Annotated in this window: 54 protein-coding genes (2 of these 54 only partly in view); 27 read left to right on the top strand and 27 right to left on the bottom strand. The window is 67.4% G+C overall.

Features of this window, described 5'->3' with window-relative positions; all coding sequences use genetic code 11:
- Positions 1–1,409: the 5' portion of an MFS transporter gene (locus BGO47_RS00315; protein ID WP_366246856.1), read on the bottom strand. It extends 46 nt beyond the left edge of the window; only the first 1,409 of its 1,455 coding nucleotides appear in the window; it begins with the start codon at positions 1,407–1,409; its stop codon lies beyond the left edge, outside the window.
- A 62-nt stretch (positions 1,410–1,471) separates the two neighbouring features.
- Between BGO47_RS00315 and BGO47_RS00320 the strand changes: the two genes are divergently transcribed.
- From BGO47_RS00320 to BGO47_RS00330, 3 genes are read left to right on the top strand one after another with little or no spacing between them, the layout of a single operon-like run.
- Complete coding sequence (locus tag BGO47_RS00320; protein WP_292707135.1) at positions 1,472–1,960, top strand: cation:proton antiporter regulatory subunit; 489 nt, start codon at positions 1,472–1,474, stop codon at positions 1,958–1,960.
- Positions 1,961–1,963: 3 nt separating this feature from the next.
- Positions 1,964–3,172, top strand: coding sequence for a cation:proton antiporter (locus tag BGO47_RS00325; RefSeq protein WP_292707138.1), 1,209 nt, complete (start codon positions 1,964–1,966; stop codon positions 3,170–3,172).
- Between the two features lie 15 nt (positions 3,173–3,187).
- Entirely contained in the window at positions 3,188–3,661 is a 474-nt protein-coding gene (locus BGO47_RS00330) for a hypothetical protein (protein ID WP_292707141.1), read from the top strand.
- 154 nt (positions 3,662–3,815) lie between these two features.
- On the opposite strand, the gene BGO47_RS00335 is transcribed toward BGO47_RS00330, so the two are convergent.
- Positions 3,816–4,382 (bottom strand): GNAT family protein, encoded by a 567-nt coding sequence (locus BGO47_RS00335; RefSeq protein ID WP_292707144.1) that lies wholly within the window; start codon positions 4,380–4,382, stop codon positions 3,816–3,818.
- 164 nt (positions 4,383–4,546) lie between these two features.
- Here BGO47_RS00335 and dnaK point away from each other — a divergent pair, with 164 nt between their 5' ends.
- The 5 genes from dnaK (at position 4,547) to BGO47_RS00360 (ending at position 9,791) form a co-directional block, all read left to right on the top strand.
- Positions 4,547–6,415, top strand: coding sequence for a molecular chaperone DnaK (gene dnaK, locus BGO47_RS00340; RefSeq protein ID WP_292707146.1), 1,869 nt, complete (start codon positions 4,547–4,549; stop codon positions 6,413–6,415).
- 12 nt (positions 6,416–6,427) lie between these two features.
- Positions 6,428–7,072, top strand: coding sequence for a nucleotide exchange factor GrpE (locus tag BGO47_RS00345; protein WP_292707149.1), 645 nt, complete (start codon positions 6,428–6,430; stop codon positions 7,070–7,072).
- A 15-nt stretch (positions 7,073–7,087) separates the two neighbouring features.
- Entirely contained in the window at positions 7,088–8,080 is a 993-nt protein-coding gene (locus tag BGO47_RS00350; protein WP_292707151.1) for a DnaJ C-terminal domain-containing protein, read from the top strand.
- 21 nt (positions 8,081–8,101) lie between these two features.
- Complete coding sequence (locus BGO47_RS00355) at positions 8,102–8,566, top strand: MerR family transcriptional regulator (RefSeq protein WP_292707153.1); 465 nt, start codon at positions 8,102–8,104, stop codon at positions 8,564–8,566.
- A 130-nt stretch (positions 8,567–8,696) separates the two neighbouring features.
- Complete coding sequence (locus BGO47_RS00360) at positions 8,697–9,791, top strand: DUF998 domain-containing protein (protein ID WP_292707156.1); 1,095 nt, start codon at positions 8,697–8,699, stop codon at positions 9,789–9,791.
- Between the two features lie 6 nt (positions 9,792–9,797).
- On the opposite strand, the gene BGO47_RS00365 is transcribed toward BGO47_RS00360, so the two are convergent.
- Both BGO47_RS00365 and BGO47_RS00370 read right to left on the bottom strand, forming a co-directional pair.
- Positions 9,798–11,087, bottom strand: a complete 1,290-nt coding sequence (locus tag BGO47_RS00365; protein WP_292707159.1) for an ion channel protein — start codon at positions 11,085–11,087, stop codon at positions 9,798–9,800.
- A gap of 10 nt (positions 11,088–11,097) precedes the next feature.
- A complete protein-coding gene (locus BGO47_RS00370) occupies positions 11,098–12,771 on the bottom strand; it encodes a SulP family inorganic anion transporter (RefSeq protein WP_292707162.1) in 1,674 nt (557 codons plus the stop codon).
- Between the two features lie 126 nt (positions 12,772–12,897).
- Here BGO47_RS00370 and BGO47_RS00375 point away from each other — a divergent pair, with 126 nt between their 5' ends.
- The 3 genes from BGO47_RS00375 to BGO47_RS00385 all read left to right on the top strand — a co-directional run bounded on the left by BGO47_RS00375 (position 12,898) and on the right by BGO47_RS00385 (position 15,381).
- Entirely contained in the window at positions 12,898–13,272 is a 375-nt protein-coding gene (locus BGO47_RS00375; protein ID WP_292707164.1) for an SHOCT domain-containing protein, read from the top strand.
- A gap of 123 nt (positions 13,273–13,395) precedes the next feature.
- Positions 13,396–14,154 carry a potassium channel family protein gene (locus BGO47_RS00380; protein WP_292707166.1) on the top strand — a complete coding sequence of 253 codons (759 nt, stop codon included), beginning with the start codon at positions 13,396–13,398 and terminating at the stop codon, positions 14,152–14,154.
- Positions 14,155–14,190: 36 nt separating this feature from the next.
- Complete coding sequence (locus BGO47_RS00385) at positions 14,191–15,381, top strand: AI-2E family transporter (RefSeq protein WP_292707168.1); 1,191 nt, start codon at positions 14,191–14,193, stop codon at positions 15,379–15,381.
- A 120-nt stretch (positions 15,382–15,501) separates the two neighbouring features.
- Here the strand turns inward: BGO47_RS00385 and BGO47_RS00390 are convergent, their stop codons facing one another.
- Genes BGO47_RS00390 through BGO47_RS00400 form a run of 3 tightly spaced genes read right to left on the bottom strand, consistent with a single transcriptional unit; the run spans position 15,502 to position 17,019 of the window.
- Positions 15,502–15,855: an SHOCT domain-containing protein gene (locus BGO47_RS00390; protein WP_292707170.1), complete on the bottom strand. Its 354-nt coding sequence runs from the start codon at positions 15,853–15,855 to the stop codon at positions 15,502–15,504.
- 17 nt (positions 15,856–15,872) lie between these two features.
- Positions 15,873–16,301, bottom strand: coding sequence for a DUF6325 family protein (locus tag BGO47_RS00395; protein ID WP_292707172.1), 429 nt, complete (start codon positions 16,299–16,301; stop codon positions 15,873–15,875).
- Positions 16,302–16,344: 43 nt separating this feature from the next.
- Positions 16,345–17,019: a GAP family protein gene (locus BGO47_RS00400; RefSeq protein ID WP_292707174.1), complete on the bottom strand. Its 675-nt coding sequence runs from the start codon at positions 17,017–17,019 to the stop codon at positions 16,345–16,347.
- A 239-nt stretch (positions 17,020–17,258) separates the two neighbouring features.
- Here BGO47_RS00400 and BGO47_RS00405 point away from each other — a divergent pair, with 239 nt between their 5' ends.
- Genes BGO47_RS00405 through BGO47_RS00415 form a run of 3 tightly spaced genes read left to right on the top strand, consistent with a single transcriptional unit; the run spans position 17,259 to position 21,310 of the window.
- Positions 17,259–18,347: an AI-2E family transporter gene (locus tag BGO47_RS00405; protein ID WP_292707175.1), complete on the top strand. Its 1,089-nt coding sequence runs from the start codon at positions 17,259–17,261 to the stop codon at positions 18,345–18,347.
- Between the two features lie 30 nt (positions 18,348–18,377).
- The gene (locus BGO47_RS00410; RefSeq protein ID WP_292707178.1) at positions 18,378–20,786 is read left to right on the top strand and encodes an arylsulfatase; all 2,409 of its coding nucleotides are present in this window, start codon (positions 18,378–18,380) and stop codon (positions 20,784–20,786) included.
- 11 nt (positions 20,787–20,797) lie between these two features.
- A complete protein-coding gene (locus BGO47_RS00415; RefSeq protein WP_292707181.1) occupies positions 20,798–21,310 on the top strand; it encodes a hypothetical protein in 513 nt (170 codons plus the stop codon).
- On the opposite strand, the gene BGO47_RS00420 is transcribed toward BGO47_RS00415, so the two are convergent.
- Positions 21,288–23,336: a LuxR family transcriptional regulator gene (locus tag BGO47_RS00420; RefSeq protein ID WP_292707184.1), complete on the bottom strand. Its 2,049-nt coding sequence runs from the start codon at positions 23,334–23,336 to the stop codon at positions 21,288–21,290. The genes BGO47_RS00415 and BGO47_RS00420 overlap by 23 nt on opposite strands.
- A gap of 251 nt (positions 23,337–23,587) precedes the next feature.
- On the opposite strand from BGO47_RS00420, the gene BGO47_RS00425 reads away from it, so the two are divergent.
- From BGO47_RS00425 to BGO47_RS00445, 5 genes are all read left to right on the top strand, one after another.
- On the top strand, positions 23,588–24,742 hold the full coding sequence (locus tag BGO47_RS00425) for a glycosyltransferase (protein WP_292707815.1): 1,155 nt from the start codon (positions 23,588–23,590) through the stop codon (positions 24,740–24,742).
- A gap of 14 nt (positions 24,743–24,756) precedes the next feature.
- The gene (locus tag BGO47_RS00430; RefSeq protein ID WP_366246861.1) at positions 24,757–25,944 is read left to right on the top strand and encodes a glycosyltransferase; all 1,188 of its coding nucleotides are present in this window, start codon (positions 24,757–24,759) and stop codon (positions 25,942–25,944) included.
- Positions 25,945–26,187: 243 nt separating this feature from the next.
- Positions 26,188–27,165, top strand: a complete 978-nt coding sequence (locus BGO47_RS00435) for a helix-turn-helix domain-containing protein (protein ID WP_292707190.1) — start codon at positions 26,188–26,190, stop codon at positions 27,163–27,165.
- Between the two features lie 75 nt (positions 27,166–27,240).
- Positions 27,241–27,912 (top strand): hypothetical protein, encoded by a 672-nt coding sequence (locus tag BGO47_RS00440; RefSeq protein WP_292707193.1) that lies wholly within the window; start codon positions 27,241–27,243, stop codon positions 27,910–27,912.
- Positions 27,913–28,185: 273 nt separating this feature from the next.
- Positions 28,186–30,399 (top strand): AAA family ATPase, encoded by a 2,214-nt coding sequence (locus BGO47_RS00445; RefSeq protein WP_292707196.1) that lies wholly within the window; start codon positions 28,186–28,188, stop codon positions 30,397–30,399.
- A 68-nt stretch (positions 30,400–30,467) separates the two neighbouring features.
- On the opposite strand, the gene BGO47_RS00450 is transcribed toward BGO47_RS00445, so the two are convergent.
- Positions 30,468–31,034 (bottom strand): nitroreductase family protein, encoded by a 567-nt coding sequence (locus BGO47_RS00450; protein WP_292707198.1) that lies wholly within the window; start codon positions 31,032–31,034, stop codon positions 30,468–30,470.
- 89 nt (positions 31,035–31,123) lie between these two features.
- Complete coding sequence (locus BGO47_RS00455) at positions 31,124–31,951, bottom strand: LLM class F420-dependent oxidoreductase (RefSeq protein ID WP_292707201.1); 828 nt, start codon at positions 31,949–31,951, stop codon at positions 31,124–31,126.
- A 118-nt stretch (positions 31,952–32,069) separates the two neighbouring features.
- On the opposite strand from BGO47_RS00455, the gene rraA reads away from it, so the two are divergent.
- Positions 32,070–32,537: a ribonuclease E activity regulator RraA gene (gene rraA, locus BGO47_RS00460; RefSeq protein ID WP_292707204.1), complete on the top strand. Its 468-nt coding sequence runs from the start codon at positions 32,070–32,072 to the stop codon at positions 32,535–32,537.
- 28 nt (positions 32,538–32,565) lie between these two features.
- Here the strand turns inward: rraA and BGO47_RS00465 are convergent, their stop codons facing one another.
- Positions 32,566–33,939 carry a glucose-6-phosphate dehydrogenase gene (locus BGO47_RS00465; RefSeq protein ID WP_292707207.1) on the bottom strand — a complete coding sequence of 458 codons (1,374 nt, stop codon included), beginning with the start codon at positions 33,937–33,939 and terminating at the stop codon, positions 32,566–32,568.
- Between the two features lie 143 nt (positions 33,940–34,082).
- On the opposite strand from BGO47_RS00465, the gene BGO47_RS00470 reads away from it, so the two are divergent.
- Positions 34,083–35,876, top strand: a complete 1,794-nt coding sequence (locus tag BGO47_RS00470) for a glycoside hydrolase family 15 protein (protein ID WP_292707210.1) — start codon at positions 34,083–34,085, stop codon at positions 35,874–35,876.
- A gap of 82 nt (positions 35,877–35,958) precedes the next feature.
- Here BGO47_RS00470 and BGO47_RS00475 read toward each other — a convergent pair whose 3' ends face one another.
- The 4 genes from BGO47_RS00475 to BGO47_RS00490 all read right to left on the bottom strand — a co-directional run bounded on the left by BGO47_RS00475 (position 35,959) and on the right by BGO47_RS00490 (position 39,942).
- Positions 35,959–37,062, bottom strand: a complete 1,104-nt coding sequence (locus BGO47_RS00475) for an ABC transporter permease (RefSeq protein WP_292707213.1) — start codon at positions 37,060–37,062, stop codon at positions 35,959–35,961.
- Positions 37,059–37,943, bottom strand: a complete 885-nt coding sequence (locus BGO47_RS00480; protein ID WP_292707215.1) for an ATP-binding cassette domain-containing protein — start codon at positions 37,941–37,943, stop codon at positions 37,059–37,061. Before BGO47_RS00480 ends, BGO47_RS00475 begins: the two co-directional genes overlap by 4 nt.
- Before the next feature lie 107 nt (positions 37,944–38,050).
- Positions 38,051–38,695, bottom strand: a complete 645-nt coding sequence (locus BGO47_RS00485) for a response regulator transcription factor (protein WP_292707218.1) — start codon at positions 38,693–38,695, stop codon at positions 38,051–38,053.
- Positions 38,692–39,942 (bottom strand): sensor histidine kinase, encoded by a 1,251-nt coding sequence (locus BGO47_RS00490; RefSeq protein WP_292707221.1) that lies wholly within the window; start codon positions 39,940–39,942, stop codon positions 38,692–38,694. The genes BGO47_RS00485 and BGO47_RS00490 overlap by 4 nt, the downstream gene beginning before the upstream one ends.
- 193 nt (positions 39,943–40,135) lie before the next feature.
- Here BGO47_RS00490 and BGO47_RS00495 point away from each other — a divergent pair, with 193 nt between their 5' ends.
- Positions 40,136–40,999, top strand: a complete 864-nt coding sequence (locus BGO47_RS00495) for a UbiA family prenyltransferase (protein WP_292707224.1) — start codon at positions 40,136–40,138, stop codon at positions 40,997–40,999.
- Here BGO47_RS00495 and BGO47_RS00500 read toward each other — a convergent pair.
- Genes BGO47_RS00500 through BGO47_RS00515 form a run of 4 tightly spaced genes read right to left on the bottom strand, consistent with a single transcriptional unit; the run spans position 40,980 to position 44,922 of the window.
- Positions 40,980–42,143, bottom strand: a complete 1,164-nt coding sequence (locus tag BGO47_RS00500; protein ID WP_292707227.1) for an NAD(P)/FAD-dependent oxidoreductase — start codon at positions 42,141–42,143, stop codon at positions 40,980–40,982. The genes BGO47_RS00495 and BGO47_RS00500 overlap by 20 nt on opposite strands.
- A 3-nt stretch (positions 42,144–42,146) precedes the next feature.
- Positions 42,147–42,830 carry a methyltransferase domain-containing protein gene (locus tag BGO47_RS00505; protein WP_292707230.1) on the bottom strand — a complete coding sequence of 228 codons (684 nt, stop codon included), beginning with the start codon at positions 42,828–42,830 and terminating at the stop codon, positions 42,147–42,149.
- Positions 42,831–42,849: 19 nt separating this feature from the next.
- Positions 42,850–44,022, bottom strand: a complete 1,173-nt coding sequence (locus tag BGO47_RS00510) for a type III polyketide synthase (protein WP_292707233.1) — start codon at positions 44,020–44,022, stop codon at positions 42,850–42,852.
- Between the two features lie 39 nt (positions 44,023–44,061).
- The gene (locus BGO47_RS00515) at positions 44,062–44,922 is read right to left on the bottom strand and encodes an exodeoxyribonuclease III (protein WP_292707236.1); all 861 of its coding nucleotides are present in this window, start codon (positions 44,920–44,922) and stop codon (positions 44,062–44,064) included.
- 225 nt (positions 44,923–45,147) lie between these two features.
- On the opposite strand from BGO47_RS00515, the gene BGO47_RS00520 reads away from it, so the two are divergent.
- A complete protein-coding gene (locus BGO47_RS00520) occupies positions 45,148–45,564 on the top strand; it encodes a hypothetical protein (RefSeq protein ID WP_292707239.1) in 417 nt (138 codons plus the stop codon).
- 117 nt (positions 45,565–45,681) lie between these two features.
- Here BGO47_RS00520 and pntB read toward each other — a convergent pair whose 3' ends face one another.
- Positions 45,682–47,139: a Re/Si-specific NAD(P)(+) transhydrogenase subunit beta gene (gene pntB, locus BGO47_RS00525; protein WP_292707243.1), complete on the bottom strand. Its 1,458-nt coding sequence runs from the start codon at positions 47,137–47,139 to the stop codon at positions 45,682–45,684.
- Positions 47,136–48,674: a Re/Si-specific NAD(P)(+) transhydrogenase subunit alpha gene (locus BGO47_RS00530; protein WP_292707246.1), complete on the bottom strand. Its 1,539-nt coding sequence runs from the start codon at positions 48,672–48,674 to the stop codon at positions 47,136–47,138. The genes pntB and BGO47_RS00530 overlap by 4 nt, the downstream gene beginning before the upstream one ends.
- 191 nt (positions 48,675–48,865) lie before the next feature.
- On the opposite strand from BGO47_RS00530, the gene pyrE reads away from it, so the two are divergent.
- A complete protein-coding gene (gene pyrE / locus BGO47_RS00535; RefSeq protein ID WP_292707249.1) occupies positions 48,866–49,459 on the top strand; it encodes an orotate phosphoribosyltransferase in 594 nt (197 codons plus the stop codon).
- 282 nt (positions 49,460–49,741) lie between these two features.
- On the opposite strand, the gene BGO47_RS00540 is transcribed toward pyrE, so the two are convergent.
- Together BGO47_RS00540 and BGO47_RS00545 are read right to left on the bottom strand one after the other, a co-directional pair.
- Positions 49,742–50,314 carry a YdeI/OmpD-associated family protein gene (locus BGO47_RS00540; protein WP_292707252.1) on the bottom strand — a complete coding sequence of 191 codons (573 nt, stop codon included), beginning with the start codon at positions 50,312–50,314 and terminating at the stop codon, positions 49,742–49,744.
- Positions 50,314–51,123, bottom strand: a complete 810-nt coding sequence (locus tag BGO47_RS00545; protein ID WP_292707255.1) for an HAD-IIA family hydrolase — start codon at positions 51,121–51,123, stop codon at positions 50,314–50,316. Before BGO47_RS00545 ends, BGO47_RS00540 begins: the two co-directional genes overlap by 1 nt.
- Positions 51,124–51,165: 42 nt before the next feature.
- Between BGO47_RS00545 and BGO47_RS00550 the strand changes: the two genes are divergently transcribed.
- Positions 51,166–52,113 (top strand): SDR family NAD(P)-dependent oxidoreductase, encoded by a 948-nt coding sequence (locus BGO47_RS00550; protein ID WP_292707258.1) that lies wholly within the window; start codon positions 51,166–51,168, stop codon positions 52,111–52,113.
- Positions 52,114–52,208: 95 nt separating this feature from the next.
- Here BGO47_RS00550 and BGO47_RS00555 read toward each other — a convergent pair whose 3' ends face one another.
- The gene (locus tag BGO47_RS00555; RefSeq protein ID WP_292707261.1) at positions 52,209–52,844 is read right to left on the bottom strand and encodes a metal-dependent transcriptional regulator; all 636 of its coding nucleotides are present in this window, start codon (positions 52,842–52,844) and stop codon (positions 52,209–52,211) included.
- Between the two features lie 34 nt (positions 52,845–52,878).
- Positions 52,879–54,189, bottom strand: a complete 1,311-nt coding sequence (locus BGO47_RS00560) for an Nramp family divalent metal transporter (RefSeq protein ID WP_292707264.1) — start codon at positions 54,187–54,189, stop codon at positions 52,879–52,881.
- A gap of 115 nt (positions 54,190–54,304) precedes the next feature.
- Here BGO47_RS00560 and BGO47_RS00565 point away from each other — a divergent pair, with 115 nt between their 5' ends.
- A complete protein-coding gene (locus tag BGO47_RS00565; RefSeq protein ID WP_292707266.1) occupies positions 54,305–54,943 on the top strand; it encodes a TrmH family RNA methyltransferase in 639 nt (212 codons plus the stop codon).
- Between the two features lie 281 nt (positions 54,944–55,224).
- On the top strand, positions 55,225–55,716 hold the full coding sequence (locus BGO47_RS00570; protein WP_292707268.1) for an FBP domain-containing protein: 492 nt from the start codon (positions 55,225–55,227) through the stop codon (positions 55,714–55,716).
- Here BGO47_RS00570 and BGO47_RS00575 read toward each other — a convergent pair whose 3' ends face one another.
- The gene (locus BGO47_RS00575) at positions 55,717–56,451 is read right to left on the bottom strand and encodes a pyridoxamine 5'-phosphate oxidase family protein (RefSeq protein ID WP_292707271.1); all 735 of its coding nucleotides are present in this window, start codon (positions 56,449–56,451) and stop codon (positions 55,717–55,719) included.
- Positions 56,448–56,709 carry the 3' end of an MATE family efflux transporter gene (locus BGO47_RS00580; protein ID WP_292707273.1) on the bottom strand. The gene runs 1,085 nt beyond the window's last position, so the window shows 262 of its 1,347 coding nt (coding positions 1,086–1,347); its start codon lies off the right edge, out of view; it ends in the stop codon at positions 56,448–56,450. The genes BGO47_RS00575 and BGO47_RS00580 overlap by 4 nt, the downstream gene beginning before the upstream one ends.

The following is a 56,709-nucleotide window of genomic DNA, read 5'->3' on the forward strand; positions in this document are numbered from 1 at the left end:
AGGCCGAGCAGCAGCACCAGTCCGATGCCGAGGACGCCGAAGATGGTCGAACCGAAGGCGGCGATAAAGACCGTCCACATCGCCGGGGACAGGAAGCTCGCTACGCGGCCGGTGGTGGCGTAGAGACCGAAGATCTCACCCTGCATCCCCGTCGGGGTGACCCGGGCGAGCAGCGACCGAGACGCGGCCTGGGCCGGACCAACCATCGCGGAGAGGATGAGCCCGCCGATCCAGAAGATGACGGCGCCGAGGTCGTGGAAGGCGAAGACGACGAAAGCGACGAGCACGAGTGTGGTCAGGGCGAAAACGATGACGGCCTTCGCTCCGAATCGGTCGTCGAAGCGACCCGCGATGATCGTCGACAGGCCGGCCACCACGTTGGCGGCGATCGCGAACAGGATGACGTCGGTCGGCCCGAACCCGAAGGCGACGGCGGCGAGCACCCCGCCGAAGGCGAAGACCCCGGCGAGCCCGTCGCGGTACACGGCGCTGGCGATAAGGAACCAGAAAGTGGGGCGGTGCTCCCGGAACAGCCGCGCGATGTCCTTCACGAGCACCACGTAGCTACGGAAGAAGCCGACGCTCTGGCCGGGTGCCGACGGAGGGGGCTCGGGAACGTTGCGGAACAGCGGGATGGAGAACAGGATCGTCCACACGCCGCATCCGACCGCGATGAGCCGGTAGGCAAGTCCGTCAGAGGTGTCCATGCCGAACCAATCGGCGAAGGTGAGCGCGACGACGATCACGAGGGCGACGATCCCGCCGATATACCCCATGCCCCAGCCGAGGCCGCTGACCTTGCCGACGGTCTTCGGCGTCGAAACCTGCACGAGCAACGCGTTGTAGTTGACGCCGGCGATCTCGGAGATGACGGCGCCGACAGCCAGTACTGCCGCGCCGTACCAGAAGAAGACGGGCTGGGCGTAGACGAAGAACAGCGCGAACTGCGCGAGTGCCAGAAGCATCGTGAACACGAAGAGCCAGCGCTTCTTGCTGCCCCGGCGATCGGCCTGTTGGCCGAGGACCGGCGCGAGAAACAGGATCAGCAGCCCCGCGATGGTGGTGACCAAGCCATACCCGCTGGTGAGGTCGGCAAGCGCCGCCTCCTTGACCGGGGAATCATCCGGAAGCGAGGCGACATCAGCGGGCAGGAAGCTATCGGAAACGAGGTACAGCGCCGCGAAGACGAAGGTGAGGATGACGGAGTTGAACGGCTGCGTCGCCCAGTCCCAGAACGCCCACGAGACGACCTGTTTGCGGGGGATCTCGCGCTCCTCGGTGGAGTCCTGGAAGAGCACCGCGAGGCTCTCGAGAGCGTCGGTGTCGGTGGTCGGCGGGGGAGTTGGCACACGGGTCGCGTCGGATGCCGAGGCCGGGGCCCCGCGGAGTTCGGGCTCGCTATCGCTCACTCGCCATACGCTAGGGGTCCAGAATGAACATTGGGTAGCCCTTTTGGTGCGAAGATGGGCGCATGCCCGTTCATGTGGAGCGCGCCGAACTGCCCGGTATCGGCATCCGTCACGACATCCTCACCGACGATGGTCGGCGTCTGTCGGTGGTGAACTTCCGTGACGGTGGCCGCGAAATCGCGATCTCGGACGAGGACGACCCCGACCGCTGTGGCGACACTCTGGCATTGACGGATGACGAGGCCACCGCCCTTTCGGAGGTTCTGGGTGGATCGGTGATCCTCACGCAGTTGGCGGGACTGCAGGAGGCCTTCGCCGGCCTGCAGATGGAGAAGATTCCCGTGCGGGCAGACTCCCCGTACGTCGGTCGCCCCCTCGGCGATACCAAAGCACGCACGCTCACGCGCTGCTCGATCGTCGCCGTCGTGCGCGAGTCAGGCGTCATCCCTGCGCCCGAGCCCTCCGACGTGCTTCGCGCCGGTGACACCCTGGTCGTCGTCGGCACCCGCGAGGGCCTGGAGCAGCTGGTCCGGATTCTGAACGGCGCTTGATCGATGCATGATGGCGCGCTGCTCTTTCTCGAGATCGGCGCGCTGCTGTTCGGCATCGCGCTGCTGGGCCGCCTCGCGGGGCGCATTGGTATCTCCCCGATTCCCCTGATCCTGCTGGGGGGGCTCGCGTTCGGCGAGGGCGGCATCCTGCCGATCTCGCAGGGCGAGGAGTTCATCGAAGTCGGCGCTGAAATCGGCGTGATCCTGCTGCTCGTGATGCTGGGCCTGGAGTACAACGCAAAAGAGCTGATGGGCAGCCTGAACAGGTCGCGCATGGCTGGCGGCCTAGACATGGCTCTCAACGCCATCCCCGGCGCGATCGCCGGGTTCGTCCTCGGGTGGGGGCCGATCGGTGCGCTGGTCCTCGCGGGAATCACGTGGGTCTCATCATCCGGTGTCGTTGCCAAAGTGCTGCAGGATCTGGGTCGCCTCCCCAACCGAGAGACGCCGACGATCCTCTCGATCCTGGTGATCGAGGACCTGGCGATGGCCTTCTACCTTCCGGTGCTGACAGCTGTCTTGGTCGGCATGGACCTTGCCGCCGGGACGATCAGCGTCACGATCGCGCTCGCCGCGGTGCTTCTGATCCTCTGGGTGGCGCTCCGGCACGGACCCCTCGTCTCCAAGCTCGTCTGGTCCAAGCGGGCGGACGTTCTGCTGCTCTCGGTGCTGGGGCTCACCCTGATCGTTGCGGGGCTTGCCGCAGAGGCGAACGTGTCGGCAGCGGTCGGCGCCTTCCTGGTGGGCATCGCGATCTCGGGTCCCGCGGCCGAGCATGCGACGCAGGTTCTCACTCCGCTGCGCGACCTGTTCGCGGCAGTGTTCTTCCTGTTCTTCGGGCTTTCCACCACCCCCTCCGATCTCCCTCCGGTGCTCGTCCCCGCGCTCATCCTGGCGATCGTCACGATGGGCACGAAGGTCTTGACCGGCTACCTTGCGGCGCGTAAGGCCGGGATCGCCGAGCCCGGTCGCTGGCGTGCCGGCTTCGCGCTCACGCCTCGCGGGGAGTTCTCGATCGTCATCGCGGGGCTTGCGGTATCGGCCGGGGCCGACCGATCGCTTGCCGCGCTCGCCACGGCCTACGTCCTGATCACGATCGTCGTCGGGCCCCTCCTGGCGCGCATTCCCGATACCGCGCGGTTCGACACTTGGGCCAAGGGGCGGCAGAAGGCGCGGCGGATGCGACAGCGGGCGGCGGCCGCGGAAGGCTGACGGTACCGTTTGCACATGATGACGCCTGCGTCAGCCGACGAACCTCACGACGGTGCCCGAACAGACGGCGCGCACGCGCGATCGACAGCCGCCGAGGGTGGATCCACGATGCAGCGGCGCTATGACCGCCTCTTCAACACCGGCGGCAGTCGGGCGGTCGGCGCGTATCTCCGCGAGCGGATCTACGCCACCTTCACCGGGCTTGCCATCGTCCTCGTGGTCGCCGGCTCCGATCATGCGGATGCCGACCACGCCCTGCTCGCTCTGCTGTTCGGCGTGATCGGCATCACGATCGCGGGGTTCGTGTCTGACGTGGTGTCGCACCTGGCGGTGGAGGGCGAGTTCCCGCACGGCGCGGATTGGGTTGTGCTCTTGCGCGTTGCCGGCGGGGGCCTGTCGACGGTTGTCGTGCCAGGGGGGCTGATGCTGCTCGGATGGCTCGAGATCATCGCCCTTTCTACGGCGATCAGTGCCGCCGCCATCGTCTAGATCGTCACCCTCGCCCTGATCGGATGGCTCGCCGTGCGTCGCTCCCACGCGCGGTGGTGGGAACGAGTGATCGCTCTGGGCATCCTTGTCGGGCTCGGCTTCCTGGTGATCGCGCTGCAGACCCTCGCGAAGACCGTGTGAAGCGCTGCTGGGGTCAGGCGTGCGCTCGCCGGTAGTCCTGTTCGAGGATCGCGTAGATGGCGGTGTCGACCCACTCGCCCTTCAGCCACATGTTCTCGCGGAGGTGTGCCTCGTGTCGCATGCCGAGGCGCTGGCAGACTGCGGCTGAGGCGTCGTTGCGCGGATCGAGTTCGGCAGAGATCCGGTGCAACCCGAGGTCTTCAAATCCGACGCGCAGAAAGATCTCGGCAGCCTCGGTGGCATAGCCCTTTCCCCGCGCGGATGCTGACAGCAGCCATCCGATCTCGGCGGTGCGGTCATCGGTGCTGACGAGGGTGAAGTACAGCGTTCCGACCAGCTGGCCATCGGCATCCCGGATCGCCGGCTGCACGTAGTCACCGGCCCTCTCGAGGCAGTCGTGGGCGCCGTCGCGCTCGATCGCGGCAATGACCTGCTCGCGCGACCGCGCCTCGTAGAGCATGTACCGCACGATCGCCGGGTCGCCCTGGATGGTGCTCAGCACCTCCACATCGTCGGCACGCAGAAGGTCAAGTGTCACGCGCTCGCCGCGTAGCGGAGCGAAGTGCCAGGGAACGTTCACGCAGACATTATCGTCGTCGCAAACTTGATATGAGATGACTCAACTCCGATTGACATGCCACTGCCGGCTCGCTAGGCTTGAGTCATCGCGGCTCAACCTCTCGTGGGTGACGCGAGTCGACTTTCAACCGGAACATCGCTTCCACGCAGAACAAGGAGAAACAGATGCCACGTGCAGTGGGAATCGACCTCGGAACCACCAACTCCGTCGTCAGCGTCCTCGAGGGCGGCGAGCCCAAGGTCATCGCCAACGCCGAGGGCTTCCGCACCACCCCGTCGGTGGTCGCATTCACGAAGGACGGCGAGGTGCTCGTCGGCGAGACCGCCAAGCGTCAGGCCGTCACCAACGTCGACCGCACCGTTTCGTCGGTCAAGCGCCACATGGGCACCACCTGGACCTTCGACGTCGACGGCAAGAAGTACACGCCCCAGGAGATCTCGGCACGCATCCTCGCCAAGCTGAAGCACGATGCCGAGCAGTACCTCGGTGACACGGTGACGGATGCCGTCATCACCGTCCCCGCCTACTTCAACGACGCCGAGCGTCAGGCGACGAAGGAGGCCGGCGAGATCGCGGGTCTGAACGTCCTGCGTATCATCAACGAGCCGACTGCTGCCGCTCTGGCCTACGGCCTGGACCGCGGCAAGGAAGACGAGCTCATCCTCGTGTTCGACCTCGGTGGCGGGACCTTCGACGTGTCGCTGCTCGAAGTGGGCAAGGATGACGACTTCTCGACCATCCAGGTGCGTTCGACCGCGGGCGACAACCGCCTCGGTGGTGACGACTGGGATCAGCGGGTCGTCGACTACCTGATCAAGCAGTTCAAGGACACGACCGGCGTTGACGTCTCGGGCGACAAGATCGCGCTGCAGCGCCTCAAGGAGGCCGCGGAGCAGGCGAAGAAGGAGCTCTCGAGCTCGGCATCCACGAGCGTGAACCTGCCCTACCTGTCGCTGACGGAGAACGGCCCCGTGTCGCTGTCCGAGACGATCACCCGCGCGAAGTTCGAGGACCTCACCAAGGACCTGCTGGACCGCACGAAGAAGCCGTTCGAGGATGTCATCCGCGAAGCCGGCATCAAGGTCGGCGACATCGACCACGTCGTGCTCGTGGGTGGTTCGACCCGTATGCCGGCCGTGAGCGACCTCGTCAAGAAGGAGACCGGCGGCAAGGAGCCCAACAAGGGTGTGAACCCCGATGAGGTCGTCGCCGTCGGTGCGGCTCTTCAGGCGGGCGTCCTCAAGGGCGAGCGCAAGGACGTTCTGCTCATCGACGTCACCCCCCTGAGCCTCGGTATCGAGACCAAGGGCGGCATCATGACCAAGCTCATCGAGCGCAACACTGCCATCCCCACCAAGCGGAGCGAGACCTTCACGACCGCCGACGACAACCAGCCGTCGGTCGCGATCCAGGTCTTCCAGGGCGAGCGCGAGTTCACCCGCGACAACAAGCCGCTGGGAACCTTCGAGCTCACCGGCATCGCGCCGGCGCCTCGCGGAATCCCGCAGGTCGAGGTCACCTTCGACATCGACGCCAACGGCATCGTCCACGTCTCGGCGAAGGACAAGGGCACCGGCAAGGAGCAGTCGATGACGATCACCGGCGGCTCGTCGCTGCCGAAGGAGGACATCGAGCGCATGGTGCGCGAGGCCGAGGAGCACGCCGCCGAAGACAAGAAGCGTCGTGAGTCGGCCGAGACCCGCAACCAGGCCGAGACTCTGTCGTACTCGATCGAGAAGCTGATCAAAGACAACGAAGACAAGCTGCCCGACGAGGTCAAGACCTCGGTTCAGGCAGACGTGGATGCCCTCAAGACCGCTCTGGCGGGAGATGACGACGACGCCGTGAAGGCTGCGTTCGACAAGCTGAACCAGAGCCAATCGCAGCTCGGCGAAGCGATCTACCAGGCGGGGCAGGCCGCGGGTGAGAACCCCGACCCGGCCGCGAGCGAGCCCGGTTCGGGTGAGGTTCCCAACCCCGACGAGGATGTCATCGACGCCGAGGTCGTCGAGGACGAAGACGACAAGAAGTAAACGGAAGAGATCATGGCACGCAAGGACGACGAAGAGCCCACACCTTCGGAGAAGGACTCCGGAGTCGGACCTGACGGCGCCCCTAACAGCGCGAGCGCTGACGACGGCCACGCGGCAGCGTCGGAGGACACCTCCTCCGGCGCTGCCGGCGCCGGGCAGGATGAGCTCACGGTGGACGACATCCTCGGGGCTGCGCAGTCGGCAGACGCCGCCGCTGCCGAGGATGTCGTGCTCGCCGATCTCGAGTCGGCACTGTTGACCGACCTCAAGCGACTCCAGGCGGAATACGCGAACTACCGCCGCCGCACGGAGGAGCAGCGGGAGATCGAGATCGAACGCGCCAAGGGCGCTGTCGCGAAGGGCTTCATTCCGGTGCTCGACGACCTCGATCGCGCCGAGAAGCACGGCGACCTCGAGGAGGGCACTCCCTTCGCGGCCATTGCCGAGAAGATCCGCTCGGTCGCAGAACGGCTCGGTGTCACCTCCTACGGTGAAGCCGGCGAGGTCTTCGACCCGCAACAGCACGAGGCGATCTTCCAACAGCCCACTCCCGGGGCTACCGAGACCACGATCCTGGAGGTCGTGGAGGTCGGCTATCGGCTCGGATCGATCGAGCTTCGCCCCGCGAAGGTCGTCGTCGCCGTGCCGGCTGAGTAGCACGGAGGACAATCGATGGCCAGTCAAGACTGGTTCGACAAGGACTTCTACAAGGTCCTCGGGGTGTCGAAGGACGTATCAGCTGCGGACCTGAAGAAGACATACCGCAAGCTCGCCCGCCAGTATCACCCGGACTCCAACGCCGGAGATGCGAAGGCCGAGGCTCGCTTCAAGGAGATCAGCGAAGCGTACGCGGTGCTCTCCGATCCCGAACAGCGCGAAGAGTACGACCAGATCCGTGCCATGGGCTCGGGTGCGCGCTTCACGGCGGGCGGTCAGGGCGCCGGCGGGTTCGAAGACGTCTTCAGCCGGTTCGGGCAGAGCCGTGGCGGCTACAGCTACGAGAGCGCCGACTTCGACGACATCTTCTCGATGTTCGGGCAGGGCGGTGGCAGCTCGTTCGGGTCCGGTCGGTTCGGGCAGGCATCCGGTGGATACCGCGGCTACGGCGGACCGACCCGCGGAGCCGACGTCACGGCACGCACGACGATTGACTTCGTCACGGCGACCAAGGGCGAGACGATCACGCTGCAGTCCGAGGACGGGCAACCGTTCAAGGTGAAGATCCCCGCCGGTGTTGCCGACGGGCAGAAGATCCGGCTCCGCGGCCGCGGTCGACCCTCGCCGGATGGCGGGGAGAGCGGCGACATCGTCGTGCAGGTGACGGTGCGGCCGCATCCGGTGTTCACCCGCGACGGGCTGAACCTGCGGGTCGTCGTGCCGGTGACGTACACCGAGGCGGTCTTCGGCGCGACGATCGAGGTCCCCACCCTCGGCGGCGACCCCGTCAAGCTGCGCGTGGCCCCCGGCACGCCGTCGGGGCGCGTTCTGCGGGTCAAGGGCCGCGGCGTGCAGGCGCAGAAGGGCACCGGAGACCTCCTCGCCGAGGTGCAGATCGCGGTGCCGACACACGTCGACGGTGCCGCGCGGGAAGCGCTCGAAAAGTACCGCGAGGCCGAGCCGAAAGAGAACCCGCGCGCCGAACTGCTCGCCCGCGCAGCAAGCTGACACGCCATCGAGGACATGCGGATGCACGAAGACGAGATTGACGACGAGGCCCCGATCCTGGCGATCGCGGCAGCGGCCGAGCTCGCTGGCATGCATCCGCAGACCCTGCGCCAGTACGACCGGCTCGGCCTGGTTGTACCGGGGCGCACGCAGGGCGGATCGCGGCGGTATTCCATTCGCCATGTCGAGCAGCTGCGCGAGATCGCCCGGCTGTCGAGTGAGGGGATGAGCCTGCCGGCGATCGCGCGAATCCTCGAGCTCGAGAACCGGGTGCGCGAGCTCCACACGCGCGTGCGCGACCTCGAGGCCCGCGTCGAAGCGGAACTCGCCAGTAGGCCCGGCGCGCGGGTGTTCGCGGCAGGATCGAGCGGATCGGTCATCACCCTTCGCCATGGCCGCCGCGTCCGCCGCGCCACTGAGATCGTGCTGTGGCGCCCGCGTCACGCGCTGCCGCCCGCATCCGACACCCCGGACGATGGCGACTGACTTCCGGCGCGGATGCCGACGCACGCTTCGCGCTCGGGGCCGAACGCAGGATGAACGGCTGAGTCTCCCGCGTTGACGCGCCGCCACCACCCTCCCATCCTGCAATCGGGCCGTGCGCTACTCTCATGCCGTGACAGCGACACCACCGAGCGAAGTACCCGCACCGCAGGCTGAGACGCGCCGCGCGCACCGCATCGTCGCGGCCGAGGGCTCGGGCCCCGACCAGGAGCGGACTCTCGAGTCGCTCAGTCTTGGCGTCGGAGCCGTTGCGTTCGTCCTTGTCGCGCTGGTCGCGCTTGTCGCGTTCCGGTTCGAGAGCGCGCCGATATCCGGCCCCGGCTCGGTGGGCCAGTTCTCCGCGATCGCCTCCGCGGTTGCGGGCATCCTCGCGTTCATCGCGGGCAGGTACGTCCTCCACCAGCGCCAGTCCGGCGCCCGCCGCCTCGGGGTGCTCGACTACCTGGATGCCGCAGCTCTTGCCTTCGCCCACGGCATCATCGCCCTGCTGTCGTGGACGCTGCTCGCGGTGATCCTCGAGGACGCGTTCATCGGCGCGGAAGTCTACGCGCTGCCGCTGCTTGCCCTCTCGGGTGCCGCAGCGTCCGTGACCGCGTACCTCGTCTTCTACTCGGCCACGCACATGGACCTGTCGCTGCTCGCGCTGATTCTCGCCGTGTTCCTGGTCGAAGGAGTGCTGGCGGCGATGCTGACGGCCAGCGATCCGAACTGGTGGAAAGACAATCTCTCCGCGCTCGGGATGACGAACGACCTGTCGGCGATGACGTTCAACCTGACGCTCATCGTCGCAGGCTTCATCGTCACGACCCTTGCGAGGTACACGACCCGAGGCATCCCGAGCTCGCATGCGAACGGCATCCGGTGGGTGCGGCTGTGCCTCATCCTGGTCGGGATCTTCCTCGCCTTCGTCGGGGTCTTTCCGGTCGATCGGTTCTTCGCGATTCACACCGGCTTCGCCTCAGGGATGGCCGTCGTGTTCGCCATCCTCGTGATCCGACTCCCCGCCTGGATTCCCGGAATCCCGCGCCCGTTCGTCGCGCTCGGCTGGCTGTTCATCGCCGTTATCGCAGTGTTCGCCGTGTTCTTCGCGGTCGGCTACTACACCTTGACTGCCGTCGAACTGGTCGCGGGCATCCTCGTCTTCACGTGGATCATCCTCTTCATCCGAAACGCCGCTGCCCTCGAGACTGACATCAACGCGGCGTGACAGGTATCATCGCGCGGCGGTAGACACTCGATCCGCCGGGTGCTCCTCGATGATCATCTCCGGCGCCCGCGCCACGACCAGCCACGTCGGCAGGATCGCCACGCACATGATCGCGAGGATGCCGATGTCGCCGACGATCGCGACGGCGACGAACAGCGCGATCCAGCCGTCGCGGGCGATGGCGAGCGTGAACCCGAGCACGCCGCTGGCGATCGCGAGGCCGAACGGGATCGACGGCACGAGTGTCTGGGCGAGCATCCCGAACGCAACGCCGAGGAAGATCGCCGGGAACACGCGGCCGCCGCGGAAACCGAAGGATGCCGCCACCACGAGCGCCGCAAGCTTGATGCCGACGACGGCGAGAAGCCCTGCCCAGCCGATCGTCCCGTTCAGGGCGATCAGCTGAGCGCTCTGCTCCAGACCCTTGAAGAGCGTCAGGGGGCCGCCGAGCGCGCCCAGTCCGCCCAGCAGCAGACCGCCGGCGATGCTCAGGAGCAGCGGGTTCGGCATCCGTTGGCGCAGGAACGGATGCAGGGCCTTGAACGCGATGATTCCGATGAGGGCAATCGCGGCGCCGACCGCTGCGATGACGGAGGCCCAGACGAGGTCGATGGCCTGCGGATCGGTGTACGGCGCGATGCTCGCGACCGCGCCGAGTCCGCCGCCGAGGACGAGCGATGTGACGGTTCCCGTCGCGGCTGCCACGAGCGGGAGGAACAGCTTGTCCCACAGCGCACCGCCGCCGGAGGCAAGGGCTCCCGTGAAGACGAGCGCGGCAGCCACCGGCGTGCCGAACAGCGCGCCGATCGTGCCGGCAGCCGTGAGGATCACGACGAGCTGCGCGGGGATCGCGGGCCACAACCGCGTCACGATCCACACCGCCAGGGCCGTGTTGATGGCGATGATGGGGCTCTCGGGGCCGAGACTCACGCCACCGATCAGCGTCAGCAGGATGACGACGATGATGCTCGGGACCGCACGCACGGGCTGGGGCGGCGCGATGAGCTCGACGGTCGCGGAGTCCTGGCCACCGTGCCCGGGCATCTTCCAGACGACGAGTCCCACGAGGAATCCGGTCAGGGCGAGGACGCCGAAGATCCACCAGGGAGATTCGCCGCTCGCGCCCAGTGACTCCGGCAGCGACTCCCACACCCACTGGGTACCCAGGTGTGCGACTTCATCCAGCGCCCAGAGCATGACCCCCGAGAGGATGCCGACGAGCGCGGCGGGGATCGAGAGGGCGACGAGCGTGCGGGAGCTTGCAGCGAATGCCCACGGGTTCGGAGTGGAATCCATGACGCTCACCCTAGGCGGAAGGTTCGCCGGCGGCCGATGGCGCCGCTCCGGTCGAGAGCGCGTCGGCGGCGTCACGGTTGGTGGCAAACACGGGCTCTGCCGAGATGATCCCGAGCCGACGGAACCGGGGGAGCAGGTGTGCTCTGGGCCGACTGAAGGCGAGCTGGATATCTCGCGCTGCCAACCAGTCCCGCAGTCCCGTCATCGCCTCGGCGGCTGTCACGTCGGCATCCGTGACCGATTCCAGGTCGATCACGACGTGGTGGACGGGAGTGCCGGCGGCGCCGACGCTCGCCTTGACGGCCCCGACGAAGCTCGCGGCGTTCGCGAAGAACAAGGGTGCCGCAAGCCGCAGGATCACCACGCCGGGAGCCGTGGTCGTGCCCGGCTCCGCCGTCTCGAGGATCGCGCCGCCGTCCTCGGCCCCGGCGAGAACATCGACCGGTGCGGATGCCGCGCGTCGCGTGACATTGATCAGGGCAAGAACGAACGCAACGGCGATTCCGGCAATGGTGCCGACCAGGAGCGTGACGGCGAAGCAGACTGCAGCCACCACGAACTCGCCCCGCTCGACGCGCCAGAGCCGCGTCAACTCGCGAATGCCCAGCAGCGGAAGGATGGCAACAGCCACAACCGCGCCGATGGCCGGTGAGGGGATGAGCGCGAGCGCTGAGGTTCCGAACAGCAACAGCAGGAGTGTCCCGGCTGCTGTCACGAGCGAGGGCAGCTGGGACCGGGCACCGGCCTGCTCCATTGCGGCGCTGCGCGAGGTTGAAGACCCGATGGCGAAGCTACCGCTTGCCCCGCCCGCAATGTTGGTGAGACCGAAGGCGAGCAGGTCCCGATTGGGGTCGGTGCGATAGCGATGCCGCTCGCCATACGAACGCGACAGCAGCAACCCCTCGGCCACCGTGACCAGGGTGAGCGCGAGAGCCGACGGAACGAGGGCTATCCAGGTCCCCCAATCCAGGATCGGCCAGGTCAGGGTGGGCAGGCCACCGGTCACCTCGCCCAGCACATCGACCCCCGCCTGGTCGGCGTCGGTGATGGATACGACGACCGTCGAGACCACGATCACCACGAGCGCCCACGGTGCCACCCGGAGCCAGCGCCTGCCCACCAGCAGGATCACCAGCGACCCCGCCGAGATGCACAGCGCCCACACGTTCAGCTGGGGAAGCCCCTCGACCAGTTGCACGAGCTTTTCGATGAACTCGGATCCGGACGCGATCGGCACCCCCAGCATCTTCGCGATCTGCGACACCAGGATGTCGAGGGCAAGCCCGGCGACGAAGCCGACGAGGATCGGCGCCGAGAGGAAGTTCGCGAGGAACCCCAGCCGGAACACCGCCATGACGACGAAGGCGATGCCGGAGATGATCGCCTGCGCCATAGCCATGACCAGGTACTGATCAGACCCGGCGACCGCGAGCCCCCCGACAGATGAGGCGACCAGCGCAGCCGCCGCAGCGTCAGGGGAGGCGACGACGTGACGTGAGGAGGTCACGGCAACGAAGATGATCGTCGGCACGATCAGTGCGTAGAGTCCGGCCGTCGGAGGCAGCCCCGCGATCTGGGCGTATCCGATGTTCAGGGGCACGGCGATCGCAAGCAGGGTTACTCCCGCGAGCAGTTCCCGACCGACGGAGCGGGCGGTGAGGCCGGCGAGAGGTCTGATGGTCACGTCGCGAGAGTCTACGAGCGAGCGCCACTTCGCGATTCACCCCGGAAGGGTGATGTGCCTCATTCCCCGCGGCCCGAAGGTTGTTCAGGCGCGATCGTCGCGCCGACCATGGAAGGACCCCACCCGATGAACTTTTGGGAATTCATCATCTGGATGCTCTGGGCGTACGTCTTCGTCGCTTACCTGTTCCTGCTCTTCTCGATCCTCGCCGACCTCGTGCGCGACCAGAACCTGGGCGGCTTCGCCAAGGCGGTCTGGATCATCTTCCTGATCTTCGTTCCCATCCTCACCGCGCTGATCTACCTCATCGCGCGTGGAAAGGGAATGGCTCAGCGGAGCGTCGCACAGGCTGAGGCAGCGCGTCGGGAGACCGACGCCTACATCCGGTCTGCGGCAGGCGCGAGCGCGACCGATGAGATCGCGAAGGCCGCGCAGCTGCGCGACGCCGGCACGATCACGGCGGACGACTTCGAGAAGATCAAGGCGAAGGCACTCGCCTGAGCTCGATCCAGCGGCGCCCCGCGGCATCCTCACCTCTGCTGGTGGGGAACTGTCGCGGCGGCGCCGTTGGACGCGTGGCCTGTCAACCTCAGCCCACACCGTGAGTCTCACTACTCTCAGATCATGACCGAAGAACGCTGGCAACGGCTGACCTACTGGCCCCTGGTCGTCGCATCCCTCGCTTTCATCGTCGCCTACTCGTGGCAGGTGATCGCCAACCTCCAGGGGCCGGACTACGCCATCATGCGGGCCATCATGGCCGTGACCTGGCTTATGTTCGCGATCGATTATCTGGTCCGGCTCGGGCTGGCAGCGAAGAAGGGCGTCTGGTTCCGGAGTCATCTCTTCGACCTCGCGGTCGTGGTCCTGCCAGTACTCAAGCCTCTGCGGCTGGTTCGCGCGATCACCGAGATCCAGAAGATGTCCAAGGGCGACCAGCTTCGTACTCAGGCCGCCGTCTTGGCTGGCGGTACCGTCGCCATCCTGATCTGGATCTGCTCGCTCGCGGTCCTGGACGTCGAGCGCCCCGCGCCCGGGGCGAACATCCTCAACTTCGGTGACGCGATCTGGTGGGCATTCGTCACGGTCACGACCGTGGGCTACGGGGACCTGTACCCCATCACGGCCTGGGGCCGGGTCGTCGCCGTCGTGCTGATGTCGGTGGGAATCGGCGTCGTCGGTGTCGTCACCGCAACAACCGCGTCCTGGTTCGTCGAGCGGGCCGCGACGGTATCGGGAAACGACGATCAGGAAACCGCGACCCGTGGCCAGGTTCGTGCTCTCTCGCGGCAGGTCGAGGCTCTGGTGAAGGCTCTTCCACAGGATGCCGAGAAGACCCTTCCGCACCACCGCGAGGCCGAGCCGCCTCAGACCCCCTCATGACGGCCGGTTCCGAGGGTGGCGCGGTAACCTGACGCCGTGAGTTCCGCCCCGCGCTCCGAAGTGCCCTCGAGCTCGTCGCCGATGCTGCGGGTGCTGATCGGCCTGGCGGCGGCTGTGGTCGTCCTCGTCGGGCTTTCCTGGGCCCGGGAGATCGTCGGCCCGCTGGCGCTCGCGGCAGTGATCGTGATCATCTGCCATCCCCTGCAGGGGCTGTTGCGCCGGCGCGGATGGCCGATGTGGACCGCCACGACCGCCGTCATCCTGCTCGCGTACGTGATCCTGACCGCGATGGCGCTTCTCCTTGTGTTCGCGGGAACGCAGTTCGCGCGCCTCGTCGTCAACTACGTCGCGCAGCTGCAGACCACGGTCGATGGGATCGAGCAGTGGCTCGCCGATATGGGCTGGGACCGGCAGGCTGCCGACACCCTCGCGTCCTTCCTCGAACCCTCCCGCCTGCTCAGCGTGGCGACGTCGGTGTCGGGGATGGTCGTCGGGGTCGCGATCGGGTTGTTCTTCGTGCTCGCCTACGTCATCTTCATGGCCGCAGACGCTGCCCGGTACAACCGACTCCGGGCTGTCTTCGGTTCCGCGGTCGACGGGACACTCGCCCGGGTTCGCACCTTCACGGTCGGAACCCGGCGCTACTACATCGTCAACGCCATCTTCGGTGCGATCGTCGCCATCATCGACGGCATCGCGCTCGCCGCAATCGGAGTACCGGCGCCGGTGGTCTGGGCGATCCTGGCGTTCGTCACCAACTTCATCCCCAACATCGGGTTCATCCTCGGCCTCATTCCGCCAGCTGTTCTCGCGCTGGTCGTCGGGGGGTGGCCGCTGTTTCTGGCCGTCATCGCGATCTACTGCATCGTGAACGTCGTGCTGCAGGTGCTCGTCCAGCCGAAGTTCGTTGCGGATGCCGTCAGCCTCAGCCTCACGCTGAGTTTCTTCTCGGTGATCTTCTGGACGTTTGTGATCGGTCCGCTCGGGGCGATCCTGTCGATTCCGCTGACTCTGCTCGTGCGTGCGCTGATTCTGGAGGCCGACCCGAACGCGCGCGTCTTGCGGTGGCTGAGCGGAGATCGGGATGCTGCGCCGGTCGCGGATGATGTCCGCGAGGTCTCACCCACCGACCGCGAACCAGAGGACCCAGCCGCGGACGCGGGATCCGAGGCATCCGCGCTGCCTGCCCCGCCGGAGGCGCCCGCTCCGCCCGACGTGCACGACTGAACCCCACCCACGTCCGAGACAGCAGCGTGCCCGCGAGGCGGTGCGCTTACCGCGCACTCTCGCGGGCACGATGCAGTCTCGCGGAGATGGGTGACGCCGGAAGGGCGGCGTCGATGCGGCTCAGGAGAGGAGCTTGGCCTTTGCCGCAGCGAACTCGTCGTCCGAGAGCACGCCTGCGTCCTTGAGCGCCGCGAGCTTCTGGAGCTCGGCAACGACATCGACAGCGGGCGCCGCCGGCGCGGCGGGAGCCGGTGCGGGAGCTGCCGCCATCTGCGCAGCGACGGCCTGCTGGGCAGCCTGCTGCATCGCAGCCTGCTGCTGAGCTGCCTGGTACTGCTCCTGCTCGTACTGCGCCTGAGCCTTCTTCTGCTGGTTGTTCGACACCGCGCCCGATACCGCGCTGGCGGTGCCCGCGACGACGGCGGTGCGTGCGGCGAGGCCGATGAGGCCGGGACGGCCGACTCGTCTGATCATGTCGGATCTCCTCTTTCTCAGGCCTGTTCGGCCAGGTCCATGATGGCGTTGACAATAGGGGCGGGGATGCGTTCGGCGCTGAGGACGACGCCGCCTGAGGCGGCGAGGCGGTCGGCGAGGCGGCGTGCGTAGAGCAGCTCGAGAGCGACGATTGCCGCGGACGAGCCCGGCTCGACGAGTTCGACGAGCTCGGCGATGTCCTCTTCGCCGGTGATGCCGATCTCAGCGAGCTCGATGCTGCCGAAGCCATACTCCTCGGTCTGGTCTTCGATCTCGATGACCTCGACATCGCCCGACTCCGACTTCGACACGATCACGAAGTCGAGAAGGCGTACGAGACCGCCTTCCAGGAGATCCGCGAGGGCGGAGATGGTGTCAGGGCTCGGGCGGTCGCCGTCGAAACCGACGAGGTAGAGCTCGACCGGTCCATAGCGGAACTCAGTCATGGTGGGTCCTTTCGGGTGGGTGTCAGGAATGAGGAGGAACAGGTCAGAAGTATGCGATGCCCTTTGATAGCACGACGACACCGAGGATCAGCAGGACGAAGCCCATGATTACGGTGTGCTCGCGTTCGAGCCACGCCCGCAGCGCGTCGAGGGGCTGGTGTGCCCGATCACCCGCGACGAGGACGCCGATGATCGGGACCAGGATCGTCGATGCTGCAACGAGCACATACACCGCGATGGCGACGGCTGCCTCGCTCACGCGAACCCCGGATGAGCCGAGTGCGATTCCTGCTGCAGCTCCGAGCAGGAGATTCTTCGGATTCACCGCGGCCAGCAGGATGCCCAGCCCCACCGCGTCCCAGAACCCGAGACTGTCGATGGCGCGCATCCAGGCCGGGAGTTCGCTGTCTCCATTGCGCGTCCGGGCAGCCGAGCGGAACTGGCGAACCGACAGACCGATCAGCACGATGCCCACCACCACGTGAATGGTTCCCTGCACGGGGCGGGTTCCGCCCACGGTCGGTGAGGGGATCACCGCCGCGAAGACGAGGAAGAGCACAACGACGGTCAGGATTCCGACAATCCATCCGACGGCGAATCCTCCCCCGGCCGTACGAGCCTTCGGGGACACCAGCAGGAGGATGGCGGCGATGATCGGGATCGGGCTGATGGCGATGCCCACGGCGAGCGGAAGCACCGCTCCGATCGCGTCTCCCATGCTCTCCCCCGATACCGACTGTCGACGCGTCCGTCATGCGTCCTGAGTGAATCGTCCGGGATCACCATAAGGCCGCACTCGCCCGGGGTGAAGCGTGAGAGTGGCCGGAAACCCGCCCTCACCCGGTTCTCAGCGGTAGAAGGCGGCAACTTCACCCGGATGGGGTGATGTCGCCACCCCTGCCGCCGCGTCATTCTTGGCTGGTCCGGTCGACCGGACGCTGCCATGAAGGAGTACGGGTGACACCCGAGGAGCAACCGCTGCAGCGAACGCGTGCGTCGCTGACCAGCCCGCTAGCGCTGGGCTTCGCCCTCGCAATCGGGGTCCTGATCGCCATCGCCCTGGCCACAGCGCTCGTGGGCGTCTCGACGGTCATCGTCTCGATCGTGTTGGCACTGTTCCTCGCGCTCGGGCTCGACCCCCTCGTGTCCCGTTTCGAGCGCTCCGGAATCGGGCGCGGCTGGGGCATCGCGATCGTGTTCACCGCCTTTGCCGTCGTCGTCGGCCTGGTCATCTGGCTCATCGTGCCGCGGGTCATCCAGCAGCTCGTGGAGTTCGTGCAGGCGGTGCCCGACGCGCTGGCCGCCCTGGCTTCACAGGAGTGGTTCATCTCCGCCATGGATGCGATCGGCGCTGACCCCGTCGCCGTCACCGAGGGGATTACGCAGTTCCTCAGCGATCCCGAGCGGCTCCTCGCCCTCACCGGCGGGGTCGTGGCGACCGGCTTCGGCGTCATCGGTGGCATCTCGAGCACGGTCGTCATCGTGGCGCTGACCCTCTATATGCTCGCCTCGATCGAGGGAATGAAGTCGGCGTTCTACCGCTTCACTCCCGCCTACGGCCGTCCCACCGTGATCCGTCTGACCGAGACCATCACCGGCTCCATGGGTGGGTTCGTCATGACCATGGCCGTCCTGGGTGCCCTCAACGCGACCCTCGTCATGCTCTTGCACGTCGTACTCCGACTGCCGTTCCCCGCACTCATGGGCGTCATCGCCTTCTTCCTGACCCTGATCCCGGTGGTCGGATCGGTCCTGTTCTGGGTTGTCGGCACGGTGGTGGCGCTCTTCAGCGATCCTGTAGCGGCTCTGATCTTCGCGGTCGCCTACCTCGTCTACATGCAGGTCGAGTCGTACGTGCTCACGCCGCGCCTGATGGGCAAGTCGATCGCCGTCCCGGGCATCCTCGTGCTGATCGGGGCGATGGTCGGAGCCGCACTGCTGGGACTTCTCGGCGCCCTGGTAGCGGTGCCCGTGGTGGCAGCGATCACCCTGATCGTGCGCGAAGTCGTCTTCGTGCGCCAAGACGCCCGCACCGTCCGACTCTGACTCCCCGACCGCTAGACGAAGCGAGAAATCATGACCGACTACGCACTCGACCGAACCCACCTGCCCATCCGAGAGCAGGCATTCTCGGGGGCCGCTGGACGAACGCTCGACGCCTCGGTTCCGGACTGGTCGATCGTGGCAGAGGTAGCGCCGCCGGCCGGAGCCCCCAATGTCCTCGTCGTCCTCATCGACGACACGGGCTTCGGTCAGGCATCGACCTTCGGTGGTCCCATCCAGACGCCCACCCTCGATCGCCTCGCCGCGGGCGGCCTGCGCTTCAACGGGATGCATACCGCAGCGTTGTGCTCGCCTACGCGCGCGTCGTTGCTCACGGGCCGAAACCATCACCGCGTCGGCTTCGGCTCCGTCGGTGAACTGCCCGGTCCGTTCCCGGGCTACTCCGCGGTGCTGCCGCGTGACTGTGCACCGTTCCCCAAGATTCTGCAGGAAAACGGCTACGCGACTTCCGCCTTCGGAAAGTGGCACCTGACCCCGAGTCGCCAGCAGGGACAGGCCGGGCCCTTCGACCGGTGGCCCAACGGTTGGGGCTTCGACTACTTCTGGGGGTTCCTGGGTGGCGAGTCCGGCCAGTTCGATCCGGTCATCTACGAGAACCAGTCGGTCGACCGTGTGTACGGCGGACCCGAGGACCGCGACTTCTACCTGCCCGATGCGCTGACCGATCGCGCCATCGGCTGGCTGCACGGCGTCCGCGCGCATCAGGTCGACAAGCCGTGGCTGATGTACTACGCCACCGGTGCCGCACACGCGCCCCACCACGTCACGCAGGAGTGGTCGCACAAGTACGCCGGGCAGTTCGATGAGGGCTGGGACGTCTACCGTGAGCGGGCGTTCGCGCGCCAGAAGGAGCTGGGCGTCATCCCCGCCGACGCTGAGCTCACGCCGCGCAATCCCGCCTTCCCGGCGTGGGACTCGCTCGGCGCCGAGGAGCAGCGCCTGTATGCCCGCCAGATGGAGGTATTCGCGGCCTTCCAAGAGAACGCCGACTTCAACGTGGGGCGCCTCATCGACGAGATCGAGCGCATGGGTGAGCTCGAAGACACGCTGATCCTCTACATCTGGGGTGACAACGGCGCATCGCTCGAAGGCACCCTGACCGGCTCGTTCAACGAGATCACGATGCAAAACGGCGTCCCGCTGACCTCCGAGCAGCAACTCGGCCTCATCCAGCAGCACGGCGGGCTCGAGACATGGGGCGGACCCGAAAGCTCCCCGCATTGCTCCGCCGCCTGGGCGTGGGCAGGTAACACGCCATTCCAATGGGGTAAGCAGGACGCCTCCCACCTCGGCGGCACCCGCAACCCCATGGTCGTTCACTGGCCGGCGAAGATCACGGATGCGGGGGGCTTGCGGAGCCAGTTCACGCACGTCAACGACCTCGGTCCCACGATCCTCGACGTCGCCGGCATCCCGCTACCCGAGACCGTGGACGGCATCCCGCAGGCGCCGATGGCGGGCACGAGCTTCGCGTACGCGTTCGACGACGCGGATGCCGCTGAGCGGCACACCACGCAGTACTTCGAGATCTACGGCAACCGCGGCATCTACCGAGACGGATGGTGGGCATCCTGCATGCTGCCGCGCATCCCTTGGGACGCCACACCCGCCACGGTGCGGAAGTTCGCTCCCGGCCTATTCGATCCCGATGCGCTCGAGTGGGAACTTTACGACCTCACGACGGACTTCTCGCAGGCGCACAACGTCGCGGCGCAGCACCCCGAGAAGGTGCGCGAGCTCGCTGATCTGTGGTGGGCGGAAGCCGAGGCTAACCGTGTTCTGCCAATGCTCGGGGGGATGTCGGCGTTCTTCGGGATCGTTCCGCCGCTACGCGAGCAGACCCGGTGGACGTACTGGGGTGCGGATGTGCAGAACACGCCCCCGGGCGTGATGCCACCGATCATGAACCGGTCGTACACGATCACCGCCGATGTCACCGTCCCCAGCGATGGTGGTGACGGCGTGCTCGTCGGCGCGTTCGACCACCTCGGCGGTTTCAGCCTCTTCGTGCAGGACGGACTCCTGCGACACACCTACTCGTTCCTCGGCATCGACACCTACCGGCAAGTGTCGGACCGTCCCGTGCCCGCGGGGCGGCATTCCCTTCAGCTCGACTTCGAGGCCGACAGCGCCACCATGGCCCCGGGAGGTGTCATCACGCTGCGGATCGACGACGAGGTCGTCGGGACGGGGCGGCTGGAGCGCACCGTGCCGATCATGTTCAGCTTCTACGCCGGGCTGGACATCGGTCGCGACAATGGCGAAGTCGTGGACATGTCATACGAACACCTCGCGCCTTTCCCGTTCCCTGGCCAGATCCACCGGATCGATGTCGATGTGCGCCAGCCTGGGGCGCAAGAGCGAGCGTCGCTGCATCACGCCGAGACTGCGGGCATGCACGCGCGCCACATCGAATCCTGAGGGGGACGGCGGTGGAGCTCGACGAGACCGCTGAGAGCGCGCACGCGCCAGCTCCGATGCCGGTACGCGAAGCGTCGTCGGTTGCGATCGGGTTGGTCGTCAGTGGCTCCGTGATCGCAGCCGCCGCTGGCCAGCAGCCACCCCTGGTGGCGCTGTGCGTCGGCATCGTCGGCTCGGTCGTCGTCTACTGGCTGGCCGGGGTCTACGCCGCGGCGCTGGCGTCAGGCATCCGCAGCGGCCGGAGAGTCTTCCACGGTGCGCTGCGGATCGCGGGACGTTCGTGGCCGGTTCCCGCGTCGTCGCTGCTGCCGGTCGGGGCGCTTGTCATCGCGAGCGCCCTGGGGGCCACGATCGCGACGGCGGCAACCATCGCACTGCTTCTCTCGATCGCCGTGCTCTTCGTCTACGGCTATCTGGCTGGACGGGCCGCTGGGCTCTCTCCAGCCGGACGGGTGGGGAGTGCTGTCATCGCCGCGGCGCTGGGAGTCGGGTTGCTTGTCCTCAAGGGTGTGGTCGGCCATTGAGTTGGATGACACCCACATTGTCGGGGAGCGGAACACCATGACCGGTGCTGTCCTCGAAGAGTCCGAGCCCCGTCGCGATCGAGACGGCCTCGGTGCGCGATCGGGCACCGAGCTTCCGGTACACCGAGGTGACGTGCGACTTGACCGTGTTGCGAGAGACGTAGAGTCGCCGACCGATGTCCTCGTAGGAGAGGTGGGTGCTCAGGTACGGAAGGACACGCCGCTCGGCGGCGGTGATCACGTACTGAGCCGGCTCGGCGGCTGGCCTCGTCGGAAGCAGGTGTTGAGCGTCACGCAGTCGACCGGCGAGCTCTTCGGCTTCCCACCGCACAACCTGCGCGAGCTCCGCTTCACCGAGGATCTCGGCGGCCTCCCCGAGGTTCACCCGCAGCTGGATGCCCAGCCAGGGCAGGGTGGGGCCGACGAGTGGTCGCATTCCCGCGGCGCGACGAAGATCAGAGAGTGCGCCGTCGCGGTCGCCCGTTCTCGCTCGAACGCGCGCCCGCAACGCGAAAGCCAGCGCCGAGTGAGGGTAAACCGACCAGTGCTCGTCCGCGGCAAGCGCCACGGCGGACTCGACCAACGCCGCGGCGCGCGGGTCGTCACGGTTGACGGCGACGCCGGCGCGTTCGGCTGCCGCGAGCATCTCGGCAGGAGCAACACCGACCTTTCGGGCTTCGTGCGCCGCCTCATCCAGCAACGCGACTGCGTCGTCGTCCGCCATCGCCGCCGCGCTCCCGGCCAGCAAGAGGGCGGGGCTGCGCCACGGGCTCTGCCGCGACACGATCTTCAGCGCCCGATCGGCGTCCTCGCGCATCTGGCGCAGACCGGATCGACTCAGGTGTGCACGAAGCGTGAGAAAGGCGGCTTCGTCGTCGGTACTCGCGAACCCGTCTCGCTCCCACAGCGCTTCGGCGGCATCCGTCCATTCGTTGGCGCAGAAGACGTCTGCGGTCATGACTCCGGCGTACGCGATGATCGTCGCAAGGCTTGGATTTCCGACGTCCTCGGTACTCAGGGCGTGGATGTGCGCCACGAGTTCGAACAGCCGGCCGCTTGCAAACATGGGGATGAGCTCGGCTCGGAGCGTTGGCAGCGCCGCGGCGGGCTGGCCCGCGCGAATATGGAGCGAGACAGCCTCGAGTGCGCGCTCAGGATCACGCTGCGCCCACTCGGCACCGCGCGCCAGCCGCGCTCGGAACGCCGCGGGGCTCGCCGTTTCAGAATCGTATGCGAGCGATTGGCGCACGAGGGGCACCCACGCATACCGGCGGGAGCGTCGGTCGACGGGGTTCAGGAACCACGGGCCGCCAGTCACACTCGCGAACGTCGCCTCGTTCACGTCAGCGACTTCTCGGGCGAGGTCGGCGTCAACGATCTCGAACCCCGACAGCGCCCGCAAGGCGGTGAGGATGTCGGCATCTGCGGTTGCGAGAGCATCGTGCTGCAGGTAGTCGCGCACGAGCCTGTCGCGTCCGTCGAAGGCGCGAGGATTGGCACCCTCCTGCCACGCCAGGGCGGCCAGGCGAACCCCGGCAGGCCAGCCCGCGGTCAGTTCCCGCAGCGACGTGAGGGCGGCGGCATCGAGATCGGGGAGGATCTCGGTGATCTCGGCATCCGTCATGGCCAGCGTCGTGCCGTGGATCTCCGTGATCGTGCGTCGCATCCGTGCACGCACGAGCGCATCGCGAGGCGCGGAACGCCCCGACAGCACGAGACGCGCGTCAGGAGCGAGGGGCAGGTCGAGAAGGTTCGCGAGGTGCTCGGTCGATGCGTCCTGGACATCATCCACGATGACAGTGCCCGGGCCGGCTGCGCTGGGATGGAGGGTCGCACGGATGCCGTCGAGGAGCGGTCCGGTGAGCTCGGCGCCGCTCACGCGCGTCGGCTCGCCGGGTCGAGTCAGCGCCCACTGGTCCAGGAGCACCGTCTTACCGTAGCCAGCTGGCGCGGTCATCACGACCCTGCCGGGCGCGGTATCAAGGGTCTCGAGAAGGCGTGGACGAGCAACCAGAACTGAGTCCACGCCTCACCTCTTTCCGTACCGGGCGATCATCGTGTCGAACAGCGGAATTGTATGCCCATTGCTGATGACCGCGGTTTGGGGGGGCTCGGTGGAGCGCCTCCCGGGACCGTTCGGGTCGCTCAGGTACAGTTGTGACGCCGCATCCCGCGGTGCGACCGCCGTTCAGCAAAGGCAGCCCCTCTGTGACTTCCCTCGACGCGTCCGACGGCTCGCCGACCGGCGACCATACCGGTGGCGACGGCCGCCTCACCGTGCTCATCGGTGCCGATACCTTCTTTCCTGACGTCAACGGTGCCGCGCGATTCGCGGAGCGGCTCGCTGCCGGCCTCGTCGCCCGCGGGCACGACGTTCACGTCATGGCACCGAGCAAGACCTGGGCGCAGCATGGCGTCTTCCGTGAGGTGATCGAGGGTCAGGAGATGACCGTTCACCGCATCCACTCCTACCGGTGGTACCCGCACGACTGGTTGCGATTCGTGTGGCCGTGGCGTGCCAAGCACTACTCCCGCATCGTGCTGGACGAGGTAAAGCCGGATGTCGTCCACATTCAGTCGCACATCGTGATCGGTCGGGCGCTCACCCGGATCGCGTGCCAGCGAGGGATCCCCGTCGTCGCGACCAACCACGTCATGCCCGAGAACATCCTCGACTACTCGGCGATGCCGAAGTCGTGGAATGACACGATCATCCGGTGGGCGTGGGCCGATGCGAACCGCACGTTCCAACTCACCCGCGTGATCACGACTCCCACGCGCCGCGCCGCCGACTACCTTGAGCGGGCAACGGGAATCACGGGGGTCATCCCCATCTCCTGCGGCATCGACATGAACAACTACACGCCCGACTTCACCGCTCGCCCCGACAAGCGCGTGCTGTTCGTCGGTCGACTCACCAACGAGAAACAGATCGATGTCCTGCTGAGAGCCATGACAAAGCTCGATCCCGCCCTCGGGGCGACGCTCGACATCGTCGGTGGCGGTGACCAGCGCAAGAGCCTCGAAGCGCTCGCCAGTGATCTCGGTCTCGCGGATCGCGTGACGTTCCGCGGTCACACCTCTGAGGAGGAGCTGCGGGCGCTGTACTCGCGGGCGACAGTCTTCGCCATCGCCTCGATCGCCGAACTCCAGTCGATTGCCACCATGGAGGCCATGGCCTCGGGTCTACCGATCGTCGCGGCCAACGCCGTGGCGCTGCCGCACCTCGTCCAGGACGGCGAGAACGGATACCTCTTCACCCCGGGCGATGCCGATGAGCTTGCGGCACGGCTCACGGATGTGCTCACCGCGGAACCCGGCGAGCGTCGCCGGATGCAACAGGCCTCCCTCGACGCCGTCGCTATCCATGACATCAACCGCACTCTCGACACCTTCGAAGCGCTTTATCGCGGCGAACCCGTTCCGGAGTAAGGATGCACGTCGTGATGTTCGGCGACCAGCACGCCGAAACGCTCGGCGGCGCACAGGTGTCGATGCGACTACAGCGCCGATTCCTCGAGAAGGCCGGTCACACCGTCACGATCGTCGCTCCCCGCAGGCACGGACCGCGTTCAGGGTTGCGCGCTGACGATCCGGGCTACGCCGATCTGCCGTCCATCCCGGTGACGCTCGATCGCGAGTACGCGATGACGTGGCCGAATGCGCGCGCCGATCGTGCGGTTGATGCGGTGATGGCAGGGCGGCCTCCGGTGGACATCGTGCACGTACAAGGTGACTTCTGGGGGGCATTTCTCGGCATCCGCTTTGCCCGACGCCACGGTCTGCCCGTCGTGTTCACGTTCCACAACCGCGTCGATGTCGGCATCCGCGCCGTCGCCCCGTTCCCCGGCCTCGTGTTGCGGGTTCTCAACCGCTGGGGTCGCCGGGCGCTGTCGGAACCTGCCGATACGGGCGCCGACGGTTGGGCGTACCTGCGGATGCTGGCATCGTCGGCCGATGCCGTCACGGCGCCCTCGGCCCACTTCGCGCGCCGCCTCGAGGCCCATCGCGTCGCTCCCCAGGTCGATGTCGTGTGGAACGGCATCGACGACGACGAGCTGGCACTGGCCCTCTCATCCCCGCGCGGGCGTGCCGAGTCCCGGCCTCCGCGCCTGGTGTGGGTGGGACGGATGAGTCCCGAGAAGCGTCTGATTCCGTTCCTGGAGGCAGTGGTTGCGTCGGGGATCGAGGCCGACATCGAAGTGATCGGCAACGGCGCGCAGCGGGCTGCCGCTCAGCGGGTGGCCGAGCGTGCCCGTGCGTCGGTGTTCTTCCTCGGGTCGTTGCCGTACCGCGAAACGCTGCGACGCATCCGGTCGGCCGACGCGCTCGTCCAGACGTCCATTGGGTTTGAGACGCAGGGCATGACGATCTTCGAGGCTGCGACGCTGGGAACCCCGTCGATCGTTTGCGATCCAGACCTCGTGGCAGAGCTCGGGTCGGGGGTGTGGGCGGTTCCGGATGGCGCGACCGAGAGCCTTGCTGATGTCTTGCGAACCGCCGTCGCCGATATCCGCAGCGGCGCAGCACCCGTGCCCGACCCGTCGATCGCCGAGAGATTCCGCCAGTCGTCGCGGACCGCGGCCATGCTCGAGGTGTACGAGGCAGCGAAGGTCCGGCACGCCGAGCGGTGAACCGTCGCCGTCGCCGTCGCCGTCACGGTACGCGGCGGGTGTCGGTCGGCTGGCGGCGAAAGCCGTCGGTGCGGACGGCGCGAATCGTTGCGAGCAAGCCCCATACGGCAAGGGCTGACACGAGAAGCAGAGTCATCATGTCAGAAACGCTATGATCAACTCATTCCGGCCACGAGTGGCGGAATGACCATACTTCGAAGGATTCATGCCACCGCAGGGTGGACTGTCGAGAGTCGAGTCATCATGATCCGCACCGTTGCAACGATCGTTCAGCCAGGGTTCGCGCCCTTCGAGTTCGGCCTGGCGTGCGAGGCGTTCGGTCTCGACCGCTCCGCCGACGGGATCCGAGGGTTCGACTTCCGCATCGTGGCGGCCGAACCGGGCCTCGTGCCGAGCAACCTCGGCTTCTCCATCACGGTCGACGAAGGCCTGGAGTTCGCACAGACCGCCGACCTCGTGATCGTGACACCGGTACCGCGCGACAGATGGCAGGAGGCTGACACTCGCGTGTCGGAGGTTGTTCGGCGCGCAGCGGAGCGCGGAGCATGGCTCATGAGCGTGTGCAGTGGCTCGTTCGTGCTCGCGGCGGCGGGAGTTCTCGACGGTCGACGCGCGACCACCCACTGGATGTATTCCGACACCATGGCGCAGATGTATCCGCAGATCGAGGTCGACCCCGATGTTCTGTACGTGCAGGACGGTCGCATCATCACGAGTGCCGGGACGGCTGCGGGGCTGGATGCCTGCCTTCACCTGCTCCGACAGGAGCTCGGCGCGGAGGCGACCAACCGCATCGCGCGCAGGATGGTCGTCGCCCCGCAGCGCGATGGTGGACAGGCTCAGTTCATCGACAAGCCCTTGCCTGTCGCGGCATCCCATTCCTTGGCCCCTGTCACGGACTGGATGCTCGCGAACCTGCGTTCCGATCTCTCCGTGGAGCAGCTCGCTGCGCGGGCGCACATGTCGCCACGGACGTTTGCGCGACGCTTCAAGGCGGATCTCGGCGCGACGCCGGCGGCGTGGCTTGCCCGCCAGCGCATCATCCACGCGCAGCGGCTGCTCGAGCGCACCGACCTGGGACTCGACCGCATCGCGTGGGAGAGCGGGTTCGGTTCCGCGGCGGTGCTGCGGCAGAACTTCGCGCGAGTCCTCGGCATCACGCCCACTGCGTATCGCGCTCGCTTCCCCTCGGGCTCACGGGATCTCGCACCGACGGGCTGAGGCCGTCCTCGTGGGCGGGGCAACGATCGGGCAACGAGGCCGGATGGGTCGCTGTGCCTCCGATACACTCTGGCCATGTCGAGGGGTGGGGGACACGTGGCAGCATCGCGGATGTCGGTATGGGCTGGCGTTGCCGCGCTGAGCGTTGCTCTGGTCGGGTGCGCCCCCGCGAGTGAGACCGACCCGACGCCTTCGGCATCCGTCTCGACCGCGCCGTCCCCGGATGCCACCTCCGACGGGCCACCGGTGACCGACCCGCCCGTGGACGAGATCGATCTCGACGCTCTCGTGTGCACCGATCTGCTCGATCTCGCCGTCGCGCAGGCGCAGTTTGGTGCTGATGCGCAGTTCATCGCCGAGCTCGGGCCGGGGGAGTTCGCCGGCATCATGGCGGGCCCGATCGCCGAGAACGCGCTGAGCGAGGCGACACAGCAGATCGGGTGTATCTGGGGTATTCCGCAGAGCGACGGCGCCTTCACCGTCGTCGTCGCTGCGCTGCCGCAGGCATCCCGAGATACTCTCACCACTGCCCTCGGCTCCAGCGTCTTCACGGGCACGCTGATCGGTACCGCGCCGGCGTACACGTGGGAGCGCGACGACGCCCTCGGTATGTTCACGACCGTCTACGCTTTTGCGTCGCCGCTCTGGGTGACGGTCACCGGTTCGGGTACAACGAGCTCGCAGACCGAGATCACCGGGGATGTGCTCAATCACCTCCGAACGATCTACCCCAGTCTCGGCAACTGAGCACTGACCGTTGCCGCCCCTGAGTGGCGGCCGCCGTCATCGGCATGACGCGGCGCAGCGGAAGCCGGCGGTAGGGCGACCGCGGCGGTACCGGAGCGCACGCGTGATGGAGGGCTCCGCAGGCGAACCCGGCCATCCCGAGCTCCCGCCCGCAGGCGAAGCCCTTCCCGAATCGACCGCGCGGTGATAAACTTGAGTCAGAACGGCTCAAGTTTGAGCCCACACAGATTTCGGCGGTCGGACCGCCACCCACGTCGCCGCACAGGAGGCATCATGCAGACCACACCGATGGCTGACCAGGACGAGCAGCAGACTGCGCTCGAACAGTTCGGCATCAACCTCACCGATCGGGCCCGCCAGGGCAAACTCGACCCTGTCATCGGGCGGGATGCCGAGATCCGGCGGATCAGCCAGGTGCTGACCCGCCGCACCAAGAACAACCCCGTCCTCATCGGCGAACCGGGCGTCGGCAAGACCGCCGTCGTTGAGGGGCTGGCTCAGCGCATCGTCGCCGGGGATGTGGCCGAAAGTCTTCGCGGCAAGGAGCTCATCGCCCTCGACATCTCGGCGTTGGTCGCCGGCGCCATGTATCGCGGGCAGTTCGAGGACCGGCTCAAGAAGGTGCTCAAGGAGATCACCGACTCCGAGGGTCAGATCATCACCTTCATCGACGAACTCCACGTCCTCATGGGCGCGGGAGGCGGCGAAGGTTCGGTCGCGGCATCCAACATGCTCAAGCCGATGCTCGCGCGCGGTGAACTTCACATGATCGGTGCCACGACCCTCAACGAGTATCGCGAGTTCATCGAGAAGGATGCTGCGCTTGAGCGCCGCTTTCAGCAGGTCTACGTCGGCGAGCCCAACGTCGAAGACACCGTCGCCATCCTCCGCGGGCTCAAGGAGCGGTACGAGGCACACCACAAGGTCGCGATCTCGGATAGCGCGCTGATCGCGGCTGCGGCCCTGTCGCACCGCTACATCCCGAGCAGGCAGCTGCCCGACAAGGCCATCGACCTCATCGACGAAGCGGCATCCCGGCTGCGGATGGAGATCGACTCGGCGCCTCTGGAGATCGACGAGCTGCGCCGCCACGTCGACCGACTCAAGCTCGAGGAGCTCGCTCTCAAGAAGGAGAAGGATGCGGCATCCCAGGAGCGCCTCGAGAAACTGCGCGCGGACCTGAAACGTGAGCAGGACAAGCTCTCGGAGCTGCAGGCCAAGTGGGAGACCGAGCGATCGATCCTCAACCGTGTCGGTGAGCTGAAGACCCGATTGGATGCGGCGCGCATCGAGGCAGAGCGCGCCCAACGCGAGGGCGACCTCGAGCGTGCGTCGCGTCTGCTCTATGCCGAGATCCCGGCGCTCGAGCGCGGGATCATCGAGGCCGAGAGCATGGAACCCAGCGAAGACCGAATGGTGAATGAGCAGGTCACCGAGGAGGACATCGCGGCTGTCATCGCCGGATGGACCGGTATTCCGGTAGGGCGTCTGTTGCAGGGCGAGAGTGAGAAGCTCGTGCATCTCGAGGCCGAGCTCGGCAAGCGCCTGATCGGGCAGAAGGAGGCGGTGAAGGCTGTCGCGGATGCCGTGCGCCGATCGCGCGCCGGGATCAGCGACCCTAACCGTCCGACCGGCTCGTTCCTGTTCCTCGGCCCCACGGGTGTCGGTAAGACGGAGCTCGCGAAGGCGCTCGCCGCATTCCTCTTCGACGATGAGCACGCCATGGTGCGCATCGACATGTCGGAATACGGCGAGAAGCACTCGGTCTCACGCCTGGTCGGTGCCCCTCCCGGATACGTCGGGTACGAACAGGGCGGCCAGCTGACGGAGGCTGTGCGGCGCCGTCCGTACAGCGTCGTGCTGCTCGACGAGGTCGAGAAGGCGCACCCCGAGGTGTTCGACATCCTGCTGCAGGTGATGGATGACGGACGTCTCACCGATGGTCAGGGGCGCACCGTCGACTTCACGAACGTCATCCTGATTCTGACCTCCAACCTCGGATCGCCGATTCTCATCGACCCGACGATGCCGCTGGAGCAGAAGCGGTCACAGGTGCTGGCTCTGGTGCGCCAGGCGTTCAAGCCCGAGTTCATCAACCGGCTCGATGACATCGTCATCTTCCAGGCGCTCTCGCAGGATGACCTGGCCCAGATCGTCGAACTCACGGTCGACCGACTGCAGCAGCGCCTTCAGGAGCGCCGACTCACCCTCGCGGTCACCCCGGACGCGCGAGGGTGGCTCGCCGAGCGGGGCTACGATCCGGTGTTCGGTGCTCGTCCGCTGCGCCGTCTCATCCAGTCCGAGATCCAGGATCGCCTGGCGATGGCGCTGCTGTCGGGCGGCGTGCGCGACGGAGACATCGTCCGGGTGGATGTCGCGGTCGACGGGGACTCCTTGGTCCTGACCAGTGACGGACCGGCTGCCGCCCCGGCGCCGCGTCCGAGCGAGGACGACGACATCATCGAGGCCGAGCTGATGGAGGACTGAACCCGAGAAACGCCACGGGGCCTGAGGTCAGATGGTGACCTCAGGCCCCGTGGCTGTGTTGTGTGAGATCAGGCGTCGACCAGCACAGTCTCCGACAGCGGACGACGGATGCGCGGCGCGGCCTCACGTTCGCGGACCGCGTCGTCTGCGGCGTCAAGATCGCCCAGGTTCCCGACAGCCATGACGGTGAGCGGGCGAACGGTCTCGGGAAGGGAGAACGCGGCAGCGATCGCGGCGCGATCGAACCCTCCCATCTGGTGTGTCATCAGGCCGTCGGCATGTGCCTGCACGGTGAAGTGCGCAGCGGCCTGGCCCGCGTCATACTCGGCCCACGGCAACTCCACGCCGTCATGCTCGGTGTCGGCAAGAAAGACCACGAGTGCTCCCGCATTGACAGCCCAGACCTGGTTGAAACCGGTGAGCGCATTCGAGATCTGCGAGAACGCGTCGGTGCCGCGCCGTGCGACGATCAGTCGCCACGGCTGAGTGTTTGCTGCCGACGGCGCCCAGCGCGCAGCTTCGAGAGCTGCCGACAGTGCTGACTCGTCAATCGGGCGCTCGGCATCGAAGACCCGAGTGCTGCGGCGGTTCGCGAGGACGTCGAGCAGGGCATTGGACGGGGCGATGGTGGTCATGACTTCTCCCGGTGTTGAGGATTATCGGAACGGACCCCGTCGTCCTCTTCGGTCAACACCCAATTTCGCTTGGTATTCCCCGCGCCGCGTCAGGCTCCGTTCATCCGGTCTCGCCACTCCAGCAGCGGCTTCACGGGGGAGAGGTCGTAGTCCGGCCCGTCGATCGAGGGGATGATGAAGCGCACCCCGAGCGGATGCAGCCGCTCCAGGGCATCCTGTTCCAGCAGTGGCCCGAATCCGCGCGGAGTGAAGCCCGTCGCGATCTCGATGTCGGCGGGATCCCGGCCGACGCGCGCACACCAGTCGTGAAGCACGTCGAGCTTGTGAGGGATCTTCTCAATCGGCGTGAACGTGTGCCAGATAGCGGCGTGCTCGGCCACGAGCCGGAGCGTCTTCTGCTCGCCCTGCCCGCCGATGAGGATCGGAATGTCTCGCGTCGGCGCCGGATCCAGCAGCTCCCATCGGCGACGGATACGCCCGAGGTCGTGGCGCAGATCGTTCAGGCGTGATCCGACGGTGCCGAACTCGTAGCCGTACTCGAGGTAGTCCTTCTCGGCCCAGCCCGAGCCCGTGCCGAAGATCAGCCGACCCGTCCCGCCTTTCGCGCTGATGTGGTCGACCGTGCGGGCCATGTCGGCCTGCAGGTCGGGGTTGCGGTACGAACTGCAGTTGACCAACGGGCCGAACTCCACCCGCTCCGTGAGTTCGGCGATCGAGGCGAGCATCGTCCACGCCTCGTAGTGCTCGGCCTCCAGCGGTTCGGTGAGCGGGAAGAAGTGATCCCAGTTGAAGATTGCGTCCACGCCCAGATCCTCGGCTCGGCAGATGGCGTCGCGGATCCGGGAGTAGGAGGCGTGCTGGGGTGCGAGCTGCACGCCGACGCGCACGGGACGATGCTCTGCGGGGTGGGTCGTCATCCTTCGAGTATTGTCCGAACCGGTCGTGACCGGGCGGCACTTGCGCGAGTCGGAAGTCCGCGGGATCTTCCGGTGATCAAAACCCGAGCGCCGCTGTGCGTACGGATAGGGTCAGACCATGACGATAGCGACCGCTGACCTGTTCGACGAACGCGGCGACGAGCTTGATTCGCTCGGCATCCAGCTGCAGGATATCGGTGGTCGGATCGCCTTCGACGGCTCGATCCGTACGGTGCGCTGCTTTCGCGACAACGCCCTGGTGAAGGCGACCCTGGCAACTCCGGGACGCGGTGGCGTGCTCGTGATCGACGGGGGTGGCTCGCTCGATTCGGCGCTGGTCGGAGATCTCATCGCGGGATCCGCGGTCGAGAACGGTTGGTCAGGCATCCTCGTGTACGGCGCGATTCGCGACCGCGAAGCGATCGGGCGACTCGACCTCGGGGTCAAGGCTCTCGGTTCGAACCCGCGCAAGAGCGCCAAGGACGGCGTCGGCGACCTGGACGTCCCCGTGACGATCGGCGGCGTCGTGTTCACTCCGGGCAGGCACGTCTGGGCGGATGCCGACGGGGTGGTCGTGGAGCGCTGATCCCCGTCCTCGAGGCTGACGGTCCGGCTCAGTAATCGCGGTCGGGCCAGTCGGCGGGTCCGTGCGATCCCGCCGGGTAGCCCTGAAGGGGAACCTCGTCGGCCTTCCAGGCATCCAAAACGGGCTGGACGATGCGCCAGCACTGTTCGGCGGCATCACCGCGCACCGACAGGGTCGGGTCGCCGTCAAGGATCTCGGAGAGTACTTCGGCGTATGCCAGGAGCGCGCCCTCACCGAGGTCGGCGCTGAGCCTTGCCCAGGTGAGAGCGAAGGGGTCGTCGGCGCCGTTGACATTCAAGCCGAGCGACATCCGGTCGGGGCCCAGGGTGAACCTCAGGCGCGAACCGTGGGTCGCGCCGGTGAATCCTTCGGGCAGGTGCCGAACCGGGCGGAATCGGATGAGGATCTCCTTGACCGGATCCCCGACCGCCTTGCCCGAGCGCATCGTGATGGGAACACCCGCCCAGCGGTTGTTGCGCACCTCGAGCACGACCTCGGCGAGGGTCTCGGTCTTACGGTCGGGATCCACCCCCGGCTCGTCGACGTAGTTCGGCAGCTCGCGCCCGTCGATCGTGCCGGTCGTGTACCGCCCGCGGCGCGAGGATGCGATGGGGTCATCGTTCCAGATGCGCGTGGCCAACAGCGCCGAGGTCGTCGCGCCCCGGAGGTCCTGCTCACCGAGCGTCGCGGGCGGCTCCATCGTCACAAGCGCCATCAGCTGCAGGAGGTGGCTCTGGATCATGTCGCGCAGCGCCCCGGCTTTGTCGTAGTAGCCGGCCCGCCCCTCGAGCCCGAGCTTCTCGTCGTAGGTGATGTCGATCGACTCGATGTGCTCAGCCGACCAGATCGGCTCGAGGACGCGGTTGGCAAAGCGCGCGCCGATGATGTTCAGCGACATCGAGCGGCCGAGGAAGTGATCGACGCGGAATACCTGGCTCTCGGGGACGAGCGCCGCGAGCTTCTCATTGAGCGCGTGGGCGCTGTCGGCATCCGTCCCGAACGGCTTCTCGAGGGCCAGGATGAGTCCGTCGGGAAGGTCGACCGACGACAGTGATTCGCAGGCTTTGGCGGCGATTGCCGGCGGAACCGCGAAGTACAGGGCGATTCGGCCGTGCGTCTCGGAGAGCAGCGACGTGAGGTCGTCGGGTGCGGTGATGTCGGCCTTCGTGTAGGTCGTGTCGGCGACCTTCTGGAACGCGTCCTCGGCATCCATCGACGCGAAGGCGGTGCGGACGGTCTCGCGCCAGTGCTCGTCGGTCCAGTCATCCATCCCCGCGCCGCGCAGGCGCACCTGGCGACCGGGCTGCCGCGAGAGCAGCTGGCCGAGAGCAGGCAGCAGCAACCGGGAGGTGAGGTCCCCCGATGCGCCGAGAATCATGAGCGTCGTCGTCTGGTCGGCCATGTCGCCACCTTATCGACGCTGTGTGTCCGGCAGGCAGATTCGTCGGGAAGTCGTGGGGGGCGAGAGGTAAGCGACCTCAGCTCGGATGCCGCGTGTGCGGTGGATCTACCGCGAACCTTGCCGGGGGCTGACACAATCGGGACATGGCCGCGCCGATCGAGGACTACGCGATTTTGAGCAACTGCCGCACGGCTGCTCTCGTCTCCCGCGAGGGAAGCATTGACTGGCTGTGCCTGCCGAGATACGATTCTCCGTCGATCTTCGGCGCGCTGCTCGGTGAGAAGAAGCACGGTCACTGGACCATCCGCGCTGCCGACCCCGACGCCACGGTGGCGCGGTACTACGAGGACGACACCTTCGTGCTCGTCACCCGCTGGGAGACCTCGACGGGTGTCGCTGAGGTGCGCGATTTCATGCCGATCGACGGCGGTCGGGTAGAGCTCGTGCGGCGCGTCGAGGGGGTTTCGGGCCACGTCGATTTCACGACGGAGTTGCGGATGCGCTTCGACTACGCTCGCGCGCTCCCGTGGGTGCGTCAGGTAGGCAGCCACGTTGAACCGGCGTTGCTGGCTATCGCGGGGCCGGATGCCGTACTGGTGCGTGGTGTAGAGATGAACCCCGACGACCACGTGCACCGCGGATCGTTCACGGTCGAAGCGCGCAGCGGGGTGGATCTGACCCTGACCTGGTTCCCATCTCACCGGGAGGCACCGGACCCCGCCGATGTCGATCGAATGCTCACCCACACGCTGCACTGGTGGCGTGAGTGGGCGGGACGTGTCGACCACGATGGCCCGTTCGAAGATGAGGTCGTGCGCTCGCTCATGGTGCTTCGCGCACTGACACACGAAGACACCGGCGGTATCGTCGCGGCGGCTACCACCTCCCTTCCTGAAGACTTCGGTGGAGTGCGCAACTGGGACTACCGCTACGTGTGGCTGCGCGATGCCGCGCTGACGATCGAGGCGCTCATCTCCCACGGCTTCCTGCGTGTGACGGCGCGCTGGCGGCAGTGGCTGCTGCGCGCTATCGCGGGCGACCCCAAGGATCTGCAGATCATGTACGGGCTTGCGGGAGAGCGCGATCTGGTCGAGCGCGAACTCGCGTCGCTGCCCGGATATGAGGGGTCGGCGCCGGTGCGGATCGGAAACGGTGCCTCCGACCAGTACCAGGGCGATGTCATCGGCGAAGTGATGGTGGCCCTTGAGGCGGCCCGTGTGGCTGGGGTCGAAGAGACCGACTTCTCGTGGGCACTGCAGCGGGCGATGCTCGCGTTCGTCGAGCGCCACTTCGACAAGCCTGACAATGGCATCTGGGAGATTCGTGGCGAGCCGCAGAAGTTCACGCACTCTCGAGCGATGATCTGGGCTGCGTTCGACCGCGGTGCGCGGGCGGTGCGCGACTATGGTCTTCCCGGCGACGCGCAGAAGTGGGAGAAGCTGCGTGACCAGGTGCGGGCGGAGATCGACGCGCACGGTTTCGACGCCGAGCGCGGCCACTTCGTGCAGCACTACGGGTCGACCGAAGTGGATGCCTCACTGCTGTTGCTTGCGCAGGTGGGGTTCGTCGCGCACGATGACCCGCGGATGCTGGGCACCGTCGCCGAGATGGAACGCACGCTCATGGTGGACGGACTCCTGCACCGCTATCGCACCGAGAGCGGGGTGGACGGTCTCGCGGGCACCGAGCATCCGTTCCTCGCCTGCTCGTTCTGGCTCGTGGAGCAGTATGCGAACAGCGGTCGTGTGGATGACGCGATGGCGCTCATGACCCGTCTCTGCGGCTTCGCCAACGACGTCGGCTTGCTCTCAGAGGAGTACGACGTCGAGGGCGCCCGTCAGGCCGGGAACACGCCTCAAGCTCTCTCGCACCTTGCCCTCGTCCGGGCCGCCGACGCGCTGGCTGGACACCACGGCCGCGCCGCCGACCGGGAGTAGCGCGCAACAGTCGTGATCCCCGCGACGGTCCCGCGCTCCGAGGCGGAGACGGGACCGACGCGGGATAGCCGGGGCATTCAGATCACGGGGTCTTGAGTGCCTCGCGCCATGAGACGCGCGCGCCCATGCGCAGGATCGAGCGTTCGTAGATCTTTGCCGCCAGCACGATCGCAGCGATACAGGTGGCGATAAGGATGACCAGCGACAGGATCGGCTCCCACCACTGCGCCTCTCCGAGGTACAGCCGAAGCGGCATCCCGACCGGCGCCGAGAACGGCACGTACGACATCACGGTGAGCACGACAGGGTTGTCGCCTGCGAAAATCACCAGGAAGTACGGCGCCATGATGAGCATCGTCAGCGGCGCGGTCGTCGAGCCGATGTCTTCCATGCGCGAGACGAGCGAACCCGCTGCCGCGAAAAGGGCGGCGAGCAGCACGAACCCGAAAAGGAAGAAGATCGCGAACCAGGCGATCGGGGCGCCGAGGCCCTGGAGCACCTCGCTCTGCCCGGTGACGATCAGCCCTACCACGGCGATCGTGGCGAGGAGCAGGATCTGCGCCATTGCCAGGATGGTGTTCCCGATGATCTTGCCCGCCAGGAGCGTTCGCGCCGGCATCGCCGACAGGAGCAACTCCACGACGCGGGTCTGCTTCTCTTCGACGACGCTCTGGGCGATGGTTCCGCCGAAGAGGGATGCCGCCAGAAGGAAGACGATTCCGAACCCGATCGAGACGAAGTAGCGCAGCGCGAAGTCGACGGTCGCCGGGTCGAGAAGTACGACTGACGGAGACTCCGACAGCCCCATGAGCAGCGACGTCGGTGGCGAGTCCTCGGCGATGACGACCACACCGGTGGGCGAGGATGCGTCATCGACAACCGCGGCGCTGACCTCACCGCTGCGGACGAGTGCTTCCGCGGCATCCCGGTCGGCGACCTGCGTCACCTCGACGCCGGGGACCTTCTGCACCGCAGCTGCCGTCGATGAGGTGACCGCGACCTGCGTCGCAGACGGGTTGCCGGCAGAGAACCCGCCCCAGATAACCGCGGCGAGCGCGATCAGCAGGGTGATGACCGTCGAGATCACGAAGGCGCGGCTGCGCAGTTTGGAGCCCACTTCGCGTTCGGCAACGAGCCAGACGTTCTGGAAGCCGCGGGGCGTGGATGTCGGAGCGGCGGTAGTCACTGGATGACCTCCTTGAAGATCTGCGCGAGCGTCGGGCGAACAGGGGTGAAGCGCTCGATGCTCGACTCGCTGGCTGCGCGCTGCAGGACGCGCTGGGCGGCGGCGTCATCCGCCGCATCGAAAAGGGCGTTTCCGCCGTCGAACTCGACAACCGTGATACCAGGTTCCTCGCGCAGCCAGCCGAGGTCGCCGGCAGTGCGCAGTTCGTAGCGATGTCCCGAGTGCTGCTGGCGCAGGTGCTCGCTGCTGCCGGCGGCGCGGATCTCTCCGCCGGCGATGATGACGATGTCATCGCAGAGGCGCTCGACGACGTCGAGCTGGTGCGACGAGAACAGGACGGAGACGCCGGCAGCCGCGCGGCGGTGCAAGACGTCTGCGACCACGTCGACAGCGAGGGGATCGAGCCCCGAGAAGGGCTCATCGAGGATGAGCACGTCGGGCTCGTGCACCAGCGCAGCGGCGATCTGCGCCCGCTGCTGGTTACCGAGTGAGAGTCTCTCGACGGTGTCGTTCAGGCGCTCCCCGAGCCCGAGCTGCTCGAGGAGGGCGATAGACCTCGCCTCCGCCTCGCCCTTGTCGAACCCGTGCAGCCGGGCGAGATAGGTGATGTGCTCGCCGACCTTCATCTTCGGGTAGAGCCCGCGTTCTTCGGGCATGTAGCCGAAGCGGCGCCTGTCCGCCGAGGTCAGCGCGGCACCATTGATGGTGACCGACCCGTCATCCTTGGCAAGCACCCCGAGGATGATGCGCATCGTCGTGGTCTTTCCCGCACCGTTCCCTCCGACGAAGCCGGTCAACCGGCCGGGCCTGACAGTGAACGACAGATCGTTCAGAACACGGTGCGCGCCATAACTCTTGGTCACGTGCGACAACTCGAGCATGTTGCTCCTCTCACTCGGTACCTCCAGGCTAGGAAGCCGCGCCTCGCCGCGCATCCGCCTCGAGGCGGGTCATGCCCTCCCTCGCGCGGGGGAGGCGGGTTCCCGGGTCAGGCCAGCCCGTGACGGTATGCATAGACGACAGCGGCGACGCGGTCGCGGACGCCGAGTTTGAGCAACACGTTGGAGACGTGGGTCTTCACCGTTGCCTCGCCGATGATCAGGTGCGCCGCGATCTCAGCGTTGCTCATCGCCTGCGCCATCAGACGCAGAACCTCCGACTCGCGCTCGGTGAGGTCGGCCGCTGCCGGTGGTGTCGGCGTCGGCGGTGCAGCCGCGAACCGTGCGATGACGCGGCGAGTCACCTCGGGGGCCAGCAGCGCGTCGCCGGCCGCAGCTACCCGCACGGCAGACTGCAGATCCTCGGGCGCTGCGTTCTTCAGCAAAAAGCCGCTCGCCCCAGCCTCGAGGGCCTCGAAGAGGTAGTCATCCCGATCGAAGGTGGTGACGATCACGACGGCGCACTCGAGCCCGGGGTCGGCGACGATCTGGCGCGTCGCGGCGAGCCCTCCCACTCCGGGCATCTGCACGTCCATACAAATGACATCGGGTCTGAGATCGGATGCCGCCCGCACCGCCTCTTCGCCGCTCGCAGCCTCACCGACGACCTCCAGGTCGGGAGCGCTGTCGAGGATGAGGCGGAAGCCAGCGCGCATGAGCGCATGATCGTCGACCAGCAGAACCCGAGTACTCACGCGCCCACCCCCTCGAGGCGCGGCACGCTCAGGCGTACCCGGAATCCACCCTCGCGGCGCGGTGAGATCTCGATCGAGCCGCCGGACGCGGCTGCCCGCTCGCGCATGCCGAGAACTCCGAGCCCGCTCTGGGAGGAGAGTGAGGGTCTTCCGGAGTTCACGATCTCGACCTCGAGCGCCTCGGGTAGATACCGCACGCGGACGTCGGCCGCGGCATCCGGGCCGCCGTGACGACGGGCGTTGGTCAGGGCCTCTTGCGTGATTCGGAAGGCGTTGACCTGTACCGTCGGTGCCACCGGCACCGGCTCGCCGATGATCGTCAAGGTCGTAGGCAGTCCGTTCTCGCTGGCATGCGCGACAAGGGCAGGCAGTGCGTCCAGTCCGACCGTCGATGCATCGGTGGGGTCATCGTCCACCGGCGTGCGCAGTGTCTCGAGCAGTTGACGCAACTCCACGAGGGCATCACGCGCTGCCTGCTCGATGTCGATGAGGGCGCGCCGCGCGGCATCCGGATCGGCATCCCACACCGTCCGCGCCGCGGCAGCCTGCACGCCCATGGCCGAGACATGGTGGGCCACCACATCGTGCAGTTCACGAGCGATGCGGACGCGGTCGAGGGCGACGGCCTGCGCGGCGGTCGTCTCGCGCTCCCGTTCGAGCTCGACGGTCCGCTCGGCAAGGACCTCGCGCTGGCGGCGCGACTCGAACGTGCGGTTGCCGAAATAGTACGCACCGCCGAAGAAGGCGACGTTCACGAGGAACTGGATGAGCATGAACGCCACGTAGGGCGAGAACAGCCCTGCGCGCGACAGTCCCTCGTCGGTGGGGGCGGTGGCATCGATGAACATCGTCACCAGCAGCCAGATGAACATCCCCACGATGATCACCATGCGCACGATGAAGGCGCGGCGCCGATCGTCTACCCACGCCCCGACCGTGTAGAAGGCGATGAAGACGGCAACGTTTCCCACGTAGAGCTCCGGGATGCGCGCCGTCATGCCGAGGAAGAACGCGATCGACACCGCGACCGCGACCGTGCTGGGTAGGCGCCGCCGCCATGCGAGTGGTGCTGTGACGCCGAAGGCATACAGGAGGGCGAAACGGAGGTCGACCTCGGTCTGGCTGTAGATCCCGGCGACCGAGCCGAGAGCCGTGCTCAGCACCGCCGTGACGAACAGTGCCACTGCTAGCCAGACATCGCCTCGCAGCGGAACCCACCACGAGGTGGCACGCGTCGGATCACTCACCCATCCACGCTACGTCGATCCCATGCCACGTCACATCCGTCTCATGGGGGAGGCCTCGCGCCTGCTGGACGCCGCCAGCCACGGTCCCGATCGCAGGATCAGACGGGTGAGACGAGTCGCCAGGGGTCGGCAGTGCGGATTGATCCTGCGTTCGGCGTGCCGGGCGCGGTGTGCTGACGCGTACTGTGAGGGCATGGCGAGCCGGCAGACCTCCCCGGTCACGACAGGATTCGGGGGCCGGGTGCTCGCGTTGCTGGCGTGCTCGCATCCTGGGCCGACGGTGGTCGTCACGACGCTCGCCGGATTGCTCGCCGTCGGCGCAGGCATCGGAGTGGAGCGCATCGCCCTGACCGTCGCGGCTGTGCTCTTCGGCCAACTGTCTGTGGGATGGTCCAACGACGCCATCGACGCCCAGCGCGACATCGCCATCGGGCGTCGCGACAAGCCGATCGCGGCGGGCGTGATCTCGCGCAGAGCGGTCGCTGCTGCAGCGGGCGTTGCGCTCGTGCTCGCGCTGGGTGTCTCCGGCGTTATCGGGTGGCAGTTCTGCCTCGCCCATGGCATCGCTCTGGCCTCGGCGTGGGCGTACAACGCCTGGCTGAAGTTCACATGGGCATCGGTGATCCCGTTCGCGGTGAGTTTCGGCATCCTGCCCTCGCTCGCAACCCTGGCAGCTGCCCTGCCTGCGGCGGCTCCGTGGTGGCAGGGAGCCGCCGGTGCGCTGCTGGGTGTGGCGGTTCACCTGACCAACGTGCTGCCGGATCTCGCCGACGACGAGGCGACGGGTGTGCGCGGACTCGGTCACCGGATCGGTGCCACGCCGAGTGCGATAGCCGCGTTCGCCGCCGTCATCGCGGGGACCGTCGTCGTGCTGGTCGGATCGTTCGGCGAGGCGCCCCCCGCCGTGGCGCTCGCTGCGTCAGCGAGCGTTGTGGCCTGCGCGGTTGCGGGCCTGCTCCGCGCTCTCCGGAAGCCGGACCGCCTGGTCTTCCGACTGGTGATGGCGTCGGGTCTGATCCTTGCCGCTCAACTGGTTCTCACCGCGTTTGCGGCGTGAGGGGGCTTGTCCGGGCATCCGGATCGAAACCCATCCCGTAGGCGTGCGCGAGCAGCCGCGCCGGCGCGACACGGATGCCGGCGAGTCGTGTGGCCGCACCGAGGCCAGTGTGACCACGTCCGGCCACGGTGTTCAGCGCTGCGATCCGGGCCGCGGTCCTCGCGGCGGCTCTCCGTCGACGCTCCCACGCGGCGAGAGCGGCCGGCTGCTCTCCAGTGCTGCTCCACTCTCCGAGCAGCGGCGCGAGCGTCGCCGCATCGATGAGCCCGAGGTTGAGGCCCTGCCCGCCGATGGGGCTCACCTCGTGGGCCGCGTCACCGATCGCGAGAACCCGTCCGCGCAGCATCCGGCGTGCGACGAATCGGCCGACCCCGAAGGTCGTCGCGGTCGTGATCATGTCGGCAGAGGATCCCGCACGCCGGCTGACGGCGTCGCGCAGGGTGGCCGCGTCGTCAGTTGCGGTAGCTGTGGAGCCCGGCCGGTGCCAGGCGACATATCGCCGCAGGCCGCCGGGCAGGGGGAAGGACTCCAGGACGCCGTCTGGATGCAGGTGAACGATGGCGCGAGGCCCGTCGTCGGTGCCATCGGGAGCATCGGCCATGACGTACCGGTCGGGGTACGCGCGGCGCTTCCCGTCCCGGGTGAGGCTACTGATGCGGCGGGAGCGAGACCCCGCCGCGATCACGACCGCATCGCCGCGCACCTCGCCGCGGTCGGTGATCACCCGACACGACGATCCCTCGTCGATCACCTCGAGCACGCGGATTCCGCGCTGTGGGGCGGCGGCGCCGTGGCCGGCCGCCGCGCCGGCGATCGCGGCCTCGGTGGCGGCCTGCGGAAGGGTTGCCACGAACGGAAAGGATGCGAGGGAGCCGGTGCGCACCGCTCCGAAGCGGATCGTGGTCACGGTCCGGCCGCCGACCCTGGCCTCGCCTTCGCGGACCTGCAGGCACGCGGCGAGGATGCGATCAGTCACCCCCGAGGCTGACATCGCCGACAGCGCAGCCGAATGGATGCCGATCGCACGGGATCCGGCGCCGGGGGCCTCACGCGCTTCGAGCGTGACGTGTTCCACGCCGAGGCGGGCAAGCTCGGCGCCCAGCAGCGTGCCCACCGGACCGGCGCCGACGATCAGGACACGCATGGATCACACCCCGCCCGTGGTGCGCGAGCTTCGAGTGGCGATGACGCGGAACGGGGCCGGCGACGTCACCGTCCATCCCGGCGGGATCTCTCGCTGGAGCTCGGCGAGAGTGTATGAGCGGCGGATCGAGCGCAGTCCGTCGGTGAACAAGAAGGTCCCGGGCGCGAACGGCAGGATGCCGAGGCTGTAGAGGCCCCATGCCGTTCTGCTGCGGGCGATGTCGTTGTGCAGCGCGAGCTCGGCACCCAGCGCGTCGGTGTGCGCGAACAGCTCGTGAAGCTGGTCCCGGCTGAGGTGATGAAGGACGTGGTTCGACACGACGACATCGAACTCTTCGCCCGCCTCGACGAGGTCTGCGGCGTACGCGCCGCGGAAGGTCACGCCGGGCTCGGATGGACGCGACCTCGCGACAGACAGGCACCGCGTGTCGGGATCGATTCCGCACACCTCCACCGCGAAGCCGTCTGCTCGGGCGCGTCGTGCGAGGGTCAGAGTGACATCGCCGCCGCCGCATCCGACGTCGAGAATCCGGACCGGTGCCTCACGCAGCTCGTCAGCTCGGGAGCGAAGGTAGGGGCGCAGACGGGATCGGTAGATCGCGCCCCACCCCGACACCGCCCGGTTGACCAGACCGAACCGGCGGACCGTGCGCAGAAGCATCCGCTCGTCGCAGTGCGGATCATCCATCAGTTCGCGAAGGTCCGCCTCACGAACGCGCACTGGCCGCCTGTTCTTCGAGCACGCTTGCCGCTGACTCGTGAGGTTCGCGCGCAGTAACCCTGGCCGTCGCGCTCTCGACGGCCAGGCCGGGTCCGAACGCCGTGATGAGCACCTGCTGGCCCGTCTCCGCCGTGGGATCTCCGAGAAGGTCGGCGAGGATGAACAGCACGGTGGCAGAGGACATGTTCCCGTAGTCGCGCAGGATCGCTCGGGATCGCTGGAGAGCTGATTCGTCGAGATCCATCGCCTGCTCGAACCTGTCCAGGATGCTGCGCCCGCCCGGGTGCACCACCCACTGATCAATCGCGCCGGTGCGCTCGAGCACCGGCGCGAGCGCTACGCGGACCTCGCGTCCGACGATGCGAGGAACATTGCCGGTGAGTGTCATCTCGAAGCCGTGGTCGCCGATGATCCACGCCATGTCCTGCTCGCCGTCGGTGGTGAGGGCGGTCGTGAAGCCCGTGAGTTCCAGCGCCCGGGACGGTGCGGGTAGCTCGCGAGGTTCGCTGCGTTCTGGAGGCCGGGCGGTCACGACCGCCGCTGCTGCGCCGTCGGCGAAAACAGCAGAGGCGACGATCTGATCGGGGTCGGGCGATGACCGCATGTGGATCGAGCACACTTCGGTGCACGAAACCAAGACCGTTGCCGTCGGGTCGGTGAGGCAGATGCGCCACGCCGAACGCAGCGCGGGGATCGCTGCGGCGCATCCCATGAAACCGATGTGTTCGCGCTCGACGGTGGGATCGAGTCCGAGGTCGCGGACCAGTCGGTACTCGGGTCCGGGGGCGTAGAAGCCGGTGCAGCTGGCGGTGACCACGTGGGTGATCTCGCTCGGCTGCACTCCGGCGTCGTGCAGGGCGCGCCGCGCCGCGGTCTCGGACAGCTTCGGCGCTTCGCGTGCGTAGAGCTCGTTGCGGGGGCCCGTCCCCGGACTACGGATGACACGGCTCTCCGGCTCGAGGAAGGTTCCGCCGCCACTCGCGAAGTCTTCGATGACGGTGTGGCGCCGCCCGATCGCCGAGTTGTCGTAGGCGGCGCGGATGAGCCGTGCCGTCAGGGGTGCGATATCCGGCTCAGCGAGGAACAGGTCCCTCACCTGGGATTGCGAGAGCGCGAACTCCGGCACCGCCGTCCCAATGCCGATGAGCTGCACTCTCATGCACTCACCCTAGGCGCCGGGCACCTCGGTGGGGCCGCGTCAGCCGAAGATCATCGGACGGTCATCGTCCTGGTCGTCTTCCCCCGGCGACAGCCGCGCGCGGTCGAGATCCACGACCACGGGGACGTGATCGCTCGGGGCCTCGCCCTTGCGCTCGTTGCGGTGAATGGCGGCATCCGTTACGGCATCCGCCACAGTGCGAGAGCCGAGGATGAAGTCGATCCGCAGACCCTCGTTCCGCGGGAAGCGCAGCTGCTTGTAGTCCCAGTAGGTGAATCCCGTTGGAACCAGGGGCCTGACGACGTCGGCGAGTCCCGCCTGCTCGAGAGCGGTGAAGGCCTCGCGCTCGGGGGCCGAGACGTGGGTCGAGAATCCTTCAACGGTCGCGGGGTCGCCGTTGTCGGCATCCGTCGGGGCGATGTTGAAGTCGCCGACCAGGGCCAGCGGCAGGTCGGGGGTCGCAGCCAGGGTGCTGGCGGTGTACTGGCGCAGCGCCTCGAGCCAGTGGAGCTTGTAGACGTAGTGGGGGTCTTCGAGGGCGCGGCCGTTGGGGACGTAGAGGCTCCAGACACGCACGCCGTCGATGGTCGCCCCGATCGCGCGGGCTTCTTGCGGAGCATCCGGACCCTCGTGCCCCTTGGCGAAGCCGGGCATCCCGGGGAAGGCGGTCTCGACCTCGGTCGGGCGGGAGCGGCTGGCGATTGCGACACCGTTCCACTGCGAGAACCCGTGGGCCTCGACGTGGAAGCCCGCCTGCTCGAACTGCTCGAACGGGAACTGCTCGACCTTGCACTTGATCTCTTGCATCGCCAGCACGTCGATGTCTTCACGCACCGCGAAGTCGACGATCCGGTCGACCCGGGCGCGGACGGAGTTCACGTTCCAGGTGGCAAGGCGCATGAACTCAGCCTAGAGTCGCCCGCCGACCTCGCCCGCTTAGGGCCGGTGCCCGGTGCGTGGTGTGGCTAACTCCTGAGTTCCGGTCCCACGTCCGGTCATACCGGCGCGGGAAGGCTGTACGGCGGTCGAGATTGCTGAGTTAGCGACACCACCCGATTCTGCCTGGGGGAATTGATCCGGCCCACCTCTTCGTCCGGGGTTCGGTCGCGGCGTATCGTGCGCCGTATGACCGGCTCGCGGTGGGTGTCGATATCGCTTCAGGTTGTCGCCTGGTTCAACCTGGTTTCGGCTCTGCTGGGTATGGCAGGGCTCACCCTCGGATTCATGCCCGTTCCGACGGAGTGGATCGAGGGGTCCGTCTTCACGTCGTATGTCTGGCCCGGCGTCATCCTTGGGGTCGTCGTGGGCGGATCGCAGGCGCTCGCGCTTGCTGCGCAGTACTGGCGTTTCCGCCTCGCGGCCGGTCTGCATGCGGCGGCCGGGCTCGTCATGATGATCTGGATCTTCGTCGAGATCGCCATCATGCTCGTGTGGTCGCCGCTCCACGGCATCTACTTCGGCACCGGCCTCGTTCAGGTCGTCCTCGCAGTGCTCGCACTCGGCGCCTGGCCACATCCGTTTCTGGCCCGAAACTCGCGCTGATCCGCATCTGCGGCGAACGTCGCACGCGAGGGGTCGCAACACGCCGTACGCCACGGCGCGGATGCGGCGTGTTGCGACCCCTCGGCGAAGAGTTCGTTCGTGAAACGGATGCCGGCGCTACAGCTCCCGCAGGATCTGCTCGACCTTCTCCTTGGCGTCACCGAAGAGCATCTGGGCGTTCTCGCGGAAGAACAGCGGATTCTGCACGCCGGCGTAGCCCGAGGCCATCGACCGTTTGAAGACGATGACGTTGTCGGCCTCCCAGACCCGCAGCACCGGCATCCCGGCGATCGGGCTGCCAGGATCCTCGGCGGCGGCGGGGTTAACGGTGTCGTTCGCGCCGATGACCAGCACGACGGATGTCTCACCGAAGTCGTCGTTGATCTCGTCCATTTCGAACACGATGTCGTACGGCACCTTGGCTTCGGCCAGCAGCACGTTCATGTGCCCGGGAAGGCGCCCGGCGACGGGGTGGATGCCGAACCTGACGTCCACGCCGCGCTCGCGCAGCTTCGCCGTCAGCTCCGCGACCGGGTACTGCGCCTGAGCGACAGCCATGCCGTAGCCCGGCGTGATGATGACCCGGTCGGCCTCGGCGAGAAGCTCGGCGGCGCTGGTGACGTCGATCTCGCGGTGCTCGCCGGTCTCGGCATCCGTCGATCTCGGCGCCTCGATCCCGAACCCGCCCGCGATGACGGAGATGAACGACCGGTTCATGGCGCGGCACATGATGTACGACAGGTAGGCGCCGGAGGACCCGACGAGGGCGCCCGTGACGATGAGCAGGTCATTGCTGAGGATGAAGCCCGCTGCCGCGGCAGCCCAGCCGGAGTAGCTGTTGAGCATCGAGACGACAACGGGCATGTCGCCGCCGCCGATCGAGGCAACGAGGTGCCAGCCGAGCAGCAGCGCGAGGATCGTGACCACGATCAGCAGCCACAGATCCGGCGTGATGACGTACCAGACCGTCAGGCCGACGAAGGCGACGAGGGCGCCGAGGTTGAGGACGTTCTTGCCCGGCAGCATCAGCGGCTTCGAGGAGATGCGGGCCGAGAGCTTCAGGAACGCGACGATCGATCCCGTGAAGGTCACGGCCCCGATGAAGACCCCGATGAAGACCTCCGCATGATGGATGCCGAGCAGCGCACCGTCGATCTCGCCCGGGTCCAGTGCTCCGTTCCACCCCACGATGACGGCCGCAAGGCCCACGAAGCTGTGGAGGAGCGCGATGAGTTCGGGCATCCCGGTCATTTCGACGACGCGTGCGCGCCACAGCCCGATCGATCCGCCGATCAGCACCGCGACCACCAGCAGTGTGAGACCGATCGCGGCCTGCGGCTGTCCCCAGAGCTGCTCGACCGTGAGCCAGATCGTCGCGGCAATGGCGATAACCATGCCCGCGATGCCGAACAGCACACCGCGGCGGGCTGTCTCGTGCTTGCTGAGGCCGTGCAGGCTCAGGATGAACAGCAGCGCCGCGACGAGGTAGGCGGCGCCTGCGACGGATGCCGCAACCGACGCGCTCGCGGCAGAAGCCGACGCACTGCTGTGGAGAAGGACCGGCGCGGCGCTCATCGGGTCTCACCCTTCGAGAACATTGCGAGCATTCGTCGGGTCACGGCGAAGCCTCCGAAGATGTTGATGCTGGCCAAGAGCACCGCGACGGCCGCGAGAATTTGGACGACGAGCACCCCGGATGCCAGTTGCAGCATCGCGCCGACGATGATGATGCCCGAGATGGCATTTGTCACGCTCATGAGCGGCGTGTGGAGCGCGTGATGCACTTTTCCGATGACGAAGAAGCCGATGATGATCGACAGCACCAGCACCGTGAAGTGTTGCGGGATCGGCGCTGGCGCGACCGCGGTCACGGCGAAAAGCAGGGTCGCCGCCACCCCGAGCAGCACCGGGGTTCGCCACGTGGGCGCCTTCTTGGGTTCCTGTTTCGCAACGGGCTCCGCGGTGACCGGCTTCGGCGCTGCCGAGACCTGCACCGGCGGTGGTGGCCAGGTCGATTCGCCGTCGCGGACGATCGTGACTCCACGCTGCACGATGTCATCGAAGTCGATCGTCAGCTGGCCGTCCTTGCCGGGGGTCAGCAGTGCGATCAGGTTGTAGACGTTCGTGGAGTACAGTTGCGAGGCCTGCGCGGGGAGCCTTCCCGCGAGGTCCGTGTAGCCGAGGATCGTGACGCCGTTCTCGGTCACGACACGCTCGCCCGCCACCGACCCCTCGACGTTGCCGCCCTGCGCCGCCGCCATATCGACGATGACACTCCCGGGCTTCATCTGGGCGACGTCGGATGCCGTGATCAGCCGCGGCGCCGCGCGCCCCGGGATCAGCGCTGTGGTGATGATGATGTCGACATCCGAGGCCTGCTCGGTGTAGATCTCAGCGGCGCGGCGATCATAGGCTTCGCTGGTCGCCTTGGCGTACCCGTCGGAAGACTCCATCACCTCGTCGACCTCGACGGGGAGGTACTCTCCGCCGACCGACTTCACCTGGTCGGCGACCTCGGGTCGCGGGTCGGTGGCGCGCACGATTGCGCCGAGGCTTGCCGCCGTCCCGATCGCGGCGAGTCCTGCGACGCCGGCGCCGGCGACCAGCACCTTTGCCGGCGGAACCTTGCCAGCCGCTGTTACCTGGCCGGTGAAGAAGCGACCGAACTCGTGCGCTGCCTCGACGACGGCGCGGTAGCCCGAGATGTTGGCCATCGAACTCAGGACATCCATCGACTGCGCGCGAGATATGCGCGGAACGGCATCCAGCGACAGTGCCGTGATGCCCCGCGTCGCGAGCGACTCCCGAACCTCGGGTCGGAACGCCGGTGCGAGCATTCCGATCACTGTCGCGCCGTCCCGAAGCAGGGCGACGTCTTCAGCGCTGGGAGCCGTCACCGTCACGACGACATCGGCACCCCACGCGCCCGCGCGATCGGTCACGTCGGCACCAGCAGCCTCGTACGCAGCGTCGGGGAACGAGGATGCCGCACCGGCTCCCGCCTCGACGGCGACCTCGTACCCGAGGCTGAGCAGCCGGATGACGGTGGGCGGCGTGAGAGCGACGCGGGTTTCGCCGTCTCGCTCCGCGACGATGCCGATGCGGGTCATGTGCGCACTCCCTTGCTTCTTGCGTGCGGGTTCCGCGGACGGGCCGACTCTATCGGCGCGCTCGCGGCAGCTTCGGGACCATCGTCCTCGGCGGTGAGGCGCGGCCCGAGCTACACCAATCTAGGAGCCCCCGCCACACCCTGCTCAGAGATGTCACGGAAACATCGCTCGTTCTTTCCTAGACTCGGGCTGTGACCGCTTCCTCCACGCCCGAACTCGAAGCCGACCGCCAAGCCCTCATCGCCCTCATCGGCGCCGAGGCCGTGTTCCATGGCGACTTCACCCTCTCCAGCGGCAAGAAGGCCTCGTACTACGTCGACATGCGCAAGCTCACGCTCGATCACCGGGCGGCCCCTGCCATCGGCCGGATCATGCTCGATCTCGTCCGCACCGGGCTCGGGACGGATGCCGACACCATCGTCGCGGTCGGCGGCCTGACTCTCGGTGCCGACCCCATCGCGAACGCTGTGATGCACGCGTCAGTCGGCACCGAGCATCCGCTCGACGCCTTCGTCGTCCGCAAGGAGCCGAAGGACCACGGCCGTGGCAGGCAGGTCGAGGGAGCGGATGTCGTGGGTAAGCGCGTCGTCGTGCTCGAAGACACCTCGACGACGGGGCAGTCCGCCCTCAAGGCGGTCGAGGCTCTGCGCCGCGAGGGCGCGGAGCCGGTCGCGGTTGCCGTGATCGTCGATCGCAAGACCGGCGCGCAGGCCGCGATCGAGGACGCCGGGCTCACCTGGCTCGCGGCGATCGACCTCGACGACCTCGGCCTCGCCCCGCAGTAGAGCAGAGGCCCAAGGTTCAGTCGCGCCGTCTTGCGGGTGCTGTCGAGCTGAACCCACACTTTCGCGCGACTGAACCTGAGTCCTGAGAGTTCGGTCGCGTCGTGTTGCGGGTTGAGGGCGAGGCACGCCGCGTTTCAGCGCTACTGAACGAGTGCTCAGTAATACCTCAGTCCTCGCCGCCGCCGCCGCCGCGGCTGCGCCACCACTGCCAGACGGCGACGACGAGGGCGCCGCTGATGATGATCAGTGACGTCCACAGCAGTGGCGACTGTTCGACCTCGTTCACGGCCGTCTCCCCTCGGCCGCGCCGGCGACGATCTTCGCAATACGTGCCGCGCGGGTCTCGGGGCGCTTGGCCAGCGCGATCTGTTGAAGCCCGTACTTGCGAGCAGACAGCGGGAACGCATCCCAGTTCGCGCGCGCTGCGGGGTTCGCATCCAAGGCCGCGACCAGATCAGCCGGATCGATACCGGCCTCTGCCTCGTCCAGCACTGTCCAGGTGCCGTTGGCCTTCGCGATCTCGACGGCGCGGATGCCGGCCTCGGCCAGAAGGCCCTGCGCCTCCAGGAGCGCGATCCGCGCCTTGTTCGTCGCAGCCCAGCCGCTGGCCGGCCGTCGCGGCGCGAACCACAGTCCGCTCCGCTTCTCGTCGAACACACGCACGGGACCGTCGACCCACCCGAAGCACAGCGCCTGGAGGATCGAGTCCTCGTACTCGACGAGCGTCAGGCCCGATCCCGGCCGGGCGCGCACCAACCATGCCCCCTTCGAGGTCGCATGATTGGCCCCGAGCCAGACGCGCCAGGCCGCGGCATCCGTCGCTTCAACGCGCTCGCCGTCGTCGAGGGCTCCCATCACAGCACCTCAGGCATCTCCGACTCTTCGGGCTCCGCGGGAAGCAACTCGGCTATCGAGTCCAGGATCTCGTCGGGACGGAACGGGAAGCGGTCGATCTCGGCATGGTCACTGATGCCGGTGAGCACGAGCACCGTGTGAAGACCCGCCTCGATGCCCGCGACGATGTCGGTGTCCATCCGGTCGCCGATCATCCCTGTCGATTCCGAGTGAGCGCCGATGCGGTTCAGCGCCGAGCGGAACATCATCGGGTTGGGCTTTCCCACGACGTACGGTTCCTTGCCGGTGGCCTTCGTGATGAGGGCAGTGATCGCGCCCGTCGCCGGAAGGATGCCCTCTGCTGAGGGCCCGGTCGCGTCGGGATTCGTCGCAATGAATCGCGCTCCGCCGGCAATCGCTCGGATCGCCTTGGTGATCGCCTCGAACGAGTAATTGCGGGTCTCGCCGACAACGACATAGTCGGGGTCGTTCTCGGTCATGATGAAGCCGGCCTCGTGAAGCGCCGTCGTGAGTCCTGCCTCGCCGATCACGAAAGCGGATGCTCCGGGAGCCTGCCCGCGCAGAAAATCCGCCGTCGCGAGCGCTGAGGTCCAGATCGCCTCTTCGGGCACGACGAGACCGGATGCCCGGAGGCGGGCGCTCAGGTCGCGCGGCGTGAAGATCGAGTTGTTCGTCAGGACCAGGAAGGGTACTCCCTGCTCGCGCCAGCCCTCGATCACCTCAGCCGCGCCGGGAACGGGGATGTTCTCGTGGACGAGCACGCCGTCCATATCGGTGAGCCAGCATTCCACGTCTGCTCGGGTCCGCATGGCCACAGCGTATCCCGCGCGGGGAGGTCTAGTGTCGATCACGTGACGCGCAGGCGGTGGGATCCCGAGTCGCTGCCCGACCTTTCCGGACAGTCGTACCTCGTGACGGGTTCGAACGCGGGCCTCGGGTATTTCGCGAGTGAGCAACTGGCCCGAGCCGGAGCGCATGTGATCATGTCGGGCCGCAACCCCAAGCGCCTGTCCGCCGCTCGAGCAACGCTCGCCGGGCGCGTTCCGGGAGCCGACATCGAATCCCTCATCATCGACACGGCCAAGCCGGGCTCGATTCGGTCGGCGGCGGCATCCTTGCGCACCCGCGGCCCACTGGATGGCGTGCTGCTGAACGCGGGCATCGTCCATCCGCCGCGGCGCCGCGAGACGACCTCCGATGGCGCCGAGGTCGTGCTTGCCACGAACGCACTCGGGCACTTCGCGCTCGCGGGGGAGTTGCTCGTGCCGCTCGCGCGCTCGGGTGGACGGATGGTGTGGCTCGGCAGCATGTCGATCTCACTGACCCCTTATGACCCGGTCGATCTGCAGCTGACCGAGGGCTACTCGGGCTGGCGTGCGTACGTGCAGTCGAAGGTCGTGACGACGGCCCTCGGGCTGGAAGCAGATCGTCGCCTGCGCGAGCACGGTGTTCCGGTCGACAGTGTGGTCGTTCACCCGGGGTACTCGACGAGCGGACGGACCATCGGGCTGCACGGCGTGAACCAACCGAGCAAGATCACGCGGTTCGTCGACAATCTGCAGACACCTTTCACCCAGTCCAAAGAGCGCGGGGCGTGGCCGCTCGTGCGGGCACTGGCCGACCCCTCGATCGGGGGTGGGCAGTTCTGGGGGCCGCGCTATCTCGTCAAGGGCGATCCCCGGCGAGCGCGCCTGCCGAAGATCGTGCGCGACCCCGAACGCCTGGCACGCATCTGGGATGCGTGTGAAGCAGCAACCCGCACCCGCTGGCCTTTCGCGGCGGCATCCGTCGCTCGCTGAGCCAGGCCTCGGGTTCGGTCGCGTCGTTGTATGGGTCGGGCGGGATGTGACCCGCGTCAAGGCGCGACTGAACGGTCGTCGCGGTGCGGACCGGTTCAGGCGCTGAGCCAGATGGCTGCGGGTGCCGCAGCGGGCAGTGTCACCGCGCGGTCCCCGACATCGAGCAGCTCGCGGCCGCGGACGCACACGACGCTTCCCACATCGACGGATGCCTCATCCAATGCCTCGAGCAGGCCCGGAACGCGGTCCGAGACCCGAAGTACCCGCCCACAGTGTCCGAGCGGCGCATCGGCGAGAAGAACGAACGGCTCACGAATCACCGTGCCGTCGGCATCCGGAATCGCATCGCCGTGGGGATCGAACCGGGGTCTCCCGAGGCGCGCGTCGATGCCGTCGAGGAGGCGATCGCTGATGGCGTGTTCGAGAATCTCGGCCTCTTCGTGCACGTCAGCCCACGTGTACCCGAACTCGCGCACCAGCCAGGTCTCGATGAGGCGGTGGCGACGGATGATGGCTGCCGCGCGGTGCTCGCCCGCTGCCGTCAGCGAGATCGGTCCGTACGGGCGGTGGGTCACGAGTCCTTGCGCGGCGAGCTTGCGAACCATCTCGGTCACGCTCGAAGGCGCGAGTCCGAGCTCGGACGCGAGCTGCGACGGCGTGATCCGCTCGGTCTGCCACTCCGTGTGGTGGTAGATCGTCTTCAGATAGTCGTCGATGGCCGCGGAGGACATGTCGAAACCCTACCCGTCAGTTTCGGGCGCTCGATTACGTGCCGGTGAAGACCAGCCACAGCAGCACCAGGTTGAGGGTGATCAACAGTGCCGCCGACACCACCCCCAGGACTGTCGTGGTGAGTCGGTTGCGGAACGGGCCGAGGACGCTGCGCCGCGCGGTGATCCATACGAGGGGAACCAGGGCGAACGGGATGCCGAACGAGAGTACGACCTGGCTGAGCACGAGCGCGAAGGTCGGGTCGACGCCGAATCCGAGGATCAGGAGGGCGGGTACGAGCGTGACCAGGCGCCGGATGACGAGCGGGACCCGGATGTGGAGCAGGCCGCTCATGATCTCGGCGCCTGCATAGGCCCCGACGGCTGTCGAGGCGAGCCCGCTCGCGAGCAGGCCGACGGCGAAGAGCGTCGCGATGATCGGCCCGAGCCCGTCGCGCAGGGCAGCGTAGGCGCCTTCGAGTGAGTCGGTGCCGGGGACGCCCGCGAGGTTCGCCGCGGCCAGCAGCAGGATGCAGAGGTTGACGGTGCCAGCGATGACCATCGCAATCGTGACGTCCCAGCGGGTGGCGGTCAGCAGCCGCCGCGTCGACACGCCACGCCCCGACTCGAGGCCGGCCGCCGCTGAGCCGAACGTGAACTGCTGGGCAGTCGCGACCGGCGCGAACCGATCGCGGCTGAGGGCCGAGTGTGCGTAGATTGCGTGCGGCATGACGGTGGCCCCGAGGATGGATGCCGCCAGCAGCACCGAGTCGGCGCCTCCGAACCGGGGGACGAGGCCGGCGACGATTCCGGCGGGGTCGGGCGGTGCGACGAAGACTCCGGCGGTGAATCCGACCGCGATGAGCACCACGAGCCCGATCACGATCACCTCGAAAGGTCGGGCGCCGCGGCGTGACTGCACGATCAGCAGGCCCAGCGAAACGACGCCCGTGATCACCCCACCCCACAACAGGGGGATGCCGAACAGCAGGTTCAGGGCAACGGCGCCGCCGATCACCTCGGCAACGTCTGTCGCCATGGCTACAAGCTCTGCCTGCAGCCAGTACAGGCGCCGACCCCAGACGCTCCGGATTCGCCCCCCGAGTGCCTGGGGCAGGCTCTCGCCGGTGACCACACCGAGCTTTGCCGAGAGGTACTGGATGAGCCAGGCCATCACGTTCGCGACCACGACCACCCACACCAGCAGGTACCCGTAGCGAGCGCCGGCCGTCATGTTGCTGGCCACGTTGCCGGGGTCGAGGTAGGCGACGCCGGCGACCATCGCCGGGCCGAGGAGCCACACCAGCCGGGGTGCTCTCACCGGTGCTGAGGCGGGGGGAGTGGGAGTCGGTGGGGACTTCGGCATGCCGAAAACCCTACCGATATTTCGGTGAACCGAAAAGATGATGGCGAGCCGAAGACGGGCGCAGCCATCCGCCTCCTGCCCCGGAGTCACACTGCCGTCGGATAGATTGCTCGACGTGCACGTCGAGTCCGAGCCCGGGAGCGAGCCGGAACTCTCCCACGGGGTCGGCCCCTGGCCGGGCGGCAAGGCGGAGTGGCCAGACGATCCGCACCTGGACCCCGAACTCCTCGCCGGCGGCGACCGGCGAAACGTCGTGGACCGGTATCGCTTTTGGCGGATGGACGCCATTGTTGCCGATCTCGATGAGCGGCGGCATCCGTTTCACGTCGCCATCGAGAACTGGCAGCACGACCTCAACATCGGCTCCATCGTCCGCAGCGCGAACGCCTTCCTCGCGGCCGAGGTGCACATCATCGGGCGCCGCCGCTGGAACAAGCGCGGCGCGATGGTCACCGACCGCTACCAGCACGTGCGCCACCACGAGGATGTCGCGGCCTTCGCCGCGTGGGCGGATGCCGCGAGCTTGCCGATCATCGCGATCGACAACGTCGAGGGGTCCCGGCCTCTGCCCGACGCTGACCTGCCGCAGGCCTGCGTCCTGCTGTTCGGTCAGGAAGGGCCGGGACTCTCGCCCGAGGCGCTGGCCGCGGCATCCGGCACCGTCGAAATCGCCCAGTACGGCTCGACCCGCTCGATCAACGCCGCCGCGGCTGCCGCTGTTGTGATGTACGAGTGGTGCCGCCGCTGGGCGTGAGCGACGGCACAGGCGATCGGCGCTGAGGCGGCGTAGACTGCCGCGCGTGAACGGACAGATGACGCCTGCGGGCGGATGGAGGTTGTCGACGCGCTCTGCGTCGGCGGACACGACGGCCTGAGGCCGCGCTCTCTTTCCCGACGGGCTCCTCGCCCGCTCCGGCTGCACTGCAGTCGCAATTCCCGTTCATTCGACGTGCTGAGCGATCTTCGCTGACGCTGGCTTCTGCCGGTCGTGGCTCGCCGCATTCGCTTCGCCGTCGCATCCTGAAAGGACCGCTTATGCGTCCCCTCACCGACACCCAGATCCGGGCATCGTTTGTCAACGCCTCGCGCAGCGAGCGCAAGGCCCTGACTCTGCCCACAGACCTCGACGCTCCCGACTGGGAGGCCCTGGATTACCTCGGCATCCGAGATCCGAAGCTCCCGAAGCTCGCATCAGTCGTGATCGATCTCGACGATGAGCCCGTCGGCATCCTGCTGCGCCAGACTGACGCGCGCCCGCTGAGCCGCCCACAGTGCTCGTGGTGCAATGACATCCAGCTCCCCAACGACGTCGTGATGTTCGCCGCCAAGCGCGCGGGCGACGCCGGCCGGCGCGGCGACACTGTCGGCATCCTTGTGTGCGAGAACTTCGAGTGCTCGGCCAATGTGCGAAAGCTCCCGCCGTCGGCGTATCTCGGTTTCGACCGCGAGGCGGCGCGCGATCGACGCATCGAGGCGCTGCGCACGAATGTCACCGAGTTCGCCCGCAGCGTGCGCGACGGGGTGTAGTCAGTCTCCGGGCTGCATGATCTCGCGCAGCCGAGCCTCACGCTCGGCCGCGAGATCGTGCAGCCGCTGGGTGAAGGCGGCGACGGATGCGGCATCCGTGGCACCTGCTGCCTGCGTAACCGGTGACCCGACCGGCGTGCCGGCAAGGACCGCGAGCGGAACGACTCCCGCCCAAACGGTGTGGTCTTCGCCATCGTCTGGGGTGTCGCCCACGCCATCGAAGCGGACCTTGACGCTTGCCTGATCGAGCGGAACCTGCAGAACGTGCGTCGCACGGACCTCTTTGCGCGTCATCTCTCGCACCTCGGCGCGCCGGCCCGGCATGAGGTGGTCCGAGACCTGCCAGAGCGCGCGCTCCCGAAGCTCGTCGGGCACGATCCTGGCGCGTCCGAACACGACGGCGCTCCGGTAGTTGGCGGAGCTCTCGAACGTGGATGCCGCAAAGACCAGCCCGTCCACGTGCGTGACGGTGACCGAGACCGGAACGCCATCGCCCGCGGCATCCAGGAACAACCCACCGCCGGTCGAACCGTGCAGCAGCAGCACAGGCCCCTCCCCGAGGTCGCCGACCCCGTAGAGGTAAGGCAACACGATCGGTGCGCCGCCCCGAACGAAGCCCACGTGGGCGACGATCCCTTCCGCGAGGATGCCGAGCAGTACCTCGGTATCGGTGTTCTGCCGCTGCGGCTTGCGTCGCACCTGCAGCGAGGGGGACGCGGGCGTTTCGGACGTCATACGTTGAGGGTAGAGCCGAGCCAGGTCTGGCCCCGCAATCGCCAGCCGAGCGTCGCGGCGCGCGCGAGCATGTAGACGCCGAAGAACGCGACGGCAAGCCACGCGAGCCCGGCCGCACCGCCGGGGTGGAAGATCGCAACCAGAGCCAGGGCGGGAAGGAACGGCACGAGATTGAGGGCGCCCGCGATCGCGAGATAGCGCGCGTCGCCGGCGCCGATGAGCACGCCGTCCCAGACGAAGACGATGCCGCACAACGGC

The sequence above is a fragment of the Microbacterium sp. 67-17 genome, from assembly GCF_001898325.1.
Classification (GTDB): domain Bacteria; phylum Actinomycetota; class Actinomycetes; order Actinomycetales; family Microbacteriaceae; genus Microbacterium; species Microbacterium schleiferi.

Excerpts from the sequence above, each read along its gene's own strand:
- BGO47_RS00320 (WP_292707135.1), top strand. The coding sequence starts at position 1,472 with ATGCCCGTTCATGTGGAGCGCGCCGAACTGCCCGGTATCGGCATCCGT.
- BGO47_RS00325 (WP_292707138.1), top strand. The coding sequence starts at position 1,964 with ATGCATGATGGCGCGCTGCTCTTTCTCGAGATCGGCGCGCTGCTGTTC.
- BGO47_RS00330 (WP_292707141.1), top strand. The coding sequence starts at position 3,188 with ATGATGACGCCTGCGTCAGCCGACGAACCTCACGACGGTGCCCGAACA.
- dnaK (WP_292707146.1), top strand. The coding sequence starts at position 4,547 with ATGCCACGTGCAGTGGGAATCGACCTCGGAACCACCAACTCCGTCGTC.
- BGO47_RS00345 (WP_292707149.1), top strand. The coding sequence starts at position 6,428 with ATGGCACGCAAGGACGACGAAGAGCCCACACCTTCGGAGAAGGACTCC.
- BGO47_RS00350 (WP_292707151.1), top strand. The coding sequence starts at position 7,088 with ATGGCCAGTCAAGACTGGTTCGACAAGGACTTCTACAAGGTCCTCGGG.
- BGO47_RS00355 (WP_292707153.1), top strand. The coding sequence starts at position 8,102 with ATGCACGAAGACGAGATTGACGACGAGGCCCCGATCCTGGCGATCGCG.
- BGO47_RS00365 (WP_292707159.1), bottom strand. The coding sequence starts at position 11,087 with ATGGATTCCACTCCGAACCCGTGGGCATTCGCTGCAAGCTCCCGCACG.
- BGO47_RS00375 (WP_292707164.1), top strand. The coding sequence starts at position 12,898 with ATGAACTTTTGGGAATTCATCATCTGGATGCTCTGGGCGTACGTCTTC.
- BGO47_RS00380 (WP_292707166.1), top strand. The coding sequence starts at position 13,396 with ATGACCGAAGAACGCTGGCAACGGCTGACCTACTGGCCCCTGGTCGTC.
- BGO47_RS00390 (WP_292707170.1), bottom strand. The coding sequence starts at position 15,855 with ATGATCAGACGAGTCGGCCGTCCCGGCCTCATCGGCCTCGCCGCACGC.
- BGO47_RS00395 (WP_292707172.1), bottom strand. The coding sequence starts at position 16,301 with ATGACTGAGTTCCGCTATGGACCGGTCGAGCTCTACCTCGTCGGTTTC.
- BGO47_RS00400 (WP_292707174.1), bottom strand. The coding sequence starts at position 17,019 with ATGGGAGACGCGATCGGAGCGGTGCTTCCGCTCGCCGTGGGCATCGCC.
- BGO47_RS00410 (WP_292707178.1), top strand. The coding sequence starts at position 18,378 with ATGACCGACTACGCACTCGACCGAACCCACCTGCCCATCCGAGAGCAG.
- BGO47_RS00430 (WP_366246861.1), top strand. The coding sequence starts at position 24,757 with ATGTTCGGCGACCAGCACGCCGAAACGCTCGGCGGCGCACAGGTGTCG.
- BGO47_RS00435 (WP_292707190.1), top strand. The coding sequence starts at position 26,188 with ATGATCCGCACCGTTGCAACGATCGTTCAGCCAGGGTTCGCGCCCTTC.
- BGO47_RS00440 (WP_292707193.1), top strand. The coding sequence starts at position 27,241 with ATGTCGAGGGGTGGGGGACACGTGGCAGCATCGCGGATGTCGGTATGG.
- BGO47_RS00445 (WP_292707196.1), top strand. The coding sequence starts at position 28,186 with ATGCAGACCACACCGATGGCTGACCAGGACGAGCAGCAGACTGCGCTC.
- BGO47_RS00450 (WP_292707198.1), bottom strand. The coding sequence starts at position 31,034 with ATGACCACCATCGCCCCGTCCAATGCCCTGCTCGACGTCCTCGCGAAC.
- BGO47_RS00455 (WP_292707201.1), bottom strand. The coding sequence starts at position 31,951 with ATGACGACCCACCCCGCAGAGCATCGTCCCGTGCGCGTCGGCGTGCAG.
- rraA (WP_292707204.1), top strand. The coding sequence starts at position 32,070 with ATGACGATAGCGACCGCTGACCTGTTCGACGAACGCGGCGACGAGCTT.
- BGO47_RS00465 (WP_292707207.1), bottom strand. The coding sequence starts at position 33,939 with ATGGCCGACCAGACGACGACGCTCATGATTCTCGGCGCATCGGGGGAC.
- BGO47_RS00470 (WP_292707210.1), top strand. The coding sequence starts at position 34,083 with ATGGCCGCGCCGATCGAGGACTACGCGATTTTGAGCAACTGCCGCACG.
- BGO47_RS00480 (WP_292707215.1), bottom strand. The coding sequence starts at position 37,943 with ATGCTCGAGTTGTCGCACGTGACCAAGAGTTATGGCGCGCACCGTGTT.
- BGO47_RS00495 (WP_292707224.1), top strand. The coding sequence starts at position 40,136 with ATGGCGAGCCGGCAGACCTCCCCGGTCACGACAGGATTCGGGGGCCGG.
- BGO47_RS00500 (WP_292707227.1), bottom strand. The coding sequence starts at position 42,143 with ATGCGTGTCCTGATCGTCGGCGCCGGTCCGGTGGGCACGCTGCTGGGC.
- BGO47_RS00505 (WP_292707230.1), bottom strand. The coding sequence starts at position 42,830 with ATGGATGATCCGCACTGCGACGAGCGGATGCTTCTGCGCACGGTCCGC.
- BGO47_RS00510 (WP_292707233.1), bottom strand. The coding sequence starts at position 44,022 with ATGAGAGTGCAGCTCATCGGCATTGGGACGGCGGTGCCGGAGTTCGCG.
- BGO47_RS00515 (WP_292707236.1), bottom strand. The coding sequence starts at position 44,922 with ATGCGCCTTGCCACCTGGAACGTGAACTCCGTCCGCGCCCGGGTCGAC.
- BGO47_RS00520 (WP_292707239.1), top strand. The coding sequence starts at position 45,148 with ATGACCGGCTCGCGGTGGGTGTCGATATCGCTTCAGGTTGTCGCCTGG.
- pntB (WP_292707243.1), bottom strand. The coding sequence starts at position 47,139 with ATGAGCGCCGCGCCGGTCCTTCTCCACAGCAGTGCGTCGGCTTCTGCC.
- BGO47_RS00530 (WP_292707246.1), bottom strand. The coding sequence starts at position 48,674 with ATGACCCGCATCGGCATCGTCGCGGAGCGAGACGGCGAAACCCGCGTC.
- BGO47_RS00540 (WP_292707252.1), bottom strand. The coding sequence starts at position 50,314 with ATGGGAGCCCTCGACGACGGCGAGCGCGTTGAAGCGACGGATGCCGCG.
- BGO47_RS00545 (WP_292707255.1), bottom strand. The coding sequence starts at position 51,123 with ATGCGGACCCGAGCAGACGTGGAATGCTGGCTCACCGATATGGACGGC.
- BGO47_RS00555 (WP_292707261.1), bottom strand. The coding sequence starts at position 52,844 with ATGTCCTCCGCGGCCATCGACGACTATCTGAAGACGATCTACCACCAC.
- BGO47_RS00560 (WP_292707264.1), bottom strand. The coding sequence starts at position 54,189 with ATGCCGAAGTCCCCACCGACTCCCACTCCCCCCGCCTCAGCACCGGTG.
- BGO47_RS00570 (WP_292707268.1), top strand. The coding sequence starts at position 55,225 with ATGCGTCCCCTCACCGACACCCAGATCCGGGCATCGTTTGTCAACGCC.
- BGO47_RS00575 (WP_292707271.1), bottom strand. The coding sequence starts at position 56,451 with ATGACGTCCGAAACGCCCGCGTCCCCCTCGCTGCAGGTGCGACGCAAG.